The sequence below is a fragment of the uncultured Jatrophihabitans sp. genome (genome assembly GCF_964246335.1).
In the GTDB taxonomy this organism is placed as follows: Bacteria; Actinomycetota; Actinomycetes; order Mycobacteriales; family Jatrophihabitantaceae; genus Jatrophihabitans.
The window spans coordinates 1-42460 of the sequence record NZ_CAXTQF010000028.1 but is presented as its reverse complement, the minus strand read 5'-3'; the positions used below and the strand labels follow the sequence as shown (position 1 = coordinate 42460).

Below are 42460 nucleotides of genomic sequence, written 5' to 3'. Positions count from 1 at the left end.
GCGTCGACGAAGGAGACGACGTCGACGGAGCAGCACTCTTGGGTGCTGAGGTGGTCGGCGTTGACGACTTCGCGGCGCTGGGCGCGGCGACAACCTTGACGACCGGCGGCGTCGTAACAACGCGACGGTAGATAGTCAGGTACCCGACGCCGTAGTGTCGTGCGGCACTGGGCGCAGCGATCGATGCGGTCCCAGGCGACTTTGTTGTCAACGTCTTAAGCGCGATGTGCGTCTTGCAACGCGTCTTGGTGCACGACAAGTAACCGAGGTCCAGTCGGTAGGTTCCGGCGCGATCAACATGCACTCGGTACAGACCCGCGTTCACGCGGGTGCGGCGGAACAACGTGCCAACGTGCTTGGTGGCCTTACCGGTGTGGGTGACGATTCGGCCGCCGGCATGCAGGCCCCTGTCCGAGGCCCAGGTGTTATGGGAGCTGTCGCGCATCGTAGGGCCGGCCTTGAATCGGCCGATGAGAACCAGTCGGCTTGTCGGCTTGGCGGTGGTGGCCTGCGCCCCGCCCGGAAGGGCGTAAGCAGTGAGACCGGCAGCCAGAGTCGCGACTACCGCAATTCCGACGGCAGTGTGCCGGTGCGACTGACTCGAAGACGCGCGTCCTACGGCGGTCGACGGACGAAGAGTGGGAGACATGGCAACTCACTGATGTGCTGGGGGGTCGAGGTCGCGGGGGACGACATGCCAGGTGTGCCCAGACACGCACAGTAATCAAACATGTTTTTTACATTGACCGCGCGCAAGGAACTCGGCGGCGCAGGTGCACCGCAATCGACGCCAATCCGTCCAATTTGTTACTTTGTGTGATCACGCCGTACTTTGGCGTAACACATCGCCGTGTTGGGCAAGTCCTGGTCAGACGACAGCCGCAGCTGAACTCGTTCGACGCACCTAGCTGCGTGGCACAGCGACGGTGGTCAACAAAGCGCGGTGATCGCTGCCACTGATCTGCACGGTGCTCGCGGCCTGCGCGACAGCGCCGCGGGTCAGCACGTGATCGATCGCGATCAACGGCGGGAACGAGCGATCGCTCGGGTAGCTGCGGGTCGTGCCTGCTCCTGCCTGATCGGCAGCGTCCTGGAACCCGCTGTGCAGCACGGCGCGGAACTGCGCCGAGTCCGGGGTCGCGTTGAAGTCACCGCCGACCAGCGCCGGTGCACCCGGCGCGAGCTTCGGCAGCACGGCCGGCAGGTGCGTGATGTCTTTCTGCCACGCCGCTGACTTGTCCGGGTACGGCCCGTTCGTGTGCAGCGCGACCGCCAACGGCGGTACGCGAACGCCCGGCACGAGGACCCGCGCGTACACGAACTCGTAATTGAAGTCCGGCCGGTGTCCCGCCCCGCGCAGGGGATAGCGCGACCACATACCGGTGCCGAGCGCCGAGACGTTCGGCCGCGACACGTGATACGGGAACAGCCGATTCAGTCCCGCTTTGATCAGGGCTGCCTGCTCCTGCGATGTCAGCTCCTCGAGCATCAACAGATCGACGCGATGCGTGCGTACGGCCGCGATCACCGAGGCCGGACGCGCCGAGCCCAGGAGCAGATTCGACGTCATCACCGTGACGTTGACAGGATCGCGCGGCAGATCGGTCGACGTGTAGAGCCGCGACTGCGTGCTCACGCAAAGCGCAACGAGCACCACGGCGAGCACCAGCGCCAACCAGCGGCGTGCAATCAGCAGCAAGATCGCGCCGAGCAGCGCGCCGACCATCAAGTACGGCGCCACCGCCACGATGCCGAGTAGGTAGACGTTGGTGACGGTGACGAAGTGGGCAATGAACCCGATCAGCCCGATGATCAGCAACACCACCGCTAGCAACACCGTCTTGCGGTGGTGGTCGCGGCGCGGCAGCACGCGGCGGTACGCGCGCGAAATGGTCCCCCGATCCATCGCCTCACCCTGTCCTACGTGGCTTCGCCGACGTCGCAGGGCTTGGCAACCTCCCAGCTACGACGCTGCTGCGCTCAGCCGGACTGGCTGAGCAGGAAGCGGCCGAAGTGCGGCACGGTGAAGGCGACCTGCCCGCGCTGCGCGGAATACACGAGCCCCTTCTTCAGCACGCCGTCTCGCGCAGGTGAGAGCGACTGCGGCGGCCGGCCGAGCCGGCTGGCAACAGCGGATGTCGCGACGCCGGTGTCCGCGCCGTCGCCGTCCTGCGCGACCTCGGCCATCGCGCGCAGGTACTCGCGCTCGGCCGGCGTGGCGCGCTCGTACCGCGACCCGAAGAAGCCGACACCGAGCTCTGCCTGCGCCTCGGGCGCCGCGACCGCCACGTCGGCGGCGGTGATCGGCGAACTCGGCGCGACATCCCAGGTCGTCTTGCCGTACGCCTGCACGAAATACGGGTAGCCCGCCGTGGCGTCGTACATCGCCTCCAGCGCGTCAGCGGTCCAGTCCGCACCTTCCTCCTGCGCGGGCGAGCGCAGCGCGAGCTCGGCCGCGGTGCGGTCGAGACGATCCACCCGCACGTAGCGGAAGAGTCGCTCCGAGTACGACTTGGACGCCGAGAGCACCGCCGGCAGATGTGGCAGACCCGCGCCGACGACCACCAGCGGCAGCGACTGCTGCGAGATCTCATGACACGCGGCGCACAACGCCGAGACATCAGCTGGCCCAAGGTCTTGCATCTCGTCGATGAACAGGGCGATGCCGTGGCCACTGCTGCCGGCAAGACCGGCCAGGTCGGTCAGCAGCTCGACGAGATCGATCTCGATGTCCCCGGAGTCGGCCCGGCCCGGCACGGCCGGAACGTCGATGCCCGGTTGCCACTGCCCGCGGACGTCCGCGGACCGCTGAGCGAAACTCTTGATCACGCCGAGAACGTGCCGGGCCTCGTCCTCGTTGCGCCCGGCGAGCTCACGCACGGCCAGGTGCGCCGCGCCGGCGAGTGCGCGGCGCACGTCGTGGTCCGGTCGGGCCTCGAGCTTGCCCGTGCCCCAGCCCGCGCGGACGGCCGCCGAACGCAGAGCGTTGAGCAACACCGTCTTCCCGACACCGCGCAGACCGACGAGCAGCAGCGACCGCTCCGGGCGACCGCGCATGACGCGGGTGAGGACAACGTCGAACGCGGCCAGTTCGGCGTCCCGGCCGGCGAGTTCTGGTGGCCGCTGGCCGGCGCCGGGGGCGTAGGGATTGCGGATCGGGTCCACGATTGCAGCCTATAGCGCTATCTAGCGAAATCGGCAGAATGCCGCGGGAGGCCGGAGCTCGACGACGGTGGGCGTCGACGTCGCGGTCGGGCGGTGTGCCATGCTGATTGGGCGCAGCATGCGAAACCGATGCATGGATCGCGCAGCCCTCCGGCGATCCACGTTCAACCTTGACCGCTGGACGCCGCCGTCGGCAGATGGCCCGACAGTTGCGTAACCGGCGCCAAACATTTCTGGTACGTGTTCGACGTGTCGGTCGGCGACTGTTGTTCTCGAAACGTTCAACACACCTTCACCGCAGTTGACTCGTTGTACGGATGGGAGCAGGTCGCGAACTCCATACTCGTCAGCCGTGATCATCCGGGGGGGATGGCATGACTCAGACAGACACGCGACACGTGTCTGTGACCGACACCAAGACCGAAGTGACCTATCGCGTGCGCGAAGCGCGCGAGAAGCAGGTATCGCACTGGAGTGCTCGGTATCGCCTTGGCTTGATCGTCTTGGACTCGATTGCGATTGTGCTCGCGACGTGTGCTGGCTACTGGATGCGCTTCGGTGTCTCCGGCAGCCTGGCTCTCACGGACTACTTCGCCATCGGTCTGCTGATCCTCGCCGGCTGGACCACGGCGCTGCAGTACTGCGGTGGATACGAGATCCGGCACATAGCCACCGGTGCGGAAGAAATGAAGCGGGTTCTGCGCGCGAGCGCGCTCACGCTCAGTCTGCTGGCAATCGGTTGCTACGCGACGAAGACACCTGTGGCGCGCGGCTTCGTCGTCGGCGTGATCCCGCTCGGAGCGCTGTTCATCCTCGCCTCGCGTGCCTTTGTGCGTCGCTTCGTCGAGGCGCAGAGGGTCAAGGGACGCTGGTCGTACCGAATCCTTGCGGTCGGGACTTCTGAATCCGTGCGACACCTACTCGAGACCACCGAGCGGGTGAACAGCGCCGGCCTGCAAGTGGCCGGGGTATGCGTCGAGGACGTCGAGCGCGGCACCGAACTAGCGCCCGGCGTGCCCGTGCTCGGCGGCGTGCTCGATGCTGCTGCGTGTGCCGAACGGATCAGCGCCGACGTCGTGGCGGTTACCGGCAGCGGGCTGGGGCCGCACGGAGTGCGCGAGCTTGGTTGGGCGTTGGAGGGATCGAACCGCGGCCTCGTGATGGCACCGGCGTTGACTGAGATCGCCGGCAGCCGCGTGCATGTCAGTCCGGTCGAGGGTCTGCCGCTCGTCTGGCTCGAGCGGCCGCAGCTAGGCCGATCATCACGCGTGCTGAAGCGGATGCTGGACCTCGTGGTCGCCACGCTGGCTCTCGTGGCAGCCGCACCGCTGCTTCTCGCCACCGCCGCTGCAGTCAAGCTGACGAGCTCTGGGCCCGTGCTGTTCCGTCAGCCCAGGCTCGGCATGGGAGGCGCGGAATTTCGCATCCGCAAATTCCGCTCGATGACATCCGACGCCGAGAGCCGCCGCAATGACCTGCTGCAGCACAACGAGCAGGACGGCGGCGGCGTGCTCTTCAAGATCCGCGACGATCCACGCATCACCGCTGTCGGGCGCTGGATCCGCAAGCTGTCCATCGACGAGCTGCCGCAACTGCTCGATGTCCTCAGCGGACGCATGTCGTTGGTCGGTCCGCGCCCGCTGTCCGCGGAGGATTCCACGTACGAAGGTGCCGCGCGCCGCCGGCTGATGGTCAAGCCGGGGATCACCGGGTTGTGGCAGATCAGCGGGCGATCCGAGACGACCTGGGACGACGCCGTGCGTTTCGACCTGTACTACGTAGAGAATTGGAGCCTCGGTTTGGATCTGTCGATCCTCATCCGGACGGTGTTCGCGGTACTCGGGCGAAAGGGTGCGTTCTGACGACAACGAGGCCGCGAGCGCTCAGAAGCTGCTGATAGGGTGCAGCCATATGCCAAAGCCTGCCGATATTTCTGGCAAGGTAATACGTCTGTTTTGGACATGTGCGGCGCGAATTTTGTCGCTCACCATCCCGCGCCGTAAAGATCTTTGGGTGTTCGGCTCGTGGCATGGTAATCGGTACGCTGACAACTCGAGAGCCCTTTACGAATATGCGCTCTCTGAGCCGCGCATCGAAGCCGTGTGGGTGTCCAAGCAGCCGCAGATTGTCGATGAACTGGGGCGAGCGGGTTACCCGGCAGAACTTACCAGAAGCCTGCGAGGTCTGTGGACATGCGCGCGGGCGGGTGTGTACCTCTACGACTGCGGGACATCGGACATCAACGCAGCGTTGTCCTGGCATGCCTTGCGGATCAACCTCTGGCACGGGGTCCCGCTGAAGAGAATTGGCTCCGATATCGTCGTAGCCAGTCATCCCGCTCGGACGCTCTACTCATCCACCGCGGCGCGTTGGGCGCGTTATTTTAGCTCCCCTGCAAACCTGGACCGTCCGGATTTCGTGATCGCAACCAGCGAGACGATGTTAAGCCGGTACGAGTCAGCATTCGACCTCTCTTCGGGCCAGGTCAAAGCGCTGGGTCAACCCCGCACCGACCCGATTCGTGCCATGGGTCTCACAACCGACGCGGAACGACAATTACTTGACAGCTTGCGAGACTCGCATAGCGCCGGGCGGCAAACCCTGCTCTACGCCCCAACTTTTCGTGAAGCCGAGAAGCTCGATCTCGCCGCAATAGTCGAGTCAATGGCCAAGGTTTGCAACGCGGTCGGATGGCGGCTGTTCGTCAAGCTGCACGCGGGCGATGTCGTGCACGTGCCGAAGGAGTCGACGGACTTCCACCTCATTCCGGCGTCTCTTGATCTGAATCGCATCCTGCCGGAAATCGACGCTCTCGTTACCGACTACTCTTCGATCTTCATCGACTACCTTTTGTTGGACCGGCCCATCGTGTTCTTCGCGCCGGATATTGGTCATTACGAGTCGGCCGAACGGGGTTTTTACGATGACTATCGTGAATCCGCACCCGGACCGATAGCGGAGACGCTCGACGAACTCACGTTTCAGATCCAAACCCTCGCTCGGGGTGATAGTGCAGGGCATTGGTCAGCCCAGCGGGCCCGCCAGCGTGACTGGTACCACAGCTTTGCCGACAGGAGCTGCGAACGCGTGGTGGACTTCGTCTGGCAAGCCGCGACGAACGAGATTCCGCTGAGGCGCCGGATCGCTACGTTTCCGCACCGTTAACTTTCGCGACGTTTGCAGGCCACGAGTTGGATAGCGCTGGCTAACCACGTAGCCTTAACCACGCGTCTGCAGGGCGACGCATTTGTGGGGAGGGAGTCTACGGGGGGTGGACCCAGGGCGCGGCGAATTCGCTGCGGCTGGGCAGCAGCGAGCGCGCGACAATGTAGTGCGCGCCGGCTCCGGCCTGCGGTATTCGAGTTTCAATTCGTGGCCTAAACCTGGCCGATAGTCGCTTCCATGCGTGTCGGGGTCCCTTGATCTTGCTTGCTCGTTCTCGGCTGGAATTGCAGCCGCCAAGCGTCTTGTCAGGACCCGACACCGTTGTACAGAGCACGTGCGATACCGGGGGGGAATCGTGACGGTTACGACCGAGCCTTCGTCTGTCGGCGGGGCACCGGGCTTAAACATGGCGCGGACCCGCGTGTTGTTCGACCGCGGCCGCCTGCCTGTTGATCATTTCGACCTAGCTTCGTTGGTCGACTCGGTCGAAGATCAGTTGACTCGACGGTCCGGACCGTCGATGACCATCTGTTCAGTTAATCTCGATCATCTATACCGATATCGGGACGCGTCACTGCCCGGCTACTCGAACCGGGGAAGCGGGAAATGGCTCTACGTCGCCGATGGGTGGCCAGTCGCCCGTCGTGCCGGCAAGGTCTCCGGGCTCGCATGGCCGAGGCTCACGGGTGCGGACCTGCTGCCGCAGATTTTGGCTATGGTGGACGACCGAAAAGGTTCCGTCGCGCTTCTGGGTGGCACGGACGAAATGCACCGCAGCTTCCACGCTGCGTTGTCGACAACTTTCCCGAACATCGAACTCGCTGGTGCCTGGGCTCCTGACAAGCACGAACTCGTCGCTGCAGGCGGGCACTCGGACATCGATCAACAGCTGCACCAACTGGACCCTGACGTCGTCGTGGTCGCCCTACCCAAGCCGTTCTCCGAGCGGTGGATCGCCTCGCATGCCGACGATTCGTCAGGGAGGCTGTACCTCCCTTTCGGTGCTGCGGCAGATTTCATGTCCGGACAGGTCCGCCGGGCGCCTGCGTTCATGCAGAAGCACGGCATGGAGTGGTTGTACCGGCTTTGCCTCGAACCACGACGTCTCGCCCGGCGATACCTCGTCGAGGCACCTAAGACTGCAAGCATGTTGAACGATTTTGAGGTTGGCGTAATGCCGGACGAGCTGAAGGTGGGCGGCTCCGCCCGTGACAACGCCCGTCCCCACGGAGCGGACCACGTCGGATCGGCGCACGCACGCCGTGGCGACCCGGCCTCGGTGAATATCGAAGGGTCGGTAGTCATACCCGCCTACAACGAGGCCGGCGTCATTGATCGCTGCCTGGAAGCGCTGGCGTGTCCTGAACTGCACGTTGTGGTCGCGGCAAACGGGTGCCAGGACGACACGGCGGCCCGGGCGCGGGCCCACGGAGTCGACGTTGTTGAGGTCAGCGAGGCATCGAAAACAGCCGCGCTGAACGCCGGTGATCACGCAGCCGGTGACTTGCTGCCGCGCATCTATCTGGATGCCGATGTGGTGCTGAGTGCCGACGACGCGTTGCGCCTCGTGCGTCGGTTGAAGTCGTCGCCGGAACCGACGGTCGCAGCCCCGCGCGCCTTCTACAACAGCGCGCGGTCCTCGCGTCTGGTTAAGCAGTTCTACGACGTCTACACATCGCTGCCCTATGTTTTGAACGGCATGACCGGCTCCGGGTGCTACGCCGTCAATGCCCCGGCTCGACGGCGTTGGGCCGACTTCCCGGCAGTAGTTGCCGACGATCTGTTCGTGCAGGGTCTGTTCGACGACGAAGAGCGGTTCATCGACGACAGCGGCGTCTTCGAGATCACCCCTCCGAGAACGTTGCGGTCGCTGCTTCGCGTGCGCACCAGGTCATATATCGGGCGCACCGAAGTCGCGGTAAAGGGCGTCGCCGGCTCTACCGGAGGCGGCCGCGGCGGGTCGTTGCGTGCGCTCGGCGATCTGGTCCGCGGTCGTCCCTCGCGCATCGGTGCCGCGATCTTTTACCTGGGCCTGAACACGATCGCGGCGTTGCGCGCTCGGCGCCGGGGATTGAACGGCGTATGGCTCACCGACGAGTCGTCCCGCATGCCTGGCCGAGCAAGCTGAGTGAGGACCCTCCGGCGATTCGGCACGTCGCATTGCTCGATGGTCTACTGAATCCGCGAAGCCAGCGCACAGCAGTTGCCGTCGGTCGACGCGCAGGTTCGACGGCAGTGTCACGGATGCACTTCGGCCTATGTCGAGACCTAACCAGTGCACCGGTGACGGACGGTCTGGGAGGAATCGTGCACGACGGCAGGACCGCCGGTAACGCGTGCGGCTGCTGCGCGGTGCCCGATCCTGGGTCTGAGCGCACCACGGCCACCGGTTGGAAGGTGCCGCGACTGTGAACGAACACGTCTTGACCCGCCGCACAGGCGCGGCCGCCACTGCACCTACCACCAGGCGGCGGTCGCATCGAGCGGTCGCGATACCGGCTTTTCAGATCTGCTTGTTGCTGTTCGTGGTGGCCGATGCTTTCTCGCAACAGAAGTTTGGCCTACCCATCCCGGTGAGTCCGGATCGTATACTTTTCGCGGCGTTCTTCGTGCTGCTCGTCGTAGATCCGCGCGTGCCGTGGCGCAGCTGGCGGATTCACTCGGCTTCGTGGATCGCGCTCGCGGCGCTTGTTTGGGCTTCGTTGTCCGCGTTGTACGCCGGCACGCTGACGACGAAGCTTGGCGCTTTTGCGCTGCTGGACCGCCTCGCGATCCCCTACTTGCTGTTCGTGTTGGCCCCGGTCGCACTTTCGACAAGGCGCAGCCGGGTGTTGATCCTGCAGGTGCTGTGCCTGCTCGGCCTGTACCTGGGACTCACTGCGGTGTTCGAGGTGGTCGGTCCGCATTCGTTGGTCTTCCCGTCCTACATCATGAACCCGCATTTCGGCATCTCGTTCGGGCGGGCCCGGGGGCCTCTTGGCGGTTCAGACGCAGACGCAAGCACCATGGCGATCTGCCTCTTCGCGTCAGTGGCGCTACGCAGCGTCACGACGCCCCGGACGGGGTGGCGTGCCGTCGGTGCCCTCTCGGCGGCGGCCAGCCTCGTCGGCGTACTTCTCGCTCTGACCAGGGCCGAGTGGATAGGCACGGGCATAGCGATCGTGGTGGTCGGACTGCTCACCCCCTCCGTCCGGCGGCGGCTACCAGCACTGATTCTCGCGATCGCGATAGCGATCGGTGCCGCGCTCGTCGTGTCCCCGGCCTTGCGAGACGATGTCTTCCACCGCGCCTCAACGAGTCGTTCCGTCTACGACCGCGAAAACACGAACTCGGGAGGCGTTCGTGCCCTCGAGTCCAACCCGTTGTTCGGAATCGGCTGGACTGAATTTCTCAGCGAGTCCGCGCGGTACGTGCGCCAGTCGGATCGTTATCCGCTGACCACCACGGACATCGAGATTCACAACGTTCCGCTGTCGCGACTAGCCGAGTTGGGTTTGCTCGGCGGCACCCTGTGGATTCTGTCCGTATTGTGCGGACCGGTCGCAGCGATGTTCACGCGTCGTAGAGACGACCCGCTGGACGAGGCATACCGGGTCGCGTTCGTCGGTATCGCGATCGTCTGGCTCATTGCCATCCAGTTCAGCCCCTTCCCCTACCCTTTACCGAACGCCTTGGTTTTCCTGCTTGCCGGGACGGTCCTTTCGCCGCTCGGCCAGCCACAGCCCACTGACGCCGAGGGGAGGTAGCCGTGACGTCAGGTCGGTACGGTCGTTGGTCACTTCAGGAACTGCCGCGGACGGCGCGTCGGACCGGGGGGGCTGTCAATGACCAACCAGCGGAGGACAACACATCGACCGCTGCCGGCCGGTGCTGCCGGCATGGCGCCTACTCCCCGTCCGAGGAAGAACATGACTGATCTGCAATTGCGCAATGACCGCGAAGGGCCTGTGTTCAGCCTTCTCAAGCGCTGGTGGCTGGGTGTGCTTCTTCTTCTCGTCGGCGCTGCGGCCGGCCTCGGAATCGCGTTGCCCAAAGCGACGCACTACACCGCAGAGTCGCGGCTAGTGGTAGGCAGCAACAACTTGTCGTCCTTCCAGGTCCCTGGATTCGCCGAAGCCGCACAGGAGTTGGCGAGCAACTACGCGCGCTACGTCGATAACAGCTCCGTTGTGTCGGCGGACCTGTCCAAGGCGCTGGGCCCGGATACCAAGTCGATCGTGTCGGTCTCGGCATCGCCCATCCCCAGTTCCGCTGTAGTCAGCGTCGAGGTAGTCGCGGCCTCGCAGGTCGCTGCGCGCGAGGGCGCGCAAGCGGTCGCGAACACCCTGATCCGCCTCACCGCGACGACGACGGCAACGCAGTCAGCCGCCCTGTTGAAGACCTACGAAACGCTGACGGCGCAGGCGCAGAGTGCATCGAGCAAGGTTGGCAAACTCACCAGCGATATCGCCGACGCCCAGAGCTCACACAACTCCACCACCGGGTTGAGGCGTCAGTTGGCGGCGGCCCAGACCAGCTTGGCGTCGCTGCGGCTGCAGGCGACGGCGGCAGGCAACAAGTACGAGACCGCGGTAACCGACCCGCCGTCGCAGAGTCAGCTCAATCTGGTCCAGACCGCCGCGATCATCGCCGATAGTTCGCGCAAGACCCGCGAGATCTACGCAGTAGCCGGTGCCATTGTCGGCCTGCTGGTCGCGCTGGTGTTGGCCAGCGTGCTTGAACGTCGCAATCGGCGTCCGGGCCGACGACGGCAATCGTCGGCGGAGCCGGTGAAGGACTACGACGTCGATTTCCCCTTCGACCAGACCACCTTCCATGGTGAGGCGGTCACTCGGCAAGCGCCACGCTGAAGATGTCGGCCAGCCGCGCAGCGTTGATGGTCGCAGTGTGATTTTGCATCACCAGCGCAGCAGCGTCGCTACTTAGCGCTTGCCGAGTTGTCCAGCTTCGCATTGCGCGCAATGCCTCGACGAGCGCGTCGAGGTCGCCGGGTGGGACGAGCGAACCGGTTCGTCCGTCGCGCACCAGTTCCGGGATTCCTGCGATCTGCGTCGAAATGACGGGCAGGCCGGTAGACATCGCTTCCATGATCACGACAGGCAAACCCTCGGCGAAACTCGGCAGGCAGAACACGTCCGCCCACTCATACTGTGCCAAGATCTCGTCCTGATTGACCGCACCCCGCAGTTCGACGTAGTCCTCCAGGCCGTTGGTGATGATGTCGCTGGCAAGCTGGTCGGCCAATGGGCCACCGCCAACGATGCGCAGCTCGAACTCGCCGAGGGGCAAGCGGGCAATAGCCTCTACCAACATTTGCGGCGCCTTCTCGGCCACCAGACGTCCGACGAAGAGCACGCGGGTCGGACTGGTCTCGGGTCGCTGCGCCCGATCGATGTGCCCGAAACGTGCGGGGTCAATGCCCATCCGAACGACGTGCACATCGCCCCACCGTGAAGCGGGGAGCAGCATCAGGATCTGACTGCGACAGTAATCGGAGATGCAGGACGTGAAGAGGGCGGAGCTGACTTTTCGACGCAGGTTGTACGCCCGGATGTCGGACAGTTCATTCGGGCCGTGCACGGACAAGCTCCATGTCGCCGGGTGCCCGTCGACGTGGCGTCCCATCGCCACAGCAAGGTGGGCCACGTCGGCCGCATTGTTGGCCAGGTGCACGTGAATGTGTCGAATGTTTCGAGCGGACAGCTCGCGCACGAGTGCCAAGGCCTCGAGAAGGTAGAAGAAGCGCCGGCCGCGCGCGTCCCCCGAGCAGAATCGCAACGCCTGCCAGACGCCGACGGCCAGCATCGCTGGGTGCCGCAGCGCGAACGCTGCCAGCGCGGGCAGTTGCCGGCGAACTGTGGGGATCAGATATGTCGTGTGCGTTGCTTCATCCTGATCACTGGTGGAGCGCAGGTCACCGGGGGGCGGGAGTCGGACGCTGAAGGTGTCGACCTTCATGCCGGCCATCCGCAGTCCACGGATCTCCGACGCTATGAATGTGTGCGAGAGCTTCGGGTACTCACTGACGAGATAGGCGATAGGCGTGCCATGCGCGACGTTCGGGGTCACGTCCGCAGACTGTATGCGGTTCCTGCGAGCGCCGTGTTTCGCGTGGCCGGTAAATTACAGACACCAATCGCACGCCCAAGAGCGCATCACGGAGGACGACATGTCGGTCAAGCTCGGCCCAGCGGCCCGGCACCGGCTGACCATGCTGACCGACTCACGCCAGCTTCAGCGGGTTCTGGCCTTCGCGGTCTACACGCTTCTCGGTCGACACCTTCCGTGGTCCAACCGTCCCTTCGGTCAGTACGCCCGCCGCTTGCGTGCTGCATTGGGCGAATGGATGCTCGATGAGTGCGGCGACGCAGTGAACATCGAGCACGGTGCGCTGTTCGGGTCCGGGCGGGGTATTCGCCTTGGCGACCGCTCGGACATCGGCATGGACGCGCTGGTCATCGGTCCGGTGCATATCGGTGCCGACGTCATGATGGGCCCGCGGTGCGTCCTGATCGCCGGTGCGCACAACCACGCGGACCCGGACGTCCCGATGAACACGCAAGGCATGCTGGATGATCGCCCGATCGTCATCGAGGACGACGTCTGGATCGGCGCCGGCAGCACGATCTTGCCGGGGCGCAAGCTGGGCAGCGGCTGCATAGTCGGCGCCGGTTCAGTCATCACACGCGACGTGCCGTCGATGGCTGTGGTGGGCGGCAACCCCGCGCAGGTCATCAGGTACCGCACGGACGAGCAGGTTCCATCGATGCTTCCTGCTGCAGCGGACGACACGGAAGCCTCCAAACCATTACCGAATCGGCCGAAAACGTAGCGAAGTTTGCCGCTGACAGACCGGTATGCTCGCCGTCGTGGGGCCAGAAGCCGAGCAATACGCGGTCGATTCGAGCGCCGGGACGCCAGGTGAGTAATCATCTATTCGACGTGCAGAGCAGCCTGAAAATGCGTGCTGGCCGCGCTTTGCGGATGGGTCGCCGTCACATCAGTCGGGTAGTGCAGTCGACAAGTGCGGTTGACCCCGGAGCTGCTCTGTTCAACTCTTATGACGGGTCGTATTCAGACAGTCCACGCGTACTCAGCGAGGCACTTGCCGTTGGTGGGGCCACGCAGCGGTATTGGGTTGCGCAGCATGACGCCGCCGGGCTCCCGAGCGATGTACGAGGCGTTGAGCCCGGCACGCAGCGCTACGCCCGAACCCTCGGTCGAGCCGGACTCGTGATCGCCAACACGTATATGTCGGAGAGCTTTCATAAACGTGACGGCGTGAGTTACCTGCAGACATGGCACGGCACTCCGCTGAAACGCATCGGGTGGGATAATCCGCAGTGGGACCGTAGCGGTCCAGGATTTCGGTGGATGACCAACGACGTCGCGAAGTGGACCTACTTGCTCTCGCAGAGTTCGTACTGCACGCAGGCACTGCGTAGCGCCTTCCGATTCGACGGTGAGGTACTCGAACTGGGATATCCGCGAAACGACGTGCTGAACTCCGCGGCCAGCGCACAGATCAGGCACCGGTTGCGAAAGCAACTCGGGGCGTCAGAGCACGTCTCGGTAACGCTGTGGACGCCTACCTGGCGCGATGATTCATTGAGCTCTGCGCGACCCGACCACCACTTTCCTCTTGACTTCGAGCGTGTTCATCAAGCGTTAGGTAATGATCACATCCTGCTGCTTCGCTTGCATCGGAATGTTTCCGCGCTGCGGCCCGAGCTGCCCTCCAGTGTCATCGACGTCTCGTCGTATCCTGATATTAGCGAACTATATCTGGCAGCGGATGTCTTAATGACCGATTATTCTTCGACTATGTTTGATTTTGCGGTGACATCGAAACCGCAGATATTTTATATGTGGGACCTGGCGCGTTACCGCGACATCGTGCGCGGCTTTTACTTCGATATCGTCGAGGAGGCGCCGGGACCTATCGTCCGTACGACCGACGAAGTCATCAAAGCCATACATGAGGCCACGTCCGAGCGGTCGACGTATGCCGGCGCGTACGACGCGTTTCGGCAGAAGTACTGCCCAGTGGACGACGGCGACGCGACCCGACGAATACTGTCCGCTCTGGGTGCGCAACCGTCATCCCGGGCGAGCGAGAGTGGGAAGGCCGGTACGGATGTACGACACAGCTAGTGTTCGTGCCTCGTGCTGGGGAGCCGATGGCCGCGCTGTCGTTGGATCAGCGGCCGGCAGGTCGCGCGGGCAAAGGACCACCGCCGCGTCGTACAAGTGGCGGACCTCGTGACCGCGTGGAGGGCGCGTTACTGGCGCCTACGTTATGCGGCGTGGCGCCCTGCGCGACCGTTTCGCACGCGGACGAACGGGTATGCGGTGCTGGTCCCAGTGCCGGGCGATATGCCCGTCATGACGGACGCGGCCCTGGCCGTGCTGCGGACCGTGAACAACACGAACCGTGTCGAGACCATCGTCATTGCGGATCAACCTTCGCCGGCGGTTCGCAAGATTGTCGGTTCGTACGCGTCCCGATGGGATGGGCCATTGCGCCTCCTGGACCTGGCACTGCCTGAGAAAATTTTGCTACCTCGGCTCGGTGATCCCGGCAAGAATCATCCGGCGCAACTGCTGCGCGGCGCGACGGCCACACTTGCCTCGCACGTCGTGTTCCATGACGCGGATCTCTTCCCTCTCGACCCAGACCTGCACGAGGCCGCTTGGGCGGCATGCGTTGATCCCGGCGTCGACGTTGCGGGGATCGACAAAGCGTGGGATGCGTGGTTCGCAGACCGAGGGCGGGACCTCATAGCGACGTGGGAAATGTGTTGTCGTGTCGACTGGTTGCGGTCGTTCGCGCCGTGGCGCCACTTTGCGCACGAGGTGGCTACGGACGGCGGTGAGCCGCACGTCTTCGACACCACATTTGAACCTCAGTGGTGCACACCGCAGGAGCGCCTTGCTATCACCGACCCGCTCCCGGAATTCGTTCACTTCAACTACGTCATCAGCACCTACCGGAATTTTCAGCGCTCGTCGACACCGTTCCGCGATCGCCACTTTCGGTTGTTGCTGCTGCGCGTGATGGCTGACGTCTTCGGAGACTCTGAACAGCTCCCGGACATCCCGACGTTGCACGAACTGCAGAGCAGCATCAACGACACCAGCAGCAGAGTTCATCACGTCGACGAGGACGCCCCGAGGTTCTTCGCCATGGCCGGGAAGCTGCGCAAGATCGTGGAGGGTGAGTGGGCGGCGGCGAACAAGGGCAAGGTCGAACAACACCTGGACGTCTTCGAGCAGTGGGCCAGGCGGGTACGTACGGACGCGTAGCGGAAACTGTCCCCGGCCACTGCCGGCTCCGCCTCAGTCCGAGGGCTCAGACTCGGTATCGCTGGAAGTAACCGCCGGGCGGGTAACCGTATTTCTCGATGTCGTCCGGTGCCACGAAGTTGAACCGCTTCGCGGGCCGCTCGACAGCCTCGGGCCAATTGAGGATCGGCCTCTCGTGGACGCGCAGGATCGCAGAAAGCACGGCAGAAACGTCCATAGACGAATCGACCGGTAGAGGATCCTCGATCCGGATCGTCTGCACTTTCCCGCCGCGATGCGCGGTGACCGGAACGAGCGCCGCACCGGTTTCCTTCGCTAGCCGTGCAGCACCCGAAGCCGCTTTCACGGGTCGCCCCAGAAATGTTGTCGGGGTGGAACCGGGCAGATCACTCGCGATTGCAATGACGTCGCCGGCCCGGAGCATGTCACACATCGTCGTGTACACGCCGCTCTCCGCAACTAGCGCGCGAACACCGTTGCTGCACACCGTCGCGATGTGCTGGCGGGCCCGCAGGTCACCCCAGCTCATGGACGACGGGGTGCGGTACCACTTGTCGCCAACTATGTGCAGAGATATCCCATGTCGGTTGATCGAGGGGAACACTCCGCCGTACTGACCGTGGTGCATGAAGTTCAAGATCACACCTCGACCCCCGGCATGCGCCGCTCGGAGAACGTCCAATCGCTGCACTGGCATTGCTGTCGTGAGCCAGGGACGGAAAGCCATCTCGTCTCGGCGCAGTGTCTCGTACATGTATTGCCGACCAAGCTGGTCGAAGTCGTACTGACTGCCGGTGTGTCGGAGCAACACCTCCATCTGATCGCGGGCGTCCGTCTGGGCGCGCGGGTCCGCGGTCCACCACCGCTTCGCACGCCACCTGGCGTAGGAGCTGCCGGCCTGACGAGGAGCCAACCGGTGCACGGCGGGCTTTGCGAAGATGCGCAGGCGGAGCTTGGCTGGCATTCGAGCCGCGTTCTGTTCGGTCTCGGTCACGAGAAGGATCCTCCCGCCTCCAACGGCAATTCTGGGGGGCGGGCTCGCTGCATAACGAAGACCGTACTTGTGACGCCGAGGAGCGCAACTGCGGAAGGCCGCGTTGGCCGCACCGCAGCGAGGATCCGCGCCGGCGCGGATGCGCTCAGACGCGGTAGCGCTGGTAGTAACCGTCGGGCGGGAAGCCAAACCGTTCCACGTCTTCAGGCCGCACGAGGCCGAACCGCTTCGCCGGCCAGTGGTACGCCTCGGGCCACTCACCGACGGCGCTCTCCTGAGCACGGAGGATCGCGGCCAGCACAGTCGAGACATCCATTGCAGGGTCGACCTGCAACGCGTCCTCGATCCGTAGTATCTGAACCCGACCACCTCGGTGCACGGTGACAGGAATAATCGGTGCGCCAGACGAAAGAGCGAGGCGCGCAGCACCCGAGGCCGTCTTCACCGAACGGCCCATGAACGTCGTCGCCGTATTGCCGGCGACATCGCTCGCTATCGCCACGATGGCGCCGGCCGCCAGCATGCGGCCCATGACAGCCGACGCCCCGCTTACGGCAGGAATCACACCAACCCCATGGCTTCCGACGACCTTGACGTGTTGCCGCCAGAAGCGACCGTTATAGGTCGGCGTGTTCTGCGTGTGCAGCCACTCAGCTATCGCGACGTGAAGCTTCAGCCCGTGACGGGCGATTGAGGGGAAGACGCCGCTGTATTGGCCGTGATGGGCGAAGCTCAAGATCACGCCACAGCCTTGCGCATGGGCTTCCCGCAGAACGTCCAGACGTTGCACCGGCAGGGCCTTAACGAGCCAGGGACGCCACATCAGCTCGTCTCGACGCAGCGTCTCGTACATGTAGCGTCGACCAAGTTGCTCGAGGTCGAGCGGTCGACCAGTGCACCCGAGCAGCATATCCATCTGGTCCCGGGCGTCAGCTCTCGCCCGCGGGTCCGCCGCCCACCAGCGGTTAGTCCGCCATCTGGCGTACGCGTCGCCAGCTCGCCGAGGAGCCAGTCGGTGGACGACGGGTTTTGCGAAGAGGCGTAGGCGTAGCGCGGTCCGGGCCGGAGTTGCAGCCCGTTTGTCTTCAGCCGCGAGGACAACCTGCATCAGTTCAAGATCTGTGGATCGCGGCCTGCTTGCATGCCACACACCGTACTTACGACGGCATGGCTTGCAACCGCAAGCCAGAAATCTCACGCTTTGGGCACTGCGCCGAAACGCCACCGGCTGTATTCAGTCGGGCTTCGCCAGCAGCCCGACGCGGATGGTCGACGCAGGGAAACGCCGTACTACAGCCAGACGCCCGGCTTTACGTGTCTTGCTATCACCCGCGCCATGTACTTGGCCCGTTGCGTAGGACTTCCGTACGACGCACCGTCACGCCCACGTACGCCGCTGATCCGCGGCTCGTAACGCAGCCTCGGTGTAATGGGTTCGCCGGCTTCGATGAGCGTTTCGATATGCGCGGACATGGTCTGCTCGCCTGTGTATCCGACGCCGGCCCTGATGGCTTCTGTCGCGTCTTCCAGGTAGCGCCCGTAGCCGGCTCGGGTGAACGAGTAGGCGTAGGTGTCGCACCAGGCGTGGGGTCGTCGGCGCACGTTGATGTAGAGATCCGTGGTGGGTGCTGTCGCGACTAGATGCTTCATGTTCCGCACGATGTAGCGGCCCGTGACTTTCCATACCTGCTGGTGGGCGTCGAGTGTCATCAGCGCGGGCACCGAACCCATGGCGACGCGAACGATGTGTGCCTCACCGGCGCTGCGGCCAGCTTCCGGATCAATCGGTGGCACGTTGAGGGTGGTAAGACGATCCCGCATGTCGTGGCGGTCCGCGATTGCCTCGATGGCGCCGAGGTCTGCACCCGAGTTCTCCGCAAAGATCACTGCCGAGAATGTTTGCGGGATGAGCGGGAAGTAGAACGCGGCGGACTTCAAGTATTCGTCGAAGCGCTCCGTCGGGTTGCGGCGCACCAGCGTGCTCATGGCGGGGTCAGGCGTGACCGTCGCTGTCATCAGCAGGACAGGCAGCGTGCGGTCAACAGGCTTCATTCGCGGGCTCCCTCGCGATGGCAAATGTCTTCTTCCCGGGCTTGGCTGCGGGCAGACTTTCCCGGCGAAGACCTGAAGGGCCAGGTCGGACGGCCTCTACACGCGCAGTGCTCAGGTCGGACTTGCCCACTAAGTACACAACACGCCTCAGACCGATAAGGAGGAGCAGCCGGGGCTGAGTGAGCTGCGCCACCGACGCGTCACGATTACGGTTGAACGGGGCCACGGTTCCCAGGCTTCGCAGTCGGGCCGGTCTCGCGTGCCCACAGTAGGGGCGGATGCAGTGACTACCCGCCTAAAGCGACAACGTTTGCCAGTGATCAACGGCAGATCAAGCACTTGCAGATACCGCGGTTCGGTGTCGGATAGCGGCTTCACACCGTCGGTGCGCTCGGACCTGTAATGCGCTTGCTGGACACCTTTTCGGAGCAGGCGCTAAAGCTCGGCTGAGATCACGCGTTACGCCGCACACGGTCGTCGGCTACGATCCAGTGAGCCCCGAGCAACGCGCAATGAACATCGCTATCGCAGCTTGGACTAGGTCAGTAACCGAGCCAACACGCCCGCGACCCGAAAGCTCTCGGAGTTAATGCCAGCCCAGTCTCGCAGGCGTCCGCTGCCCAGGCACCGCCCGTTGCCTGCTCGCGACCGGCCTGTAGCTCTCGAATCCCGCGCCGACACCGGCTTCAAAGCTCGCGGGGTGCGTGGGTTCTTGTGGACCGGTGGTCAAACGCTGGTAAATCAGACGTTGAGCCTTCTCGGGTTTGTGATCCTTGCTCGCTTGTTGGATCCACATGACTACGGTATCGCCGCCACTGCGAACGTGTTTGTCATTGTGCTGTCCACGCTGGCGGCAGCCGGGTACAGCCAAACCTTGGTCCAGAAGTCCGAGGTGGACCAGCGCGATTACGACACCACCTTTTGGATCGGGCTCGGTACCAGTTCTGTGTTGGCCGTTTCCCTCTGTATCGCGGCGTGGCCGTTGGCCGACATCTATCGCCAACCGCAGTTGCGTCCGGTATTGCAGGTTCTCTCTGTTGCGTTGGTGTTCGTCGCATTGGGCAGCGTGCCACAAGCTATATTGCAACGCGACCTAGGCTTTAAGGTGCTCGCTCGGGTGTCGATGTTCGCAAACGTCGCCGCGACCATTGTGGGCATCTCCTTCGCATTTCTGGGCTTCGGCGTGTGGTCACTGATCGTCCAGACCGTGCTGAGCCTCGCCCTCAGTTCTGCTGGCGCTACGTGGCGTAGCGGGTATCGACCCGGCAAGCAGTTCGACCCGACCCGGTTCAAAGGTTTGTTTGCCTCGAGTAGGCACTTCATGGGCGTGAGCCTGCTTTCCGCTCTCAACGGTCGAACCGACGACTTCCTGATCGGTGCGGTGTTGGGCCCGGTCGCGCTAGGTATCTACTCGGTCGCCTACCGAATTCTGACCGTCCTGGTGGAGGTGTTCGGAACGACGATTCAAAGAGTCGCCTTCCCGGTCTTCAGCCGCCTGCAGGGAGACAAGCAGAGGTTGATGACCGCCTACCGCTCTGCAGTTCGGATGGGCGCACTGGTCGGCATGCCGGTCTTTATCTTCTGCCTCATCGCGGCTCCCGAGATCGTGCAAGTTGTGTTCGGCCCGCAGTGGGCGAAGAGCGTGCCCGTGATGCGCATTCTGTGCTTGTTCGGCGCGCAGCAGGTCATCTTCAGCTATAACGGCGCACTCATGCAGGCCGTTGGCCGCGCGCGACTTGTGTTCCGGATGGGACTGGCGAGCACCCTGCTGCAGGTTGCCGCGTTCGCGGTCGCGGTTCCGTTCGGCATCAAATGGGTCGCCGCGTCTTTCGTCATCCGGGCGTATCTCACGATGCCGATCTGGCTTTCCACGGTCGCGAAATCCATCGGGACGACGGTCTGGGCGACGCTGCGCGACATCGCCGGCCCGATCGTGAGCGCCGCGATCATGCTGTGCACAACGTTCCTCGCGGAGCCGTCGCTCGACGGCTTGTCTGCGACGATCCGGCTCGTCCTGCTCGGACTCATCGCTGCGAGCTCGTACCTCGCCGCGCTGCTGCTGTGTGCACGATCGGTGGTCTTTGAGGCGATCAGCTATGCGCGCGTGCTTGCCCCGAGCAAGTCGGTCGCCTAGCCCGTCGTGTCGTCTGCTCCGGTGCGTCCTGCTCGTGCCACGTGTTGTACGAGGTCGGACAAGACGCGGGTGTTCTTCGCGGCGTCGTAGTGTTCTTCGACCCGGCGGCGCCCCGCGCTGCCCAGGGCGTGGCAGCGGCGCAGGTCGTGGCTGAGCTCGCGCAGCGCCTGACCCAGCTGCTCGGTGTCGCCCGGATCGACGAGTACTCCGCCGTCCCCGACCATCTCCGGGATGGAGCCCACGCGTGTCGCCACGACGGCGGCGCCACACGCCATCGCCTCCAGGACGACCCAGGGCACTGCGTCCACGGACGTCGGGAGGCAGAAAATGTCCGCGCGCTGGAAGAGCGCTGCGATCTCCGAACTGCCCGGTTTGCCGCGGTGCTGGGTAAGCCCGGGCGTTGCAGGGAGCTCGACGCTGGTCACCACGTCGAGCGTGAGCGTGCGGCCGAGCTCGCTCCCCACGGCGTCGAGCAGCGCAGGTCCGCCCTTGCGCTCCCAGTTGGCGCCCACGAACAGGATGCGCGCCGGCCGGTCGTCGGCCGACCGTTCGCCCAGTGAGAAAGCGGCTGTGTCCAGCCCCGGATGGACGGTCTGCACGTTCGCGTCCGGTGCGAGTTCCGTCAGCCGGCGGCCGACGGTCTGAGTCCACGCGATGACCAGCGGCGCGCGTCGAAGGGCACGACGCTCGAGCACGACGATGGGCCGCAGGTGAGCCGGGGTGCGTGCACCAGCCGGCACGCCGTGGGTCATGCGCGACCAGTCGATCAGCGGCGTGTCCACCGACAGGACGCACGGAACGCGGCGCTGCAGTCGTCGGAGCGTGAGGGCCACTTGATGCGTGGTGATGTGCACGACGTCCGGTTGCTGCCCCGTCACCGCTGCCCGGATCGCGCGACGCGACACCCAATTGCGCAGTAACAGAAAGCGGACGGTCCAGAAGTTCAGTCCACGCAGCCGCGGAACGGACTTCAGGAACCGTCGTTCCGTCCGGGTGAACGGTCGGATGTCCAGCCGCAGCGGGTCGACGGTTTTCTGATCGAGGCCCGTGGCGAGTGCATGCTTGACCCGGACGTGACCCATCGCGGAGTCGGCGAGCGCGCGGCCCTGGTCGACGAACAGGACGCGCAGGCGTCCTGGTGCGGGCGTCGAGGTCACGTTTCCCATACTTCTTGCACGACGCGCTGGGCCGCGTGACCATCCTCCAGATGACAAAAACGGTCGCGGAACGCGGCAAGGTTCCGCTGAGCGTCGGGCGACGTGTGCAACCCCTCAGTGAGAGTGGTGACGACCTGGTCCGTGGTGCGCACGACGACGCCCGGGGGCTCCTCGGTCAGGTCGAAGTAGACGCCGCGTTCACGCTCGTACTCCTCCCAGTCCGGCGCGAAGATCACGATCGGCTTGTCCAAGATCGCGAAGTCGAACATGGCCGACGAGTAGTCCGTCACGAGAACGTCAGCAGCAATGTAAAGCTCCTCGACAGAGGGATAGGCGCCGACGTCGACGAACCTGCCCGCCCTGCCGGCATGCGCGCCCGACGACGTATAGCGGTGATGGGGTCGCCACAGGGCCACCCATTCGTCCCCGAGCCCGGCGAGCAACCGATCCCGATCGAGTCGATCGACGTGGGTGTCCTCGTCGTCACGATGGGTGGGCAGGTAGAGCAGGACCTTGTCGCCCGCCTCGAGCCCCAGGGCTTCCCGGTAGCGCTGACGGTCGTCCGCGGTGGCGCGCGAGAGAACATCGTTGCGCGGCTGTCCGGTCAGCAGGGTCCGGTAGGTGCCGGGGAAGCTGCGGCTCCAGATCTCCGCCGCGTAGGCGTTGCCAGCGATGGAGAAGTCCCAGCGCGCACACCGAGTTCGCAGCGCGTCGAGATCATGCGGAGCCGTGGCCAGATCCTTGCCCTGGAGGTCGAGCCCCATGCGCTTCAGCGGCGTTCCGTGGTGTGTCTGAACATGCAACGTGTCAGCACGTTTGACGAAGTAGTTGGGGAAGTTGACGTTGTTCACCAGGACTCTCGCCTGCGCCAGTACTCGGTAATACGCGGGGCTGCCGGCGACAACGAATTCGACGCCGGCCGGCATGTTGTTTGCATGCTCCCTGTCGACGACCCACACTCCCCGGAAACCGGAAACCGTCTGCGCGGCACGTTCGTAGATCGCGGCGGGATTGCAGCCGTACCCGCGGTACCAATACGTGGCGAACACCGCAAGGGACGGGTCCACCGGCCGTCGCCGCAGCCAACGGTAGAGAACGCGTTGCAGCAGAATGCGGCGGACGGCACCCAAGCCGCTGCGGCCGACGAGCGAGCGAATGGCACTCAACTGCACACGCCACAACGTTTGTCGTCCCTCATGCTTGCCCTCCGGTACACCGATCTGCGATCAAAGTTGGGCGCGACGTCGATCGTCATTCGGCAAATGTTTCATTTTCGCTGCTGGACTGGAGCGCATGTACTGGTGGGAAATGACACTCATCGTATGGGTTGGCCTGTCTGCGCCGACCGCGGTGCTCATCGGAAAGGTGCTCGGCTCCGCGGAGAACGAGACCGCCTCGGCGGCCGCCGTGACGGCCGGTCGGCGCCGGGGATTGGCAGCGGCTGGGGCGGCCAACCCGTAGGTCGGCGGCTGCCGGGCACCGAACTCGCTCGGACTCAGATGACGCGGGCGCTGCGGGACGGGCTGAAGGACGTCGCGTACCGCGAGTCGCCGCTGACGACGACGCGGTAGGTCGCCGTCCCGCGATGTCGGCTGGTGACCGAGAACGTGTACGCACCCGCGCCCATCGTGTGGTGCGTCACCGTCACCCAGCCGGAGCCCGACCGGCGCTGCAGGTAGGCGATCCGTCCTGTCGGGTTGGGTGAGGCAGACACCCGCACGTGCAGGACGTGGCCGGCGCGGACCCGCGTGGCCGACGCCAACGACACCGCGCGCTGCACGGAGATCCGCGCGGTGCCCGACGTCGCTACGGCGTAGGGGCCGGCGGCCGCGAACACCAGCCGCACCTGCACCGAGTACGGCGGCCTGAACGACGTGAACGAGACAGCGCCGGTCGAGGCCGTCCGCGCACGTGCCGACAACGTGCTCCACGCACCGGTGCTGGTGATCGGTCGGTACTGCAGCGAGACGAGTTGACCTGGGGCGGCGCGGCCGTGCGAAGTGAGCGTCGCAGTCACCTGATCCGCCGACCCGTACCGGACGGTGCCCGTCACACGGGGCGCTGACACAGCGGTGACCGAGCGCGGGATCGCCGAAGCGGAGATGGCTGGCGCACCGGGGCCGACCTGGTTCGTCGCGACGATGCGGAACGCGTACGCGATGCCGTTGACCAGTCCGGTGACCGTGCACGACGTGCCGGCCGCGCTGCACGAGTGGCCGGCGCCGTCCGACGCCGTGTACTCGAGCGCGCCCGCGCCGCCGTCGTCGAGCGGCGCGCTCCAGCGGACCGTCGCCGTGCCGTCCCCGGCGCTGACGCTCACCGCACGTGGCGCGGACGCGACCGTCGCGGGCAGGACCAGTGGCTCGGTGGTGCGTGCGGCTGTGCCCAGGCCGGCCACGTTGCGGGCCGCGACCTGGAATGTGTAGTCGACGCCGCGTTGCAGGTTGCTGACCGTCGCGTTCGTCGCGGTGCCGACGTCGGTCGCGGTGGCCGGGACGCCCTTGACGAGTGGCGTGACGACGTAGCCGCTGATCGCCGAGCCGCCACTGGACGTGGGAGCCGTCCAGCTGACGAGCGCGGTGTTGACGCCGCTGCGCACGGCCGTGACGGCACCCGGCGCGGACGGCGGCCCGGTGGGTGTGGTGGCGGCGGCGCCGGTGGCCGAGGCGGGGCCGGCGCCGATGCGGTTCGCGGCGGTGACCGTGAACGTGTACGCCGTGCCCGGCGTCAGATTGTCGACGACGCAGGCCGTCGCGGTGGTGGTGCACGCGCCGCCCGGTGCGCCGCTGACGGTGTAGCCGGTGATCGCCGCGCCGCCGGTGTCGGCAGGCGGCGTCCAGTCGACGAGCATCCGCGTCGCCGAGGTCGGCCGGGCGGTGACGTTCGTCGGCGCGCCCGGCGTGCCGGCCGTCGTGACCGCAAAGCCGCTGCTCAGAGCAGCACGCTGCGTCGCGTTGTAGGTGGTGGAGTTGCCGGCCGCGTCGACGACTGTCAGCGAGTTGAGCGTCCACTGCCCGGGGTCGGCACCGGGCGGCAGCAGCGCGCTGCCGGTGAACGTTAGCGCCCCCGCCGTGCCGGCGTTCTTCGACGTCAGCGACGGCGTGAGCGTCCGGCCGCCCGGCGACGTGAACGTCGCACTCACCGACGCGACGCCCGACTCGCTGTCGGTGGCCGTGGCGCTCACCGAGACGCGTGGGTCGGCAGCGTCGGCGGTCAGCGCCGACGGGCTGACGCTCAGGGCGGTGACCGCCGGCGGGGTGTTGTCGGCAGTGCTCGTGATGCTCAGCGTGCCGCCCGCGCCGAGGTGCGCCGCGTCGACGGTTGCCGTGTTGCCGGCCGCATCCGCCACGGACAGCGCAGCCGACCACGTGCCCGAGTCGAGGTAGCGCGGGAAGGTCAACTTCGCCTGCCACCAGCCGTCGGCGGCCGTCCCGGCGATCAGCTGCAGGGCACCGCGAAGCGCCTGTTGGCCGCGCGGGCCGGTGACGCCGACCGATGCGCTCGCCACGCCGGACGCGTCGGTCAGGTGCACCAGCGCCGCCGCGTCCACCGCGCCGGCCGAGGTGTTGAGGGTGCCCGGCGTCAGCGTGAACGACGTCGCGCCCGGCGGGGTGGTGTCGGTGCGGCCGGTCACCGACACGACGTGCGTGCCGCCGAGGCCGGTCAGCGCGGCGCCGGTGTAGGTCTGCGTGTTGTGCGCTCCGTCGGTGACGCTCAACGTGGTGACGGTCCAGGTGCCGGTCGTGTTGGTGGCCGGGAGCTGGACGTCGACGGGCACGGTGGCGGTTGGCGACGGCGTGCCGATGCTGCCCGTGCCGGTGATCGTCCGGCCGCTCTGGTCCGTCAGGGAGAGCGACGCGGACAACACGCCCGCCCCGCCGTGGTCATCACCGGCCGCGACGTCGAAGGTGACCGGCGCGCCGGCGCTCACGTCAACCGAGGACGCGCGCGCCGCCACGCTCGTCGCGCTCGGCGCGGTGGTGTCCGCGGCCGCGGCGACGACCACGGTGCGCTGCAGAGCGCTCGGCAGTGACGTCGCGTCGTAATCGGTCTCGTTGCCGGCCGCATCGGTGACGCTGGCCGACACCACCCGCCACGTCCCCGCCTCGGCGAAACGGCCCAGCGACTCGTGGTCGAGGAACGTGCCGTGCACCGTGTCGCCGGACGCGGGTGGTCCGGTGAAGGCAAACAGCACGTCGTCGCCGGACGGCGACTCGAGCGTCACGTCGGCGAACGCGACGCCGGACGCCGTGCTGCCGGAATCGTCGACATCGAGCGTGGCCGTCACCTGCGGGGCGCCCTGGCTCGCGTCGACGCTGGCCGGCGTCAGCTGCAGCGCGGAGATCGTTGGCTTGCTGGTGTCGGCGCCGGCCGCGGTGACGGTGAACGACGTATGTGCCGTCACAGTCGGTGTGAACGTCTGCGCGTTGCCGGCCCGGTCGGTCAGCGTGACGCTCGCGACGTGCCAGCCGCCGCTGGCCGGCGCGGACAGACTCGCGGCGAACGCGACGGTGCCGTTCTTCGCCGTGCCGTCGACGAGTGCGCCGACATCGTCGGTACGTACGACCGCGGTCTCGTCGGTGTCGGGGGTGCCGTCCGGGCCGGCGAAGACGACGTCGGCCTCGGCCACGCCGGAGACGTCGTCGGCGAAGCGCACGTGCCCGACCACGCTCGCCGAGCCGTCCGGGTTCGCGCTCGTCGACACCTGCGACGGACCGACGTCGACCGAGGTCAGCGTCGGGGCCGCGGCGTCCGGCGCGGAGCTCACGTGCAGCTCGGCGCTCGGCGGCGGCACGTCCGAGATGTCGTAGCCGCGGTCGTTGTCCTGCGCGTCGCGGACGTCGGCGTAGGCGAGCGTCCAGGTGCCGCTCTCGCTGCGGGCCGGCACGTCCACCGAGACGTTCCAGACGCCGTCCTGCGCGGTACCGAAGTCCGGTGCGCTGCCGAACGAGCCGAAGGCCGTCTGCGTCCCGTCCGGCGAGGTGAAGGTCAGCGAGCCGTCGGTGACCCCGGAGAGGTCGTCGGTTGCGTGTACCGGCACGACGACGCTGACGTCGCCGCTCGAGGTGTCGACGACGGCGCTCGGCGGCGTGACTGCCGTGATCCTCGGTGCGGCGCTGTCGGTGGTGTTGTGCACGGTCACCGCGGCGCCGAGCCCGGTCGTCTGATTGAGCGCGTTACCGACGGCGTCGTGCGCGGTCAAGGCGGAGATCGTCCAGGTGCCGGCCGGGTCGTGCGGGGTGAACGGTTCGTCGGCCGCCCACATGCCGTCCTGCGCGCTGCCCGATGTCCGGTCGAGGGGGACCGGCGTCGTGCCGCCGGCCGGGTTCGTGAGGACGACCGTCGCGTCGGTGACGCCGGACAGCGCGTCGGTGAGCCGCACCGCGAGGTGCGTGTCCTGGCCGGCGGACGTGGTGTCGAGGCTCGACGGCGTCAGCGACACGGTGCCGGACATCACCGGCGGTTGGCTGTCAGTCGTGGCCACGACGGTCAGTGACGCGGACGCGGTGGTGGTGGCCGACTTGTTGGCCACGTCGGTCAGCGTCACGGTCGGTGTGTAGGTGCCGGCCGGCGTGCCCTGCGGCACCGGGACGGTCAGGTCGTAGGTGCCGTCGACGGCCGTGCCGGCCACGCGCTGGTCGCCGCTGAACGAGACCGGGCCCAACGTCGTCGTGCCGTTGACAAAGGTCAGCGTGCCGGACGCGAAGCCGCTCTGCGTCGCGGTGGGGCTGCCGCCGGTATCGACGATGCGGGTCACGACGGTGGCGCTGGCGTCCTGGTACCCGTCGTCCACCGTGCCGGGGACGATCGTGAAGCTGGACACGGACGGCGGGGTGACATCGCCCGACGCCGCGAAGGCCGGGGTCGCGGCGAGGGTCAGCGCGAAAGCGAACGCGCAGCCGGTGGTGACACCACTGACCAGGGCTCGCATGCGCACGGCGGGACTCCGAACATCGCCCCGCGCTCTGTCACCGGCAACGTGCCCAATCTCACGAGAATCTAACAAGCATCGTCGACCGGACGCCGGCTATCGAAGTATCGGCGTCTCTACTGCCGTCGCAAGACGACGCTAGATTTCGCTACCCGCCGGTGGGCAGCGTCAGGATCTCGGCGACGTCGTCCGTGACGACGAGGCTGTGCTCCCACTGCGCGACCCACGAGCCGTCCTTGGTGAGCACCGTCCAGTCGTCGTCCCACATGAACCAGTCGACGCCGCCCAGGGCCAGCATCGGCTCGATCGTGAACGTCATGCCCGGCTCCATGATCGTGGTGGAGCGCGGCTCGTCGTAGTGCAGGATCGTCGGCGCGGTGTGGAACGACGGCCCGACGCCGTGACCGGTGTAGTCGCGCACGACGCCGTAGCCGAAGCGCTTCGCGTAGGACTCGATCACCCGGCCGATGACGTTGATCGGCCGGCCCGGGCGCACGGCGCGGATGCCGCGCATCATCGCCTCGTGGGTGCGTTCGCCGAGATCGCGGATCTCCGGTGCGGGCGTGCCGGCGTAGTACGTGGCGCAGGTGTCGCCGTGCACGCCGTCGATGTAGGCGGTGATGTCGACCTTGACGACGTCGCCGTCGTCCAACGGCCGGGAATCCGGGATGCCGTGGCAGATGACCTCGTTGACGCTGGTGCACAGTGACTTCGGGTAGTTCTTGTAGCCGAGCGTCGACGGGTACGCGCCGTGCGCGATCAGGAACTCGTGGCCGATGCGGTCCAACTCGTCGGTGGTGACGCCGGGTGCGACGTGCCGGCCGACCTCCACTACAGCGTCCGCGGCGATGCGCCCCGCGACGCGCATGCGCGCGATGGTGTCGGCGTCCTTGACCATCGGGTCCTGGCGGTCGGCGGGCGTGTCCGGCCAGGTGCCGACGTAGTGCGGCCGCACGATCTCGCGGGGTACGGCGCGGCGCGGCGAGAGTTCGCCGGGCCGGATCGAGGTCGTTGCCGTCATGACGTCGATTGTGCGCCATCTCGTGCCTCGCGTGTGCCGCGGATGTCCGCCCTGTGTCGACTTGTCCATGGTGCATGCGACCGAATTTGTCCGACTCGATGCACGGTTGTTGTCGGCGATCTTGCGCTGATACATGATCTGCGGGCGCCGTCCCCCGAGTCCTGGTCGGCGCCTACGGGGGAGGGCTTTTGTGAAGTCGATCATGCGCGTCTCGGGTCGGGTTGCCGTCGTCGGGGCTGTCGTCGTGGGGTGTCTGGCCGGGGGCGCTGCGCGTGCCGCCGCGGCCGGCAGCGCGCACGCGCCGGCGACGCCGACCAAGCTGACCGCGAACGGGCATACCACGTCTGCGCACCGGGCGCATGTGACGATCAATTGGTACGAGTCGAAGCACGGGCTGCGCGGGGTGAGCCTGTACCGCAACACCCACGACGCGCGGCACGGCGCAAAGCGGGTGGCGCACAACGTGCGCCGGTCGTCGTTCACCGACAGCTCGGTCAAGCCCGGCAGGACGTACTGGTACTTCGTGCAGGCGACGAGTCGCAGCCACCGCACCTCGGGTTACGCGGTGTTGCCGGTCGTCACGTCCCGGACGCAGTACCGGCGCGTGATGTCCGCACGCGTGACCGACTCGCGCAACACGCCGATCTACGACGCGGACGTCGACGTCGAGGGCAGTGACACCGGCAGCGGCTTCGGTATCGGCGGCGGTACGGACCGTCACGGCTTCTTCTCGGCGCACATCCCGACGACGAAGGTCGTCACGGTGTGCTTCCAGTCCGGCGACCCCGACCAGGGCGGCCTGTCCAAGGGCGGCTACCGCGATGGGTGCTACCACCGCGGTCATCAGTTCGTCGGCGGCCACAGGAGCAAGCTGCGGCTGGGCGAGGGCGAGTTCCGCGCCGTAACCGTGGCATTGCCCGCGGCCGGCGGCATCAGCGGCACGATCACCGGCACCAGCGACGCGAATGTCTACTTGTACGACACAGCGGCGCACCACGTGGCCACGCAGTACACAATCCCCGAGGACCGAACCTTCAGCTTCATCGGTCTCAAGCCGGGCCGGTACCTGCTGGTGGCGCGCGACCGCGACGGCGGTGCTGCGCCGCAGGCCTGGGACAACCGCGATCGCACCGGCGTGGACTGGGACGGCAGCCCCGATGACGCCTACGACTTCTGGTACGTGCCCACCAGTGCCGGGCGGAACACCGGGCACATCGACCTGCACCTGCCGGCGTACGGCGCGATCAGCGGGACGGTCAGCGGTGCGGTGGCGAGCACCGTCAAAGTCCACGTCACCTCGGACGACTTCGAGCAGCAGGACTTCGGCACATCGACGGCCCCCGGCGGCAGGTTCACGTTCGGCAGGCTGGAGGCGGCGGACTACACGGTGTGCGCGACGGCGAAGCACACCGCGGGCGGAGCCGCCGAGACGTATTGCTGGGTCGGCGGTTCCGGCGGCCACCAGGTGGACGCCGGCCCCGGTTACGACGGGTCAGCCGACGACGCCGTGCCCGTCACTGCCGGGCACACGACGTCGGGCCTCGCCTTCGACTTCTCGCACTGAATCATCAGCTGGCGCGTCGCGCTCGGGGGAGGAAACGCATGCATTCAATCATTCGGTTCGGCGGGCGGACGGCCGTCGTCGGTCTCGTGGTCGCAGGCTGTCTGACGGGTGTGGCCGCGACCGCCACCGCGAGCTCGGCTGCGCACACGCCGCCGGCCGCGCCGACCAAGCTGACGGCGACCGGCCGGACGACATCCGCGCACCGTGCCCACGCCAAGATCGCGTGGCACGAGTCGAAGCACGGGTTGCGCAGCATGCGGGTGTACCGCAACACCAGCGACTCGCGGCACGGCGCGAAGCGAGTGGCGAACAACCTGCACCGGTCGTCGTTCACCGACAGCTCGGTCAAGCCCGGCAAGACGTACTGGTACTTCGTGCAGGCCGTGGGCACCAACCACGCCGCGTCGGCGTACGGCGTCGTGCCCGTCGTGACTGCCCGCAACACCCACGACCGGGTGTTCGCCGGCCGGGTCACCGACGGTCGGGGCCGCCCGCTGCACGGCGTGCCCGTCGTCATCACTCGCGGCAAGACGAAGAACGCGTACACGGTGCGCACCAGTTCGACCGGGCTGTGGGCCCGTCGGGGCATCTCGCATCCCAGTGCGCACGTCGCGGCGTGCTTCGAACCCTCCGGAGCCGGACAGGGCGGGTACCGCTACGGCTACCTGCGCGGCTGCTACCACAGCGGACACGCCTACACCGGTGGTTCGCGCAGCCGGTTCGCGCTGAGTCGCGGCGGCTTCCGCTCATTCAGCATCGCGCTGCCTGCCGGGGCCGGCATCAGCGGCGTGATCCACGGAAGCACCGACGCCACGGTGCAGGTGTACGGCAACCGCGGCTTCGTCGACAGCAGCGTGCGTCCGGCGAGCAATGGGTCTTACGCCTTCACCGGTCTGTACTCGGGGTCCTACGAGGTGGTCGTCGTCAGCCACGATGCCGGGCGCGGGTCGACGATCTGGAACGGACGCAAGCAGCCGGCGAATTACTTCGACGGCAACACCTCGTACACCGGTGACCCCTTCGGGCTCGAGGGTGGCGACGACGTCTACACCCCGCGCGCCGGCAACACGAGCGGTATCGCGCTCGACGTGCTGAAGTGGGGCCGGGTGACAGGAACGGTCGCCCACGCGGATCCGGCCACGGTGGAGGTCGACGTCATCACGACGGGCAGCGGCTCGGTTCAAACGGTTGCAAGTGTCCGGCAGCACAAGGGTGACGGCGCCGGCTTCACCGTCCCGAAGGTGCCGCAGGGAGCGTTTGCAATCTGCGTGGGCGGCAAGAACACGGCGCACCACGACGTGTTCGCGTGTTGGGACGGCTCGAACAACACCCAGGACGACAACGACGACCCGTCGAACACCGACGGCACGAACAAGGTCTACTGGGACAAGACCAACACCTCGGTCCACTTCGATCTGAACAATTAGGGGACGGATGGCCGCTCGGGCGCGGTTCGACCTCGTGTAGCGGTCAACTCGAGCCCCAGCGCGCTGCGTCGCTCGGTCGCGATGTCAACCGCGACGGCGGCTCGGTCGGCTGCGGATCACCCGGGCGTACCGGGCGCGGTCGGCGCCGGCCGCCTGCCACTCGCGGAACCAGCGCGGCGGGGTAATCACGGCTGCGGCCGGGACTGCGCGGTAGGCATCGGAAGATCCTTGAGTAGGTCAGACCTCGACGATCATCGGGATGAGCATCGGCCGGCGGCGGTACTCGCGGTCCACCCAGCGCCCGACCGTGCGCCGCGTGAGCTGCTGCAGCGCGGCGGTGTCGGACACGCCGTCGGCCAGCGCCTTCTCCACGACCTCGGTCAGCTCGGCGGTGATCGGGTCGAGTGCCGCCGGGTCGTCGCTGAAGCCGCGCGCGGTGATCTCCGGGCCGTACGTCACCTTGCCGGCCGCGAGGTCGACGGCGACGAGGATGGTCAGGAAGCCGTCCTCGCCGAGGATCAGCCGGTCCTTGAGCGTGGTGTCGCCGATGTCGCCGACCTCGAGGCCGTCGACGTAGACGTAGCCGACGCCGATCTTGCCGGTGACCGTGGCCAGTCCGTCGACGAGATCGACGACGGTGCCGTCCTCGGCGAGCATGATCCGCTCGTCCGGCAGGCCCATCGACCGGCCGATCGCGGCGTGCGCGCGCAGGTGCCGCCACTCGCCGTGCACCGGCATCAGGTTGCGCGGGCGCACCGCGGTGAGCAGGTAGCGCAGCTCGCCGGCCGGCGCGTGGCCCGAGACGTGCACCAGTGCGGTGGACTTGTGCACGACGGTCGCGCCGAGCCTGGACAACCCGTTGATCACCTGGCCGACAGACGTCTCGTTGCCGGGGATCAGCGATGACGCCAGCAGGATGGTGTCGTCGCTGTCGATGCGGATGCTCTGGTGGTCGCGGTTGGCCATCCGGGTTAGCGCGGACAGTGGCTCACCCTGCGAGCCGGTCGAGATCAGCAGGATGCGGTTGGACGGCAGGTCGTCGATGGTCTTGAGGTCGACGAGCAGGCCGTCGGGCACGTGCAGCAGGCCGAGCTCGCGCGCGATCTGCATGTTGCGCACCATCGAGCGGCCGACGAGCGCGACGACCCGACCAGCCTGTGCTGCGGCGTCCATCACCTGCTGCACGCGGTGCACGTGCGAGGCGAAGCACGCCACGATGATCCGCCCACGCGCCTTATCGATGACGTCGTTGACGACGCGCCCGACGTCGCGCTCGGACGGGATGAACCCGCCGACCTCGGCGTTCGTCGAGTCGGCGAGCAGCAGGTCGACGCCCTCGTCGCCGAGCCGCGAGAATCCCGGCAGGTCGGTGAGCCGGCCGTCGAGCGGCGTCTGGTCCATCTTGAAGTCACCGGTGTGCAGCACCGTGTGGCCGTTGACCCGGATCGCGACGGCCAGCGCGTCCGGGATCGAGTGGTTGACGGCGAAGAACTCGAGATCCCAGAGGTCGTTCGCGCCGGTGCGCAGGCGTTCGCCTTCTTCGACGCGGCGCAGGTCGGCCTTGATCTGGTGCTGGTCGAGCTTCGCGGCGACGAGCGCGAGCGTGAGCCGCGAGCCGTAGACCGGGATGTCGCGCCGCTCGCGCAGCAGGTAGGGCAGCGCGCCGATGTGATCTTCGTGTCCGTGTGTCAGGACGATGGCGTCGATGTCGTCGAGCCGCGCGGCGAAGGCGGACCAGTCCGGCAGCGTGATGTCGATGCCGGGGGAGTTGGTCTTACCGAGCAACATCCCGCAGTCGACGACGAGCAGCCGGCCGCCCGACTCGAACATCGTCATATTGCGGCCGATTTCCTTGATGCCGCCGAGCGCGACGACGCGCAGGCCGCCCTTCGGGAGCTTGCGCGGCGTGCCGAGCCCGCGGCCGCCCTGCCCGTCCTGGCTTGGTGCGGTCGCCACCTGCCCGCCCGATGTCACGGTTTTCAGGCTAGCGGGCCGCGCTGTCGCCCCGTCCGCGCCGTCCCTGGATCGCGTGCAGCACGACCGGGATGAGCGTCAGCACCACGACGACGAGGATCACGTAGTCGATGTCGCCCTTGTGCTGCTGCACGAAGTGGATCTTGCCGAGTGCGTCGCCGAGCAGGATGACGCCGTCGGCCCAGAGGATGCCGCCGACGGTGCTGTAGAGCGCGTAGAGACCGAAGCGCATGCGGCCGACGCCGGCCATGACGGTCGCGACCGTCCGCACGATCGGCACGAAGCGGCCGATGATCACCGTCCACGACCCGAACCGCTCGTAGAACCGGTGCGACCGGTCGACGAACTCCGGCCGGAAGATGCGTGATCGCGGTCGGTCGAACACCACCGGGCCGGCACGGTAGCCGATCGCGTAGCCGACCAGGTTGCCGATGATCGCGGCGATCGGCGCGACGATCAGGAACGCGGCGAGCGACGTGGACGTGTCGCCGGTGGCCACCAGGATGCCTGCGGCGAACAGCAGCGTGTCGCCGGGCAGGAAGAACCCGAGCAGCAGCCCGCACTCGGCGAACAGGACGACGGCGAGCACGACGAGGGCGCCGGACCCGGAGAGCAGGGAGTCCGGGCTGATCGGGTTCGCCAGCAGCATGCGGCGACTCTACGGAGCCTCGTCGCCCGCGCGGGGCCGGCGGTCAGGTGCGGTTCAGCCTGCGTTCGCCGATCGCGGAGTCGGCGGTGCGCGATACTCGGGCGCGAACCGCGCCACCGCACGACCGAGGAGACGCCGATGCCGATCGCCACGCCCGAGACCTACGCCGAGATGCTCGACCGCGCCCAGGCAGGCGACTTCGCGTATCCCGCGATCAACTGCACGTCCTCGGAGACGATCAATGCCGCACTGAAGGGTTTCGCCGACGCCGGCAGCGACGGCATCATCCAGTTCTCCACCGGCGGGGCCGAGTTCGGCTCCGGGCTGAGCGTCAAGGACATGGTCACCGGCGCGGTGGCACTTGCCGAGTTCGCGCACGTCGTCGCCGCGAAGTACGACATCAACGTCGCGCTGCACACGGATCACTGTCAGAAGGACAAGCTGGACACCTATGTCCGGCCGCTCATCGCGATCTCGCAGGAGCGCGTGGACGCCGGTCGGCCGCCGCTGTTCCAGTCGCACATGTGGGACGGCTCGGCGATCGACCTCGACGAGAACCTCGACATCGCCGAGGAGTTGCTCGCGAAGACCGCCAAGGCGCGTCTCGTGCTCGAACTCGAGATCGGCGTCGTCGGCGGCGAGGAGGACGGCGTGCACGGTGGTGACGACAACGAGAAGCTGTACACGACACCGGGCGACGCGCTGAAGACCGCCGCGAAGCTCGGCCTCGGCGAGAACGGCCGCTACATCCTCGCCGCGACGTTCGGCAACGTGCACGGCTCGTACAAGCCCGGGGCCGTGAAGCTGCGTCCGGAGATCCTGCGCGACATCCAGCGCGAGGTCGGCGAGGAGTACGACAAGACGGAGCCGTTCGACCTCGTGTTCCACGGCGGGTCCGGCTCGCAGCTGTCGGAGATCCGCGACGCGGTGAGCTACGGCGTGGTCAAGATGAACGTCGACACCGACACGCAGTACGCGTTCACCCGGGAGATCGCCGGGCACATGTTCACCAACTACGACGGCGTGCTCAAGGTCGACGACGAGGTCGGCAACAAGAAGGCCTATGACCCGCGCTCGTACCTGAAGCTGGCCGAGCAGGGCATGGCGGCGCGGGTCGTCGAGGCGTGCGAGGCGCTGCAGTCCGCAGGGAAGTCGGTGGCGGCGTGACGCACCACGGTGATCTGCTGAACCCGCCGACGCGGCTGCCCATCGACCCGGCCGCCGACCGGCTCGAGGCCGGCGACGACCCGGAGTCGGTGGCCGCGGCGTTCCCGACGTCGTCGCTCGCGTGGGCGACGCTCGCCGAGCGTGCGTTGGCGCGCGGCAGTGCGATCGAGGGCTACGCGTACGCGCGCACCGGCTACCACCGCGGGCTGGACGCGCTGCGCAAGGCGGGATGGCGTGGCCAGGGTCCGGTGCCGTGGTCGCACGAACCGAATCGCGGCGTGCTGCGCGCCATCTACGCGCTGGCCCGTGCAGCGGCCACGATCGGCGAGGACGACGAGGCGCAGCGCTGCACGAAGCTGCTCGACGACAGCGATCCCGAGGCCCTCGCCGCGCTGAGCGACTGACCAGCTATCTCCCTCGCTGATCAACAGCAGGTTCTGGTCGCCCTGGTGCGCATTTCCTGCTGTTGATCACGGGGATGTCAGCGGCGACCGAGCAGGCCGTCGACCTTGTCCACGTACCGCGTCTTCGCATCGGCGGCCGAGGTGCCGGCGAGCTTCGCCCAGGCGTCGTACTTCGCCTTGCCGACGAGGTCGAAACGCCCCGGCTTCTTGCTGCCCGACGCGTCGCCCGCAGTGCCCTGCTTGAACAGTGCGTACAGCGTCAGCAGGTCGTCGTTGCTCGGCCTGCTGGTCAACGTCTTGACGTCCGCCTGCGCCTGCTCGAACCGAGCGTCCACATCATCCGGCACGGTGCACCCCTCTCGTCCCGGTGAGCTTAGGACCCGCGCACCGGCGGTCGTCTACCCTTTCCGGGGCCGCGAACGTGGCGAACGCGAGGTGAGCACATGCCGGCAGTCGTGCTGGTCGGCGCCCAGTGGGGCGACGAGGGCAAGGGCAAGGCGACGGATCTGCTCGGCAGCCGGGTGGACGCCGTCGTCAAGTTCAACGGCGGCAACAACGCCGGCCACACCATCGTCATCGGCAGCGGCGAACAGCGGGAGAAGTACGCGCTGCACCTGCTGCCGTCCGGCATCCTGACGCCCGGCTGCATGCCGATCATCGGCAACGGCGTCGTCATCGACCCGAGCGTGCTGTTCGAGGAGATCGACGGTCTCGAGGCGCGCGGCGTCGACACCTCGGCGCTCGTGGTCAGCGCGTCGGCGCACGTCATCGCGCCGTACAACCGCACCATCGACAAGATCACCGAGCGGTTCCTCGGCAACTCGCGGATCGGCACCACCGGCCGCGGCATCGGCCCGACCTACGCGGACAAGATGTCGCGCATCGGCATCCGCGTGCAGGACCTGTTCGACCACGACGTGCTGCACGCCAAGGTCGCTGGCGCGCTCGAGCTGAAGAACCAGACGCTCGTCAAGATCTACAACCGCAAGGGCTTCGAGATCGACGCCGTGGTGGACGAGTTGGCGTCCTACGCCGACCGGCTGCGGCCGATGGTCGCTGACACGTCGCTGCTGCTGTCCCAGATGCTCGACGACGACGCAACCGTCGTGCTCGAGGCCGGTCAGGCCACGCTGCTCGACGTCGACCACGGCACGTACCCGTTCGTCACGTCGTCGAATGCCACGGCCGGCGGCGCGTGCACCGGCAGCGGCATCCCGCCGACGCGGATCAGCCGGGTGATCGCGGTCGTCAAGGCGTACACGACGCGTGTCGGCGAGGGGCCGTTCCCGACTGAGCTGCTCGATGCCAAAGGCGAGGAGCTGCGCAACGCGGGCGCCGAGTTCGGCACCACCACCGGCCGGCCGCGGCGCTGCGGCTGGTTCGACGCGGTGATCGCGCGATATGCCTCGCGCATCAACGGCGTCACCGACTTCGTGCTCACCAAGCTCGACGTGCTGACCGGCATGGACGAGGTGCCGGTGTGCGTCGCCTACGACGTCGACGGCGTGCGGCACGACGAGCTGCCGATGACGCAGGCCGAGTTCGCCCGCGCGGTGCCGATCTACGAGACGTTCCCCGGCTGGCATGAAGACATCTCCGCTGCACAGTCCCTCGAGGAACTGCCGCGCAACTGCCGCGACTACGTGCAGGCGCTCGAGGACATGAGCAAGGCGCCGATCTCCGCGATCGGCGTGGGCCCGGGCCGGGACGAGACGATCGCGGTCCGCGACCTGCTCGACTAGGTTGCCGGTGCTCCGCTCGGCGAGCCGGCGACCCGGTTCCGTGGGGTTTTGGCACCGGGTACGCACCGTGCCATTGCGGTCCTAGAGGATTGCCCGCACGGACGCGGGCAATCCTCTAGGACCGGCGTCAGCCGTTTGTGGTGCGCCGCCCTCGGCCGGCCCGCGCGGACCGCGCGGTCCGTCGCAGCGCGAACCGTCCCGCTAGGCTCGCGTGCCGTGCGCGTCCTCGTCATCGGCTCCGGCGCCCGCGAGCACGCGCTGTGCCTCGCGCTCGCCGCCGACCCGACGGTCACCTCCCTCGCGTGCGCGCCCGGCAACGTCGGCACCGCTGCCGTCGCCGAGCAGTACGCCGTGGACGTCACCGATCCCGCCGCCGTCGCGGCGCTCGCGACGCAGTGCGGCGCGCAGCTGGTCGTCGTCGGCCCCGAGGCGCCGCTGGTGGCCGGCGTGGCGGACGCGGTGCGCGCCGCGGGTATCGACTGCTTCGGCCCGTCCGCCGAGGCGGCGCAGCTCGAAGGCAGCAAAGCGTTCGCCAAGGACGTCATGGCCGCGGCCGGGGTGCCGACCGCCGGTGCGCGCGTGTGCACCACAGCCGACGAGGTGGCCGCCGCGCTGGACGAATTTGGCGCACCGTACGTGGTCAAGGACGACGGGCTCGCCGCGGGCAAGGGCGTCGTCGTCACCGACGACCGCGCGCTCGCCGAAGCGCACGCAGCGGCCTGCGGGCGGGTAGTGATCGAGGAGTTCCTCGACGGTCCGGAGGTGTCGCTGTTCTGCGTCACCGACGGCACGACGGTGCTGCCGCTGCTGCCCGCGCAGGACTTCAAGCGCATCGGCGACGGTGACACCGGGCCGAACACCGGCGGCATGGGCGCCTACGCGCCGCTGGACTGGCTGCCTGCGGGGTTTGCCGACGAGATCGTGCGCAGCGTCGCGCGGCCGACCGTGGCCGAGATGGCGCGCCGCGGCACGCCGTTCGCCGGGCTGCTCTACATCGGGCTGGCACTGACCGGCGCCGGGCCGCGCGTCGTCGAGTTCAACGCACGCTTCGGCGACCCGGAGACCCAGGTCGTGCTGGCGCTGCTCGACTCCGGGCTCGGGTCGCTGCTGCGCGCCGCGGCCACCGGAACGCTCGCCGACGTCGCCGCGCCGCAATGGCGCGACGGCGCGGCCGTCACCGTCGTGCTCGCTGCCGCCGGCTATCCCGCGGCGCCGCGCACCGGCGACGTCCTCACCGGCACCGAGCAGCCGGGCATCGTGCACGCGGGCACCCGGCGGCGCGACGACGGCGCCGTCGTGTCCAACGGCGGCCGGGTGCTGTGCGCCACCGCGTACGGCGACGATCTCGCGGCGGCGCGGTCGGCCGCCTACGAGTTGTTGGCCCGCGTCGAGCTGCCCGGCGGCCAGTACCGCACCGACATCGCCGAGCGCGCGGTCCGCGGCGAGGTCAGCGGCTGACCAGCCGCCGCGAACCGGACCTACGCTGGTCGGGTGGCCGGCGACGAGCGTGCGACCGCCGCCGGATCGGGCGGCGACGTCGGCACCAACATTGCCGGCGATGCCGAGGTCGACTTCGTCGTCGGTGAGGCCGCGCCGCCGCGGGAACCCGATCGTTCCGCCGCAGGCGTGCGGACCGCCGACCCATCCGTCGGCCGCCACACGCCACCGTGGCTGCGCCGCCGCGGGCCCATCGCCGCGGCCGCGGTCGTGTTCGTCCTGCTGGGGCTCTTTTCGCGCTCGTTCGCCACGCACCGGCACGCCGCCGACGGCTCGCCCTCGCCGCAGCGCAGCGATTACACCGCGCCGGTCGTCGCTGCGCCGTCGCCGACGACGAACGAGATCGCGCCCGGGCAGTGCGCGTACCGCCTGCAGCCGGTCACCGTCCACGAACTGCCGGGCGAGGTGACCTCCGCGCTGTCGTCGCTGCTGCCCGGCGTCGACGTGCAGACGTCCTCGACCGCGCTCGGGCACGGCCGCGCGCCCGGCCCGTGCGTCGTGCAGCGCGAGATCCTCGCGGTCGACCACGGCGTGCTGTTGCAGATCGAGGTCCGGCCGGCTGCCGCGGGCGATCACAACGATTCCGGCAGCGGCGCCGGTTCGTCCGGCGAGAACCTCTACGTCGACGTCGTCGCCGAACACCACACCGTGCACATCAGCGCCAGCCAGCCGTACGGCGCGCAGGGCAGTTCGGCCGTCACCGTCGCTACGCTCGGCCGGCTGGCCGCCGACCCGCGGCTCGCGGCGGCATGAGCGATCGCGACACCGGCGACCACGGACCGGTCGACTTCGTCGTCGGTGACGACTCCGCGCCGCGCGAGTTCCCGCCCGAGCAGCCGCGCGACGCCGTGCCCGCGACGCAGGCGTCGACCGAAGGGCTGGCCGAGCCCGCACCGCGCCGGCGCTCCCGGCTCGGTGTGCTGGCCGCCGTGGTGGCGCTCGCCCTGGTCGTCGTCGGCGTGATCGTGCACGGCCGGACCGGCCCGCGGCCGACCGCGGGCCCGTCGTCCACGAGGACGAGCGTGCGCCCCTCGCCGGCGTCGACCACGCCGTCGCCACCGGCCCCCGTGCCGGGCCAGAACCAGGTGTTCGACGCGCTGCCGGTGCTGACCAAGCCGCCGGTGTGTCCGGAGGCCGACGACGGGCAGTCCGCGTGCTACGCGCAGCAGCAGGTGCCCGCGGCGTTCCGACGCGCCGTGCACGCGTTCTTCCCGCAGGTGCGGCAGGCGTCCGCGGCCACGCAGCTGCTCCGCCCGGGCCTACCGCTGTCGCCCGGTGGCCTGTGGTCGCGCACGTACACCGCCCGCGGGCACGGGCTGACGGTGCAGGTGTTGGTGCGCCGCGGCGCCACCGGCCAGCCGGTCACCCTGGCCGAGCTGGACAACGGCGCGAACGTCACCGTCTACGCCGAGCACGCCGCCGGCCGGTACGTCGTCCAGGTACAGGTGGCCGGCGTCAGCGGCACGGACATCGCCCAGGGGGCGGTCACCGGACTCGCCGGTGACGCTCGGCTGGTGAGCCTGCGCTGACCCGGGACAATGGTCACGTGACCACCTCGCCGCCGAGTGACAGCTCGTCGATACCGAACGTGCTGGCCGATCGCTACGCCTCGCCGCAGCTGCGCGCGACCTGGTCGCCGGCGCACAAGGTCGTGCTCGAACGGCAGCTGTGGCTGGCGGTGTTGCGGGCACAGGCCGAGCTCGGCGCCGAGGTGCCGGCCGGCGCGATCGAGGCGTACCAGGCCGTCGTCGACCGGGGCACGGACGCGGTCGACCTCGCGTCCATCGCCGCCCGCGAGCGGGTGACGCGGCACGACGTCAAGGCACGCATCGAGGAGTTCGCCGCCCTGGCCGGGCACGAGCAGATCCACAAGGGCATGACCAGCCGCGACCTCACCGAGAACGTCGAGCAGCTGCAGGTGCGGTCGTCCCTGACGCAGGTGCGGACGAAGGTGCTCGCCGTGCTGGCCCGTCTCGCGCGGCGCGCCGCGGAGTACGACGCGCTGGTGATGGCCGGCCGCTCGCACAACGTCGCCGCCCAGGCGACGACCCTGGGAAAGCGGTTCGCCACCGTCGCCGACGAGCTGCTCGTCGCGCTCGCCCGCCTGGACGACCTCGTCGCCCGCTACCCGCTGCGCGGCATCAAGGGCCCGGTCGGCACCGGTCAGGACATGCTCGACCTGCTGGGCTCGGCCGATGCGCTGGCAACGTTGGAGCAGCGCGTGGCCGAGCACCTCGGCTTCGCGCGCACGCTGACCAGCGTCGGGCAGGTCTACCCGCGTTCGTTGGACTGGGACGTCCTCTCCGCGCTCGTGCAGGTGGCTGCGGCGCCGTCGTCGTTCGCCACGACGCTGCGCCTGATGGCCGGCAACGAACTCGTCACTGAGGGCTTCCGGCCGGGGCAGGTCGGCTCGTCGGCGATGCCGCACAAGATGAACACCCGGTCCGCGGAGCGGATCAACGGCTTCGCGGTGATCCTGCGCGGTTACGCCTCGATGGCCGGCGAGCTGGCCGGCGACCAGTGGAACGAGGGTGACGTGTCGTGCTCGGTGGTGCGCCGCGTGGCGCTGCCCGACGCGTTCTTCGCGCTCGACGGCCTGCTTGAGACGACGCTGACCGTGCTCGACGACTTCGGCGCGTTCCCGGCCGTCATCGAACGCGAACTCGACCGCTACCTGCCGTTCCTCGCGACGACGAAGGTGCTTATGGCCGCGGTGCGCGCCGGCGTCGGCCGCGAAGCCGCCCACGAGGCGATCAAGGAGAACGCGGTCGGCGTCGCGCTCGAGATGCGCGAGAAGGGCACCGAGCGCAACGAGCTGTTCGACCGCCTGGCTGCTGATTCGCGGCTCGGGTTGACCGCCGAGACGTTGCAGGGACTGCTGGCCGAGCCGCTGTCGTTCACCGGGGTCGCGCGCGACCAGGTGCGCGCCGTGGTCGGGCAGGTCGACGCCGTCCTGGCGAGCGACCCGGACGCCGCCACGTACACCCCCGCGCCCATCCTCTGACCGCCTCCCGAGTGACCGGTCTCGACTGACCCCTGCCGCTCGCGCCGCCTTCTCCGTGATCAACAGCAGATTACGGTCGCCCCAGCGGCCAAAATCTGCTGTTGAT

Annotated in this window: 31 protein-coding genes; 18 read left to right on the top strand and 13 right to left on the bottom strand. The window is 67.5% G+C overall.

What is annotated here, in order from left to right; translation table 11 throughout:
• Window positions 1-904: 904 nt before the first annotated feature.
• Together ACFFCN_RS10050 and ACFFCN_RS10045 are read right to left on the bottom strand one after the other, a co-directional pair.
• Window positions 905-1906: an endonuclease/exonuclease/phosphatase family protein gene (locus tag ACFFCN_RS10050; RefSeq protein ID WP_375491218.1), complete on the bottom strand. Its 1002-nt coding sequence runs from the start codon at window positions 1904-1906 to the stop codon at window positions 905-907.
• 74 nt (window positions 1907-1980) lie between these two features.
• On the bottom strand, window positions 1981-3165 hold the full coding sequence (locus tag ACFFCN_RS10045; protein WP_375491217.1) for an ATP-binding protein: 1185 nt from the start codon (window positions 3163-3165) through the stop codon (window positions 1981-1983).
• 404 nt (window positions 3166-3569) lie between these two features.
• On the opposite strand from ACFFCN_RS10045, the gene ACFFCN_RS10040 reads away from it, so the two are divergent.
• The 5 genes from ACFFCN_RS10040 (at window position 3570) to ACFFCN_RS10020 (ending at window position 11180) form a co-directional block, all read left to right on the top strand.
• Window positions 3570-5027: a sugar transferase gene (locus tag ACFFCN_RS10040; RefSeq protein WP_375491216.1), complete on the top strand. Its 1458-nt coding sequence runs from the start codon at window positions 3570-3572 to the stop codon at window positions 5025-5027.
• Entirely contained in the window at window positions 5017-6330 is a 1314-nt protein-coding gene (locus ACFFCN_RS10035) for a CDP-glycerol glycerophosphotransferase family protein (RefSeq protein ID WP_375491214.1), read from the top strand. The genes ACFFCN_RS10040 and ACFFCN_RS10035 overlap by 11 nt, the downstream gene beginning before the upstream one ends.
• Window positions 6331-6751: 421 nt before the next feature.
• A complete protein-coding gene (locus ACFFCN_RS10030) occupies window positions 6752-8458 on the top strand; it encodes a WecB/TagA/CpsF family glycosyltransferase (RefSeq protein WP_375491213.1) in 1707 nt (568 codons plus the stop codon).
• Between the two features lie 280 nt (window positions 8459-8738).
• Complete coding sequence (locus tag ACFFCN_RS10025; RefSeq protein WP_375491211.1) at window positions 8739-10076, top strand: O-antigen ligase family protein; 1338 nt, start codon at window positions 8739-8741, stop codon at window positions 10074-10076.
• Between the two features lie 162 nt (window positions 10077-10238).
• Window positions 10239-11180: a hypothetical protein gene (locus ACFFCN_RS10020; RefSeq protein ID WP_375491209.1), complete on the top strand. Its 942-nt coding sequence runs from the start codon at window positions 10239-10241 to the stop codon at window positions 11178-11180.
• On the opposite strand, the gene ACFFCN_RS10015 is transcribed toward ACFFCN_RS10020, so the two are convergent.
• Window positions 11158-12399, bottom strand: coding sequence for a glycosyltransferase (locus tag ACFFCN_RS10015; RefSeq protein WP_375491208.1), 1242 nt, complete (start codon window positions 12397-12399; stop codon window positions 11158-11160). The genes ACFFCN_RS10020 and ACFFCN_RS10015 overlap by 23 nt on opposite strands.
• Before the next feature lie 100 nt (window positions 12400-12499).
• On the opposite strand from ACFFCN_RS10015, the gene ACFFCN_RS10010 reads away from it, so the two are divergent.
• From ACFFCN_RS10010 to ACFFCN_RS10000, 3 genes are all read left to right on the top strand, one after another.
• Entirely contained in the window at window positions 12500-13162 is a 663-nt protein-coding gene (locus tag ACFFCN_RS10010; protein ID WP_375491206.1) for an acyltransferase, read from the top strand.
• A gap of 128 nt (window positions 13163-13290) precedes the next feature.
• Window positions 13291-14484: a CDP-glycerol glycerophosphotransferase family protein gene (locus ACFFCN_RS10005; protein ID WP_375491221.1), complete on the top strand. Its 1194-nt coding sequence runs from the start codon at window positions 13291-13293 to the stop codon at window positions 14482-14484.
• 231 nt (window positions 14485-14715) lie between these two features.
• Window positions 14716-15636, top strand: coding sequence for a hypothetical protein (locus ACFFCN_RS10000; RefSeq protein WP_375491205.1), 921 nt, complete (start codon window positions 14716-14718; stop codon window positions 15634-15636).
• A 46-nt stretch (window positions 15637-15682) separates the two neighbouring features.
• Here the strand turns inward: ACFFCN_RS10000 and ACFFCN_RS09995 are convergent, their stop codons facing one another.
• From ACFFCN_RS09995 to ACFFCN_RS09985, 3 genes are all read right to left on the bottom strand, one after another.
• Window positions 15683-16630 (bottom strand): hypothetical protein, encoded by a 948-nt coding sequence (locus ACFFCN_RS09995; RefSeq protein ID WP_375491203.1) that lies wholly within the window; start codon window positions 16628-16630, stop codon window positions 15683-15685.
• A gap of 145 nt (window positions 16631-16775) precedes the next feature.
• Window positions 16776-17483 (bottom strand): lysophospholipid acyltransferase family protein, encoded by a 708-nt coding sequence (locus ACFFCN_RS09990; RefSeq protein ID WP_375491202.1) that lies wholly within the window; start codon window positions 17481-17483, stop codon window positions 16776-16778.
• A 437-nt stretch (window positions 17484-17920) separates the two neighbouring features.
• Complete coding sequence (locus ACFFCN_RS09985; protein ID WP_375491200.1) at window positions 17921-18682, bottom strand: hypothetical protein; 762 nt, start codon at window positions 18680-18682, stop codon at window positions 17921-17923.
• 634 nt (window positions 18683-19316) lie between these two features.
• On the opposite strand from ACFFCN_RS09985, the gene ACFFCN_RS09980 reads away from it, so the two are divergent.
• Entirely contained in the window at window positions 19317-20816 is a 1500-nt protein-coding gene (locus ACFFCN_RS09980; protein ID WP_375491198.1) for a lipopolysaccharide biosynthesis protein, read from the top strand.
• On the opposite strand, the gene ACFFCN_RS09975 is transcribed toward ACFFCN_RS09980, so the two are convergent.
• The 4 genes from ACFFCN_RS09975 to map all read right to left on the bottom strand — a co-directional run bounded on the left by ACFFCN_RS09975 (window position 20813) and on the right by map (window position 28926).
• Entirely contained in the window at window positions 20813-21973 is a 1161-nt protein-coding gene (locus tag ACFFCN_RS09975) for a glycosyltransferase family 4 protein (RefSeq protein WP_375491196.1), read from the bottom strand. The genes ACFFCN_RS09980 and ACFFCN_RS09975 overlap by 4 nt on opposite strands.
• Complete coding sequence (locus ACFFCN_RS09970) at window positions 21970-23145, bottom strand: CDP-glycerol glycerophosphotransferase family protein (protein ID WP_375491194.1); 1176 nt, start codon at window positions 23143-23145, stop codon at window positions 21970-21972. Before ACFFCN_RS09970 ends, ACFFCN_RS09975 begins: the two co-directional genes overlap by 4 nt.
• A 323-nt stretch (window positions 23146-23468) precedes the next feature.
• Window positions 23469-27905, bottom strand: coding sequence for a beta strand repeat-containing protein (locus tag ACFFCN_RS09965; RefSeq protein WP_375491219.1), 4437 nt, complete (start codon window positions 27903-27905; stop codon window positions 23469-23471).
• A gap of 148 nt (window positions 27906-28053) precedes the next feature.
• A complete protein-coding gene (map, locus tag ACFFCN_RS09960) occupies window positions 28054-28926 on the bottom strand; it encodes a type I methionyl aminopeptidase (protein WP_375491192.1) in 873 nt (290 codons plus the stop codon).
• Window positions 28927-29128: 202 nt separating this feature from the next.
• On the opposite strand from map, the gene ACFFCN_RS09955 reads away from it, so the two are divergent.
• Both ACFFCN_RS09955 and ACFFCN_RS09950 read left to right on the top strand, forming a co-directional pair.
• The gene (locus ACFFCN_RS09955) at window positions 29129-30490 is read left to right on the top strand and encodes a hypothetical protein (protein WP_375491190.1); all 1362 of its coding nucleotides are present in this window, start codon (window positions 29129-29131) and stop codon (window positions 30488-30490) included.
• 38 nt (window positions 30491-30528) lie between these two features.
• Window positions 30529-31917: a hypothetical protein gene (locus ACFFCN_RS09950; protein WP_375491189.1), complete on the top strand. Its 1389-nt coding sequence runs from the start codon at window positions 30529-30531 to the stop codon at window positions 31915-31917.
• A gap of 237 nt (window positions 31918-32154) precedes the next feature.
• On the opposite strand, the gene ACFFCN_RS09945 is transcribed toward ACFFCN_RS09950, so the two are convergent.
• On the bottom strand, window positions 32155-33891 hold the full coding sequence (locus ACFFCN_RS09945; protein ID WP_375491187.1) for a ribonuclease J: 1737 nt from the start codon (window positions 33889-33891) through the stop codon (window positions 32155-32157).
• Between the two features lie 10 nt (window positions 33892-33901).
• The gene (locus tag ACFFCN_RS09940; RefSeq protein WP_375491185.1) at window positions 33902-34540 is read right to left on the bottom strand and encodes a DedA family protein; all 639 of its coding nucleotides are present in this window, start codon (window positions 34538-34540) and stop codon (window positions 33902-33904) included.
• Window positions 34541-34678: 138 nt separating this feature from the next.
• Here ACFFCN_RS09940 and fbaA point away from each other — a divergent pair, with 138 nt between their 5' ends.
• Both fbaA and ACFFCN_RS09930 read left to right on the top strand, forming a co-directional pair.
• Entirely contained in the window at window positions 34679-35707 is a 1029-nt protein-coding gene (gene fbaA, locus ACFFCN_RS09935) for a class II fructose-bisphosphate aldolase (protein ID WP_375491183.1), read from the top strand.
• Entirely contained in the window at window positions 35704-36111 is a 408-nt protein-coding gene (locus ACFFCN_RS09930; protein WP_375491181.1) for a DUF3151 domain-containing protein, read from the top strand. The genes fbaA and ACFFCN_RS09930 overlap by 4 nt, the downstream gene beginning before the upstream one ends.
• Before the next feature lie 77 nt (window positions 36112-36188).
• On the opposite strand, the gene ACFFCN_RS09925 is transcribed toward ACFFCN_RS09930, so the two are convergent.
• On the bottom strand, window positions 36189-36446 hold the full coding sequence (locus tag ACFFCN_RS09925) for an acyl-CoA-binding protein (protein WP_375491179.1): 258 nt from the start codon (window positions 36444-36446) through the stop codon (window positions 36189-36191).
• Between the two features lie 108 nt (window positions 36447-36554).
• Here ACFFCN_RS09925 and ACFFCN_RS09920 point away from each other — a divergent pair, with 108 nt between their 5' ends.
• The 5 genes from ACFFCN_RS09920 (at window position 36555) to purB (ending at window position 42354) form a co-directional block, all read left to right on the top strand.
• Entirely contained in the window at window positions 36555-37853 is a 1299-nt protein-coding gene (locus ACFFCN_RS09920; RefSeq protein ID WP_375491177.1) for an adenylosuccinate synthase, read from the top strand.
• Window positions 37854-38069: 216 nt separating this feature from the next.
• Entirely contained in the window at window positions 38070-39311 is a 1242-nt protein-coding gene (gene purD / locus ACFFCN_RS09915) for a phosphoribosylamine--glycine ligase (RefSeq protein WP_375491175.1), read from the top strand.
• 33 nt (window positions 39312-39344) lie between these two features.
• Window positions 39345-40103: a hypothetical protein gene (locus ACFFCN_RS09910; RefSeq protein WP_375491174.1), complete on the top strand. Its 759-nt coding sequence runs from the start codon at window positions 39345-39347 to the stop codon at window positions 40101-40103.
• Window positions 40100-40879: a hypothetical protein gene (locus ACFFCN_RS09905; protein WP_375491172.1), complete on the top strand. Its 780-nt coding sequence runs from the start codon at window positions 40100-40102 to the stop codon at window positions 40877-40879. The genes ACFFCN_RS09910 and ACFFCN_RS09905 overlap by 4 nt, the downstream gene beginning before the upstream one ends.
• Window positions 40880-40896: 17 nt before the next feature.
• Window positions 40897-42354 (top strand): adenylosuccinate lyase, encoded by a 1458-nt coding sequence (gene purB, locus ACFFCN_RS09900; protein ID WP_375491170.1) that lies wholly within the window; start codon window positions 40897-40899, stop codon window positions 42352-42354.
• The last annotated feature ends 106 nt before the right edge of the window (window positions 42355-42460 follow it).

What these genes read in the sequence shown, in the direction of transcription:
- ACFFCN_RS10050 (WP_375491218.1), bottom strand. Translation starts at nt 1,906, where the DNA reads ATGGATCGGGGGACCATTTCGCGCGCGTACCGCCGCGTGCTGCCGCGC.
- ACFFCN_RS10020 (WP_375491209.1), top strand. Translation starts at nt 10,239, where the DNA reads ATGACTGATCTGCAATTGCGCAATGACCGCGAAGGGCCTGTGTTCAGC.
- ACFFCN_RS10010 (WP_375491206.1), top strand. Translation starts at nt 12,500, where the DNA reads ATGTCGGTCAAGCTCGGCCCAGCGGCCCGGCACCGGCTGACCATGCTG.
- ACFFCN_RS10005 (WP_375491221.1), top strand. Translation starts at nt 13,291, where the DNA reads ATGCGTGCTGGCCGCGCTTTGCGGATGGGTCGCCGTCACATCAGTCGG.
- ACFFCN_RS10000 (WP_375491205.1), top strand. Translation starts at nt 14,716, where the DNA reads ATGACGGACGCGGCCCTGGCCGTGCTGCGGACCGTGAACAACACGAAC.
- ACFFCN_RS09990 (WP_375491202.1), bottom strand. Translation starts at nt 17,483, where the DNA reads ATGTACGAGACGCTGCGTCGAGACGAGCTGATGTGGCGTCCCTGGCTC.
- ACFFCN_RS09985 (WP_375491200.1), bottom strand. Translation starts at nt 18,682, where the DNA reads ATGAAGCCTGTTGACCGCACGCTGCCTGTCCTGCTGATGACAGCGACG.
- ACFFCN_RS09965 (WP_375491219.1), bottom strand. Translation starts at nt 27,905, where the DNA reads ATGCGAGCCCTGGTCAGTGGTGTCACCACCGGCTGCGCGTTCGCTTTC.
- map (WP_375491192.1), bottom strand. Translation starts at nt 28,926, where the DNA reads ATGACGGCAACGACCTCGATCCGGCCCGGCGAACTCTCGCCGCGCCGC.
- ACFFCN_RS09955 (WP_375491190.1), top strand. Translation starts at nt 29,129, where the DNA reads ATGCGCGTCTCGGGTCGGGTTGCCGTCGTCGGGGCTGTCGTCGTGGGG.
- ACFFCN_RS09950 (WP_375491189.1), top strand. Translation starts at nt 30,529, where the DNA reads ATGCATTCAATCATTCGGTTCGGCGGGCGGACGGCCGTCGTCGGTCTC.
- ACFFCN_RS09940 (WP_375491185.1), bottom strand. Translation starts at nt 34,540, where the DNA reads ATGCTGCTGGCGAACCCGATCAGCCCGGACTCCCTGCTCTCCGGGTCC.
- fbaA (WP_375491183.1), top strand. Translation starts at nt 34,679, where the DNA reads ATGCCGATCGCCACGCCCGAGACCTACGCCGAGATGCTCGACCGCGCC.
- ACFFCN_RS09920 (WP_375491177.1), top strand. Translation starts at nt 36,555, where the DNA reads ATGCCGGCAGTCGTGCTGGTCGGCGCCCAGTGGGGCGACGAGGGCAAG.
- ACFFCN_RS09905 (WP_375491172.1), top strand. Translation starts at nt 40,100, where the DNA reads ATGAGCGATCGCGACACCGGCGACCACGGACCGGTCGACTTCGTCGTC.